The 57,671-nt window shown below is 42.0% G+C and carries 55 protein-coding genes (1 of these 55 running past the window's edge); 42 read left to right on the forward strand and 13 right to left on the reverse strand.

Features of this window, described 5'->3' with window-relative positions; translation table 11 throughout:
- Nucleotides 1–7 precede the first annotated feature (7 nt).
- From O3621_RS10600 to O3621_RS10680, 17 genes are all read left to right on the forward strand, one after another.
- The gene (locus O3621_RS10600) at nucleotides 8–451 is read left to right on the forward strand and encodes a prepilin-type N-terminal cleavage/methylation domain-containing protein (protein WP_125434467.1); all 444 of its coding nucleotides are present in this window, start codon (nucleotides 8–10) and stop codon (nucleotides 449–451) included.
- Nucleotides 452–574: 123 nt separating this feature from the next.
- On the forward strand, nucleotides 575–1,063 hold the full coding sequence (locus O3621_RS10605; protein WP_125434468.1) for a hypothetical protein: 489 nt from the start codon (nucleotides 575–577) through the stop codon (nucleotides 1,061–1,063).
- 28 nt (nucleotides 1,064–1,091) lie between these two features.
- Complete coding sequence (locus tag O3621_RS10610; protein ID WP_314448070.1) at nucleotides 1,092–2,396, forward strand: VWA domain-containing protein; 1,305 nt, start codon at nucleotides 1,092–1,094, stop codon at nucleotides 2,394–2,396.
- 12 nt (nucleotides 2,397–2,408) lie between these two features.
- Nucleotides 2,409–3,902, forward strand: coding sequence for a type II secretion system protein (locus O3621_RS10615; protein WP_314448068.1), 1,494 nt, complete (start codon nucleotides 2,409–2,411; stop codon nucleotides 3,900–3,902).
- A gap of 44 nt (nucleotides 3,903–3,946) precedes the next feature.
- Nucleotides 3,947–5,359, forward strand: coding sequence for a pilus assembly protein PilM (pilM, locus tag O3621_RS10620; RefSeq protein WP_061603054.1), 1,413 nt, complete (start codon nucleotides 3,947–3,949; stop codon nucleotides 5,357–5,359).
- Nucleotides 5,359–5,940, forward strand: a complete 582-nt coding sequence (locus tag O3621_RS10625; RefSeq protein ID WP_002899352.1) for a PilN domain-containing protein — start codon at nucleotides 5,359–5,361, stop codon at nucleotides 5,938–5,940. Before pilM ends, O3621_RS10625 begins: the two co-directional genes overlap by 1 nt.
- Complete coding sequence (locus O3621_RS10630; protein WP_314448065.1) at nucleotides 5,924–7,510, forward strand: hypothetical protein; 1,587 nt, start codon at nucleotides 5,924–5,926, stop codon at nucleotides 7,508–7,510. Before O3621_RS10625 ends, O3621_RS10630 begins: the two co-directional genes overlap by 17 nt.
- Nucleotides 7,511–7,797: 287 nt before the next feature.
- Nucleotides 7,798–9,510, forward strand: a complete 1,713-nt coding sequence (locus tag O3621_RS10635; protein ID WP_371514149.1) for an MFS transporter — start codon at nucleotides 7,798–7,800, stop codon at nucleotides 9,508–9,510.
- A 55-nt stretch (nucleotides 9,511–9,565) separates the two neighbouring features.
- A complete protein-coding gene (locus O3621_RS10640; protein ID WP_314448060.1) occupies nucleotides 9,566–10,654 on the forward strand; it encodes a hypothetical protein in 1,089 nt (362 codons plus the stop codon).
- A gap of 7 nt (nucleotides 10,655–10,661) precedes the next feature.
- Nucleotides 10,662–11,726 carry a VanW family protein gene (locus O3621_RS10645; protein WP_124765700.1) on the forward strand — a complete coding sequence of 355 codons (1,065 nt, stop codon included), beginning with the start codon at nucleotides 10,662–10,664 and terminating at the stop codon, nucleotides 11,724–11,726.
- Nucleotides 11,723–12,535: a prepilin peptidase gene (locus O3621_RS10650; RefSeq protein WP_314448056.1), complete on the forward strand. Its 813-nt coding sequence runs from the start codon at nucleotides 11,723–11,725 to the stop codon at nucleotides 12,533–12,535. Before O3621_RS10645 ends, O3621_RS10650 begins: the two co-directional genes overlap by 4 nt.
- Nucleotides 12,536–12,570: 35 nt before the next feature.
- Nucleotides 12,571–13,170 carry a glucosaminidase domain-containing protein gene (locus O3621_RS10655; protein ID WP_002894168.1) on the forward strand — a complete coding sequence of 200 codons (600 nt, stop codon included), beginning with the start codon at nucleotides 12,571–12,573 and terminating at the stop codon, nucleotides 13,168–13,170.
- A gap of 167 nt (nucleotides 13,171–13,337) precedes the next feature.
- Nucleotides 13,338–14,252 carry a hypothetical protein gene (locus tag O3621_RS10660; protein ID WP_314448055.1) on the forward strand — a complete coding sequence of 305 codons (915 nt, stop codon included), beginning with the start codon at nucleotides 13,338–13,340 and terminating at the stop codon, nucleotides 14,250–14,252.
- A 48-nt stretch (nucleotides 14,253–14,300) separates the two neighbouring features.
- A complete protein-coding gene (locus O3621_RS10665; protein ID WP_002894163.1) occupies nucleotides 14,301–15,191 on the forward strand; it encodes a hypothetical protein in 891 nt (296 codons plus the stop codon).
- 51 nt (nucleotides 15,192–15,242) lie between these two features.
- Entirely contained in the window at nucleotides 15,243–16,277 is a 1,035-nt protein-coding gene (locus O3621_RS10670) for a SepM family pheromone-processing serine protease (RefSeq protein ID WP_002899613.1), read from the forward strand.
- 197 nt (nucleotides 16,278–16,474) lie between these two features.
- Nucleotides 16,475–17,071: a DUF3796 domain-containing protein gene (locus O3621_RS10675; protein WP_268682461.1), complete on the forward strand. Its 597-nt coding sequence runs from the start codon at nucleotides 16,475–16,477 to the stop codon at nucleotides 17,069–17,071.
- 2 nt (nucleotides 17,072–17,073) lie between these two features.
- A complete protein-coding gene (locus tag O3621_RS10680; RefSeq protein ID WP_268682460.1) occupies nucleotides 17,074–17,298 on the forward strand; it encodes a helix-turn-helix transcriptional regulator in 225 nt (74 codons plus the stop codon).
- Between the two features lie 96 nt (nucleotides 17,299–17,394).
- Here O3621_RS10680 and O3621_RS10685 read toward each other — a convergent pair whose 3' ends face one another.
- The 8 genes from O3621_RS10685 to O3621_RS10720 form a co-directional block, all read right to left on the reverse strand.
- Nucleotides 17,395–18,777 carry a hypothetical protein gene (locus tag O3621_RS10685; RefSeq protein WP_314448044.1) on the reverse strand — a complete coding sequence of 461 codons (1,383 nt, stop codon included), beginning with the start codon at nucleotides 18,775–18,777 and terminating at the stop codon, nucleotides 17,395–17,397.
- 251 nt (nucleotides 18,778–19,028) lie between these two features.
- Entirely contained in the window at nucleotides 19,029–20,294 is a 1,266-nt protein-coding gene (locus O3621_RS10690) for a site-specific integrase (protein WP_061603056.1), read from the reverse strand.
- Between the two features lie 87 nt (nucleotides 20,295–20,381).
- The gene (locus O3621_RS10695; protein ID WP_061603057.1) at nucleotides 20,382–20,633 is read right to left on the reverse strand and encodes a MerR family transcriptional regulator; all 252 of its coding nucleotides are present in this window, start codon (nucleotides 20,631–20,633) and stop codon (nucleotides 20,382–20,384) included.
- The gene (locus O3621_RS10700) at nucleotides 20,620–21,234 is read right to left on the reverse strand and encodes a replication protein (RefSeq protein ID WP_061603058.1); all 615 of its coding nucleotides are present in this window, start codon (nucleotides 21,232–21,234) and stop codon (nucleotides 20,620–20,622) included. The genes O3621_RS10695 and O3621_RS10700 overlap by 14 nt, the downstream gene beginning before the upstream one ends.
- A gap of 211 nt (nucleotides 21,235–21,445) precedes the next feature.
- Nucleotides 21,446–22,045, reverse strand: coding sequence for a hypothetical protein (locus O3621_RS10705; protein WP_061603059.1), 600 nt, complete (start codon nucleotides 22,043–22,045; stop codon nucleotides 21,446–21,448).
- A 3-nt stretch (nucleotides 22,046–22,048) separates the two neighbouring features.
- Nucleotides 22,049–23,137 carry a cell division protein FtsK gene (locus O3621_RS10710; RefSeq protein WP_061603066.1) on the reverse strand — a complete coding sequence of 363 codons (1,089 nt, stop codon included), beginning with the start codon at nucleotides 23,135–23,137 and terminating at the stop codon, nucleotides 22,049–22,051.
- On the reverse strand, nucleotides 23,137–23,451 hold the full coding sequence (locus O3621_RS10715; RefSeq protein WP_061603067.1) for a hypothetical protein: 315 nt from the start codon (nucleotides 23,449–23,451) through the stop codon (nucleotides 23,137–23,139). Before O3621_RS10715 ends, O3621_RS10710 begins: the two co-directional genes overlap by 1 nt.
- Before the next feature lie 268 nt (nucleotides 23,452–23,719).
- On the reverse strand, nucleotides 23,720–24,154 hold the full coding sequence (locus tag O3621_RS10720; RefSeq protein ID WP_061603060.1) for a hypothetical protein: 435 nt from the start codon (nucleotides 24,152–24,154) through the stop codon (nucleotides 23,720–23,722).
- Nucleotides 24,155–24,445: 291 nt separating this feature from the next.
- Between O3621_RS10720 and O3621_RS10725 the strand changes: the two genes are divergently transcribed.
- Both O3621_RS10725 and O3621_RS10730 read left to right on the forward strand, forming a co-directional pair.
- The gene (locus O3621_RS10725) at nucleotides 24,446–25,381 is read left to right on the forward strand and encodes a hypothetical protein (protein ID WP_061603061.1); all 936 of its coding nucleotides are present in this window, start codon (nucleotides 24,446–24,448) and stop codon (nucleotides 25,379–25,381) included.
- 138 nt (nucleotides 25,382–25,519) lie between these two features.
- Entirely contained in the window at nucleotides 25,520–25,765 is a 246-nt protein-coding gene (locus tag O3621_RS10730) for a hypothetical protein (protein WP_061603062.1), read from the forward strand.
- A gap of 250 nt (nucleotides 25,766–26,015) precedes the next feature.
- On the opposite strand, the gene rpmG is transcribed toward O3621_RS10730, so the two are convergent.
- Both rpmG and rpmF read right to left on the reverse strand, forming a co-directional pair.
- Nucleotides 26,016–26,165, reverse strand: a complete 150-nt coding sequence (gene rpmG, locus O3621_RS10735) for a 50S ribosomal protein L33 (protein WP_001265622.1) — start codon at nucleotides 26,163–26,165, stop codon at nucleotides 26,016–26,018.
- Nucleotides 26,166–26,180: 15 nt separating this feature from the next.
- On the reverse strand, nucleotides 26,181–26,363 hold the full coding sequence (gene rpmF / locus O3621_RS10740; protein WP_223338093.1) for a 50S ribosomal protein L32: 183 nt from the start codon (nucleotides 26,361–26,363) through the stop codon (nucleotides 26,181–26,183).
- Between the two features lie 185 nt (nucleotides 26,364–26,548).
- On the opposite strand from rpmF, the gene O3621_RS10745 reads away from it, so the two are divergent.
- Together O3621_RS10745 and ilvD are read left to right on the forward strand one after the other, a co-directional pair.
- Nucleotides 26,549–27,424, forward strand: a complete 876-nt coding sequence (locus O3621_RS10745; protein WP_314448043.1) for a hypothetical protein — start codon at nucleotides 26,549–26,551, stop codon at nucleotides 27,422–27,424.
- 185 nt (nucleotides 27,425–27,609) lie between these two features.
- Nucleotides 27,610–29,313 carry a dihydroxy-acid dehydratase gene (gene ilvD, locus O3621_RS10750; protein WP_032909867.1) on the forward strand — a complete coding sequence of 568 codons (1,704 nt, stop codon included), beginning with the start codon at nucleotides 27,610–27,612 and terminating at the stop codon, nucleotides 29,311–29,313.
- 82 nt (nucleotides 29,314–29,395) lie between these two features.
- Here the strand turns inward: ilvD and O3621_RS10755 are convergent, their stop codons facing one another.
- Nucleotides 29,396–29,737 carry a metal-sulfur cluster assembly factor gene (locus tag O3621_RS10755; RefSeq protein WP_002899327.1) on the reverse strand — a complete coding sequence of 114 codons (342 nt, stop codon included), beginning with the start codon at nucleotides 29,735–29,737 and terminating at the stop codon, nucleotides 29,396–29,398.
- 180 nt (nucleotides 29,738–29,917) lie between these two features.
- On the opposite strand from O3621_RS10755, the gene hisS reads away from it, so the two are divergent.
- From hisS to O3621_RS10835, 16 genes are all read left to right on the forward strand, one after another.
- Nucleotides 29,918–31,198, forward strand: a complete 1,281-nt coding sequence (gene hisS / locus O3621_RS10760; protein WP_314448041.1) for a histidine--tRNA ligase — start codon at nucleotides 29,918–29,920, stop codon at nucleotides 31,196–31,198.
- Between the two features lie 167 nt (nucleotides 31,199–31,365).
- The gene (locus O3621_RS10765) at nucleotides 31,366–31,653 is read left to right on the forward strand and encodes a WXG100 family type VII secretion target (protein WP_032909143.1); all 288 of its coding nucleotides are present in this window, start codon (nucleotides 31,366–31,368) and stop codon (nucleotides 31,651–31,653) included.
- Nucleotides 31,654–31,887: 234 nt separating this feature from the next.
- Nucleotides 31,888–34,830 carry a type VII secretion protein EsaA gene (gene esaA, locus O3621_RS10770; protein WP_314448038.1) on the forward strand — a complete coding sequence of 981 codons (2,943 nt, stop codon included), beginning with the start codon at nucleotides 31,888–31,890 and terminating at the stop codon, nucleotides 34,828–34,830.
- Between the two features lie 6 nt (nucleotides 34,831–34,836).
- Nucleotides 34,837–35,295, forward strand: a complete 459-nt coding sequence (gene essA / locus O3621_RS10775; RefSeq protein ID WP_223310485.1) for a type VII secretion protein EssA — start codon at nucleotides 34,837–34,839, stop codon at nucleotides 35,293–35,295.
- Between the two features lies 1 nt (nucleotide 35,296).
- Nucleotides 35,297–35,536 (forward strand): EsaB/YukD family protein, encoded by a 240-nt coding sequence (locus tag O3621_RS10780; RefSeq protein WP_002894139.1) that lies wholly within the window; start codon nucleotides 35,297–35,299, stop codon nucleotides 35,534–35,536.
- 1 nt (nucleotide 35,537) lies between these two features.
- A complete protein-coding gene (gene essB, locus O3621_RS10785; protein WP_314448036.1) occupies nucleotides 35,538–36,797 on the forward strand; it encodes a type VII secretion protein EssB in 1,260 nt (419 codons plus the stop codon).
- A 2-nt stretch (nucleotides 36,798–36,799) separates the two neighbouring features.
- Nucleotides 36,800–41,203: a type VII secretion protein EssC gene (essC, locus tag O3621_RS10790; RefSeq protein WP_314448035.1), complete on the forward strand. Its 4,404-nt coding sequence runs from the start codon at nucleotides 36,800–36,802 to the stop codon at nucleotides 41,201–41,203.
- 43 nt (nucleotides 41,204–41,246) lie between these two features.
- Nucleotides 41,247–41,684 (forward strand): hypothetical protein, encoded by a 438-nt coding sequence (locus tag O3621_RS10795; protein WP_002908246.1) that lies wholly within the window; start codon nucleotides 41,247–41,249, stop codon nucleotides 41,682–41,684.
- Between the two features lie 20 nt (nucleotides 41,685–41,704).
- Complete coding sequence (locus tag O3621_RS10800; protein ID WP_314448033.1) at nucleotides 41,705–43,780, forward strand: hypothetical protein; 2,076 nt, start codon at nucleotides 41,705–41,707, stop codon at nucleotides 43,778–43,780.
- Nucleotides 43,781–43,804: 24 nt separating this feature from the next.
- Nucleotides 43,805–44,851: a hypothetical protein gene (locus tag O3621_RS10805; RefSeq protein ID WP_314448031.1), complete on the forward strand. Its 1,047-nt coding sequence runs from the start codon at nucleotides 43,805–43,807 to the stop codon at nucleotides 44,849–44,851.
- Nucleotides 44,851–45,216, forward strand: coding sequence for a hypothetical protein (locus O3621_RS10810; protein WP_314448030.1), 366 nt, complete (start codon nucleotides 44,851–44,853; stop codon nucleotides 45,214–45,216). The genes O3621_RS10805 and O3621_RS10810 overlap by 1 nt, the downstream gene beginning before the upstream one ends.
- A 106-nt stretch (nucleotides 45,217–45,322) precedes the next feature.
- The gene (locus O3621_RS10815) at nucleotides 45,323–45,535 is read left to right on the forward strand and encodes a hypothetical protein (RefSeq protein ID WP_371514150.1); all 213 of its coding nucleotides are present in this window, start codon (nucleotides 45,323–45,325) and stop codon (nucleotides 45,533–45,535) included.
- 169 nt (nucleotides 45,536–45,704) lie between these two features.
- Entirely contained in the window at nucleotides 45,705–47,459 is a 1,755-nt protein-coding gene (aspS, locus tag O3621_RS10820; protein WP_371514151.1) for an aspartate--tRNA ligase, read from the forward strand.
- Nucleotides 47,446–48,381, forward strand: coding sequence for a YitT family protein (locus O3621_RS10825; RefSeq protein WP_002901837.1), 936 nt, complete (start codon nucleotides 47,446–47,448; stop codon nucleotides 48,379–48,381). The genes aspS and O3621_RS10825 overlap by 14 nt, the downstream gene beginning before the upstream one ends.
- 182 nt (nucleotides 48,382–48,563) lie before the next feature.
- The gene (locus O3621_RS10830) at nucleotides 48,564–49,841 is read left to right on the forward strand and encodes an MATE family efflux transporter (RefSeq protein WP_371514152.1); all 1,278 of its coding nucleotides are present in this window, start codon (nucleotides 48,564–48,566) and stop codon (nucleotides 49,839–49,841) included.
- The gene (locus O3621_RS10835) at nucleotides 49,838–50,452 is read left to right on the forward strand and encodes an HAD-IA family hydrolase (RefSeq protein ID WP_371514153.1); all 615 of its coding nucleotides are present in this window, start codon (nucleotides 49,838–49,840) and stop codon (nucleotides 50,450–50,452) included. The genes O3621_RS10830 and O3621_RS10835 overlap by 4 nt, the downstream gene beginning before the upstream one ends.
- 47 nt (nucleotides 50,453–50,499) lie before the next feature.
- On the opposite strand, the gene O3621_RS10840 is transcribed toward O3621_RS10835, so the two are convergent.
- Nucleotides 50,500–50,985 (reverse strand): YcxB family protein, encoded by a 486-nt coding sequence (locus O3621_RS10840; protein WP_371514154.1) that lies wholly within the window; start codon nucleotides 50,983–50,985, stop codon nucleotides 50,500–50,502.
- A 111-nt stretch (nucleotides 50,986–51,096) separates the two neighbouring features.
- Here O3621_RS10840 and polA point away from each other — a divergent pair, with 111 nt between their 5' ends.
- From polA to O3621_RS10855, 3 genes are all read left to right on the forward strand, one after another.
- Nucleotides 51,097–53,739 (forward strand): DNA polymerase I, encoded by a 2,643-nt coding sequence (gene polA / locus O3621_RS10845; RefSeq protein ID WP_371514155.1) that lies wholly within the window; start codon nucleotides 51,097–51,099, stop codon nucleotides 53,737–53,739.
- Nucleotides 53,740–53,903: 164 nt separating this feature from the next.
- The gene (locus O3621_RS10850; RefSeq protein WP_111676788.1) at nucleotides 53,904–54,341 is read left to right on the forward strand and encodes a CoA-binding protein; all 438 of its coding nucleotides are present in this window, start codon (nucleotides 53,904–53,906) and stop codon (nucleotides 54,339–54,341) included.
- Between the two features lies 1 nt (nucleotide 54,342).
- Nucleotides 54,343–54,855, forward strand: a complete 513-nt coding sequence (locus O3621_RS10855) for a kinase (RefSeq protein WP_111676786.1) — start codon at nucleotides 54,343–54,345, stop codon at nucleotides 54,853–54,855.
- A 17-nt stretch (nucleotides 54,856–54,872) separates the two neighbouring features.
- Here O3621_RS10855 and O3621_RS10860 read toward each other — a convergent pair whose 3' ends face one another.
- A complete protein-coding gene (locus O3621_RS10860) occupies nucleotides 54,873–55,748 on the reverse strand; it encodes a DUF975 family protein (protein WP_111676784.1) in 876 nt (291 codons plus the stop codon).
- A gap of 152 nt (nucleotides 55,749–55,900) precedes the next feature.
- On the opposite strand from O3621_RS10860, the gene tgt reads away from it, so the two are divergent.
- Both tgt and O3621_RS10870 read left to right on the forward strand, forming a co-directional pair.
- A complete protein-coding gene (tgt, locus tag O3621_RS10865; protein WP_314448014.1) occupies nucleotides 55,901–57,043 on the forward strand; it encodes a tRNA guanosine(34) transglycosylase Tgt in 1,143 nt (380 codons plus the stop codon).
- Between the two features lie 25 nt (nucleotides 57,044–57,068).
- Nucleotides 57,069–57,671: the 5' portion of a phosphoribulokinase gene (locus O3621_RS10870; RefSeq protein WP_314448012.1), read on the forward strand. It continues 36 nt past the right edge of the window; the window shows 603 of its 639 coding nt (coding positions 1–603); the start codon lies at nucleotides 57,069–57,071; the stop codon falls past the right edge of the window.

Consider the following 57,671-nt stretch of genomic DNA (forward strand, 5'->3'; position numbering starts at 1 on the left):
TCAACGAATGCTGAATAGGCTGAAAAAGTTGCGTCAGGACTTGAAGAAAAAAGGTAAAGGTTTTACCTTGGTTGAGTTGATTGTGGTAATTATTATTATCGCAGTTCTCGCAGCAGTCGCTATTCCTTCTCTTGTTTCTTTCCAGGACACTGCTCGCAAGGCACGTATTCAGTCGGAACATCGTCAGCTAATCCAGGCTGTGCAGTCCTATATTGGCTCGCAAGTCGAACCAGAAACGGCTGATGTGCCAGACCTTGATGCACTCAAGCCTTATATAGCCAAGGAATCTCAGGGTTCAGGAGAGCTTTCTAAGACTCTCGCAGCGGATAATGGCAAGATTGCTCATGAGGTTAATAAGACGAGTCATAAGCTGATTTCGACTTATACGCCTGCTAGTGGTGGGAAGCCTATTACTTGGGAATTTGACTGGAGATCTAATAGCGCTAGCTAATAATAGAAAATTAGAGAAAATCTCTATTCCGACTGCCAAGGCAGTCGGATATTACCAAAGTAGTTGTCAGGTGATGACAACTATTTTGGCAATATCAAAAGAGAAAATTAGGAGATATTATCCATGAAAGGAAAAAAAAGACAAGGCTCAACCCTGCCTATGGTCATTGTGGCTATTGTGCTGCTGGTGGCCATTCTGGGGATTATGGCGTCTATTGTAGATACGGGGCAGATGCAAACCCAGCGTATGTATAGCTACCTTAAAGCCAAATATATAGCAACATCTGGCTCTCAGCTTGCTTGGGGGGCTTTAGGTGAGGGAGCGTCTTCTCCTCTCTATGCAGAGTTTAGCAGGCGGGCACAAGATAAGGAAGGAAGAATCCCTAAAGATCCTATTATCTCGACCCATACCTTCAAAGATGGAGGTAAAGCTGAGATTGAGATGAATGGATCCTTTGAGGGTGATGATCGTAGCCCTAGAAATTATGTTATAACCATTAAATCAAAGTCAACCTTGGCTAATAGTAAAGATTATTATGAGCATGTTGTAATCTTTAACTGGGAAACGCAAGGTATCCGTTCCGAAGAGGGTCACTTAATCTCGGCTAAATAGATGGATAAAAAAATTTAAATAGGAAAGAATGATGAAAAAAACACAAAAAGGTTTTACGCTGACTGAAATCATTATCGCCATCATCCTTACAAGTATGGTGGGACTTCTGATAGGTCTTGTATTTAACACAATGTTTTCAGGCCGCAATATAATCGAGCGGGAAGCTAGTATCCAATCAGAAATGCGAACTTCTATGCAATATGTGGATCGCACCATTGGTAAGGCGACCTCTGTTTTCGTTCTTGACGAGAGCAAATATGGCAAGGATGTCAGAAAAACAGAGGGCTGGAATTATATCGGATTATCCCCTGATGGGAAGAAAGTTATAAATTATATTTGGAATAAGACAACCAAGCGCTGGGACGAGTCAGTGTTAGGAACTAATTCCCTCTATGATATGCAACTGGACCTAGAATTTAAGGCTGACGAATCTTATCAGGATAATCGCTTGATTAACTACAATCTGACAGGTCAATATAAAAACTCTAAGAATAAACTCTCCATCGATACAGCAATCTCAGCTCTTAATACCAAGCAGGTTATATCTAAAGTAGCCAAAGGTAAGAAAGGGGTTGCCCTTGCTTATCGGAACGATCCTATTGAGGGTCAGGTAAATACAGCTGTTTCTTTCGTTTTTGATACTTCAGGTTCTATGGGTTATGGCCTGTGGAATCAGAAATTGGAACCAACAGATAGTAGAACCCGGATGAATATTTTGAAGACCAAAGCAAATCTTTTGGTTGATGACCTCAAGGAAATAGGGAACGTTAGTGTTAATTTGGTTCGGTTTTCTGGTGATGCAAGTTATATTCAAGAAGATTTTGTAGAGCTAGATAAGGACACAGATACAATTAAAACTAAGATTAAAGCCCTCCCTACAAGTTGGATTACTAACCCTGGAGATGGGCTTCGCTATGGCTTGGTAAGTCTTCAGAGAAATCCAGCCCAGCTAAAATATGTTGTCTTGCTGACTGACGGTATTCCAAATGCCTATACAGCCTCTCCTGACGGGATTGGGAAGTATGATCTGACAGCAAATTTCCCAACAAATGGTAAGCAAATTAAAGCTGATCAACCTGTTTCATTGACTACGGAATATGTGGGACAAGTGGCAAAGACCTTCGGCTCTGGTGTTAAGCGTATTAGTGTCATCGGCTTTTCAGGGAATGTAAAAGAAATAAAAGACGGACAAAAAATAGCTGATCAAATCAAAACAGTCGGAAAGGTAGACTCTACCTTTGTCATTGCGACTAATGAAGCTGCTTTAGAACAGACATTTGCAGACATAAAAAAGCAAATTCAACAAGATCTTTGGTTTGTGTCTGGTCCGTAGAAAGGAAGAGCGATGAAAAAAATGCGAAGAACCAGAGGTTTTACTCTAGTTGAGGTTTTGATAGCCCTCGTTTTGATAGGGGTCATTGCAGCAGGATTATTGACTTTCTTTTCTACTGGTTACCAGAATATTCTGGGCCAGCGGAATCAAAATGCTTTGAACTTTGACATTCAGGAAGATTTTGAAACCCGGTTAGCAAAAATTAAAAAAGATGGTGGAAGTGGCAACGATGTTGAAACTTTCACCTATCGTATAGGTAAAAACGGCCGGAGTAACAGCGTTAGCGTCAAGGGAACGACCCTGTCTTATAAGGATAATAAAGTCAAGAATATCCATCTCTTTGCCGCAAATAAAAAGGAAATACCCTTGGATATTCCTGAGGATTTGGTCGTTTCATTAAAAGACACAAGGCGTTACTATTATTATGCTGGTGAGACTGGTCCGGAAGGTCAAGCAGGATTCAAAGACAATAAACAGTCTACAAAGGCCAAGATTCATACCAGTTCTGCTTGGTTTCTGAGTGAGACCAGTATTAATTATAATAATAGTAAGATTGTTCCAGTAGGAACGTTGGGGCCTAATATAGAAAATACTGCTTTTGGTATAGTATTACCTAAGCTACCAGATGATTTTCAACAAATAAGTAGTAATGAGAAACCGATTGCTATCACAGATGAAATGCGCGGACGTTATCTAACCTTTGCAGCGAGAGGAATTAACTCATTTGGACGTGTAGGAAAATACCAAGAAGGTCCACAGAGAATTTGGGTTATGGGGCTTCCCAATCGAGGAATGAGACCTAATCTAGTACTTCATACAGATGCTGATTTAGCTCTGATGCGGAACTCTGATAACACCATTTCAGCGATACCAGCTGATGGGGTAGCGCACACTAATACTGTTGTGGCAAACTATGCAGAGACTAAAAAGAATGGAGTTTATGGAGCTAAAGTTGTTATTCCTGTCATCAACTATAAAGAACCGGCTATCAATCAGACTAGGCAGCTAATAGCTCTTAACGGTTCCAATATGCAGTTTAGCAATCATGATTTTAATAAAGGTTATACGACCTCAATGTTAATTGGCAATCGTCAGCAGACAGGTCCGCTGTTAACTTATAAGTTAGATAATTCCTTGAACTGGACAGTTAGCTTGGAAGCTAATGGTAAAATTGCTATTGAGACAGTTGATAACACTAATGCTAATAATGGTGGTCGACAATATGCGAATGTCGTACTAGATTATACAAAGGATAATTCCATTCAGGTTCGCGCTTCTGTGACAAATAAGATTTTAACACTTGAAGTCTTCGTCAATGGTGCTTTAGTTCACACACATGAACTCTTCATGGAGCGTAATGGTGTGACTCATGATATTAGGAAAAGTCAGATTATATTTGGCGGAGAAACTTTTATAAATGAGTTTGCTGTCTATAACAAGAAGTTGACAGACAGCGAGATTAATATTCTTGCTGAGTATTTCAGCGACAAATACAGAGCGAAATAATTAGGGAAATAGTTTTTAGGAAAAATAAGGGAGATTAGGAGATTATGGCAAAAAATATGTTTTCGTCCAAGGGGCGCAGAAGAGCTCTGGACGAAGAAGATAATGAGAAAAAAGGCTCATTTTTAGGAAAATTAAATAAACCGCTCTTCTCATCAAAAGGGAAACATAAAGAACACTTATCTATTCAAGGAGTTCAGATCAAGTCAGATCGTCAAGAAGACTTTGACGATGAGGAAAAGTCAACAGCAAAAGGGAGCTTCTTAACCAAGCTCAACAAGCCGCTCTTTTCTAAGAATAGTGGCAGTGATGACATGCCTGCTAAGTCTGGAAATCGTTCACTCTTTGCTAAGAAAGGCAGTGGTGCAGCGAGCCAACCGGTTACTAGAATGCATGCACCTTACACTATGTTTGGCAAGCCAATCAAGGGCAATCTGATGGCCATTGACTTCACTGACGAATCAGTCTATCTGGTTGTTGCTAGACAGAAGCGCAATGAACTGGAGATTATCAAGATGGCATCTGCCAATCTGCCAGAAGGTGTTGTGCTGAACAGTGAGATTATCGACCCGATTACTCTCAAAAATATTATCAGCGACCTGATGGAGCAGCATGCTATCACTGCTAAGTACGCTTTCTTTGCTCTGGGCAATACCAATATTATCGCCCGTTCAGTTGATGTAGCAGCTAGTGTGCAGAATGATGAGGATATTGAGGGCTTGGTATCTTACGAGCTCCAGCAATATCTGGATATCGATCCGACTTCTTATGTTATCCAGTTCCAAGAGCAGGAGTCTAATTCAGCTTTTCCGCTTGATGAGGATACTCGCTCACTCATGGTCTATGCTGTGCCAAAAGGAGTGGTAGAGCAATATCTGGGCTTGGCTGAGAATTTGAAGCTGACACCCTATGTCTTTGACCTTCAGTCTAATACCTTTGAAAAATGGCTGGAACGCGTTCAGGCGGTTAACAATCGCGCCAAGAAGCTGACCAAAGAAAATGTCGGCATGGTACATCTGAGCAAGAGCTTCATTGGTGTTTATCTCTACTCAGAAGGCAAGTTTGTGACCAGCAACTATCTCAACCGTGGCTACAAGGACATTCTGAGCTATGCAGACGATGCTAGTCTGCTGCAGAAGCTTCCAGCAGTGGCTTCAGATGATCTGGATACAGGTCTCTTGAAGAGGGCCTTGGATGAGTGGGTGGCTGATGCTAAGAACCACATTCTCAATACTGAAAACTTCTTCAGCGGATCAACCGGTCTCAACATTGACAGTTTCTACGTCTTTGGTGATCAGGACATTTGCTGGCAGTTGGCAGCTATTTTGAAGCAGAACATGAATCGAGAATTCATCTCAATTGATAATGTAGATTATGAGAATGTACTGTGGGAAGGTTCTGCCGAGTTTAATGCGGAGTTCATTCCAGCTACAGCCATGTTGATTAGGAGAGCAAACTAATGCGGAGAGATTTAAACTACTTTTCAAAATATCATGTGGCACCGGCTAAGACCAGTCCACTAAAACTTGCTGCTATTTCTGCTTTTGCTGGGATTGCAGCGATTATGATTGTGCTGATTGGCTTCTTCCAGTTTAGCGCTATGCACCTCCAAGGTGAGATTGACCGAGCGGAGCAGACACTTAAGAGTCCAGAGATGGCTCAAGAGCTGAAGGCAGTCTCTGAGACTGAAGATAAGATTGTAACGGTCAAGAATGACGAGCTTCTCTTTACCAGCCTGGAAGGCGACTTCCGCCGCCTGCACCGAGTAAACAAAGCCTTTATGGACTTCCTTAATAAAAACGTGACACGGAACCTGGTCTTTGACGATATCAAGATTAATAACGACAATGTAGAAATCAATGGTTCGTCTCAAGAGCATCTTTCTATCGCTAAGTTTGAGGAAGAGCTTCGTAAGTCTGAGAAGTTTAACCATATTTTTGTGGATAACATTACTCGCGAGGAAAAGGATAACAATACAGTGTACAAGTTTAACATTAAAATTTTGACGAAGGATGTAGATTTCAATGAAGAGCAAAAATGAGAAAGAAAAGAAAAAAATCCTGAGTAATTTAAATGAGCGTGACAAGAAATTGTTAGCCTGTGTCGGAGGAGTAGCGGTCCTTGCTGGTGGAGGGTATCTGGTAACAAATTCTTATACACGGATGGCGCAGTTAGCTGAAGAGCATGCGACTATCTCGACAGAGTTGGAAGGCAAGAATGCCAAGATTAGTCAGAGAAAGTCTCTTACCAAACAGCTTCAAACTTTGAATGCTAAGACTCTGGATCAGGCTAAGAAATACTATGGTACGACCAATCAAGGGGAGTTCATCTTCTTGATTGACAAGTTGGTCAACGAAAGCGGTATTAAATTCAAGTCTGTCAACTACACTGAGAGCACAGAGTTGGAACTCCAGCAGGAGGGATTGGCTGCGACTTCGTCCAAGGGGCAAAACTCCAACTCTTCTGGTACGACTAGCAGTTCAAGTTCGAGTGAGACGTCTTCTTCATCCAGTACGACCTCTAGCTCGTCAGGTACATCGTCCTCATCGTCAACAAGCAGCAGCTCTTCATCAGACGCCAATACTGCAACAACAACTGCAGCAAACACAGCGACACCAGGGAACGGAACGACCAATAATACTAACATCACGCAGATGACAGCGGACATTGAGTTCGAAGGAACTTATACACAGGTTCTGAAATTGTTGGAATTGATTGATGGCAATCAACAAAAAATCGTTTCCAGTGAGCTGGAATTGGGCGGAAAGAAAAGCCTGTCTAGCACGGAGGAAAACAAAAACCCTGATCTAACCAGCGGTAAAATCAAGCTGCGTTTCTATCAGGTTAAAGACGTTGAGCGCTATGTGACTCTGGAGAGCAATGTCGATAAGACACCGATTCAGTTTGCAAACTGGCAGTCTCCATTTGCGATTCCGACTTGGCAGGCAGGCTCTATATCTGTAACGACAGCTGGTGGCGGCACAGATGCAACTGGCAATAAGGGCAGTTTGGGGGCCGCAACAACCAATACAACTAGCAGCGCGAATGCTAACAGCAGTACCAATCTAGCTCCGTCTTATCTGGAGCAGCTTAGCACTCAGTCTAGTCGGAATGATGGTCTGTCAGCTTATTACAATTCATCAACTATCTACCGCTTCGAATCACCACTGAAGCTGACTCAGTCAGGCGGAAGCAATCAGTACGATGTGACAGTTGACAATACGGACTTCTTAGAGGGTTCAGGTTCCAATGTGGTTAAGATTCCAGCAACCAAGTCTTCTACCATGTATGAAATGGAATTTGCAGCACCGTATGTATCCTTGAACAATAAGCCGGATGCTATCAGCTTCTCTCTATCTCTGTCTAATCAATGGCAGGGTAAGATTGGCTTGATTGTTAAGAATGCCAGCGGTCAGAAGATTTATCTTCACGTCATTCGTCCTAACAGCTGGACTGGCTGGCGCGAGGTTAGCTTCGATCCTGAAAACATTCCAGGATTCAGCTATCCAATGACTATTGTGGGTTACTACTTCGAAACTCCAAGCGGAGAAAGCCCTGAAACGACTATGAAACTGGATAACCTATCTGTGAACAACTTGGTAGTTAGCTAAAATACTTTGAAAAATACCAAATAAGTCTATGGTTTAAAATTTCAAGAGCATGAGTAAATTTTTCTTAAAAAAATGCTAAAAACCAAGTTATTAGACTAGTATTCACAGTGCATTTATAGTAAACTAAAACATAGAGATATTTGAAGTTATAATACAAGCAAACTCAAAATAGACGCCCGAGTCTATTTTGGGTTTTAATGGAGTTTATGGAAAAACAAAATCAAGACTGGTTTTGCATTGAAAAAGTTTAATATCATTTAGAAAGTGGGGGTGTCGAAAATATTCAAATGGCATATTTTTTACCTTTTGGAGCAGGGCTTATAGCGCTGCATACGATTAGCATTTTATTTGTTTCTAGGATTTCATTAATAAAGCGCCTTTTTCTCGTAGTATGGGTCATGCTATTTGCGATTGGTGCTCCATTCCTCTTTCAACAAGTTCCCGGCATAGCCTTTGTTGGACTCTGTGCTTTGGCCTTGGCAGTCTATATGGTGCTGCTCTTTTCACAGGAGCTAGCTCCAGTCAAGAAGAGAGCAACTGCTTCAGCGCGAAGCAGAAGCCAGAAGCATACCAAGAGCACACGCAAGAAAGCGGAAGTGACGAGCGCAGGCTTGTCATCTGTTAGGGATTTGAACTTATCCAATGCTTCAACCGGTAGGATGAGAAAGGAAAGTAAAGAAAGGGTTCAGGCTGAGGAAAGTCCGGCAAGGCAGAGGGTATCTGCTTCTGGTCGCACCCTAGCAGACCGTTCTATCAAAAAGGATATGACAAGATTTGAGAAAGTAAAACCTCTCTACCCTGTTGATAACTTGGCTACAGCTCCTGCCTTTGGAGAATATGAGCCAAACAGTCAGCTAGCGGCAGCTGAGGTCGGCATGGTGGGTATGGACCACAGCTCACAAAAGGCCAATGATGAATTTTTGCAGTCTCTGCTTCATCACCGCAAGGGTTCTACTAAGATTAAGGTGGCAAACTCTCTGATTCAGCCTACGGAAGCAAATGCAGCCGGCAATCAAGGCTATACAGATATAGATGATCCAGCCTTTGAGACAGCTGTTCTGTCTAAGATTAGACCGATGTCCTATACGGAGTCTAGCTATGGCAACTTCAGACCGCAAGCAGTTGAGGTGACAGGTGTTGTTTCTCAAGATGAGGAAGACTTCTTCACTGAGCAAGAACAAGCTCAGCAGCCAGTGGCAGAAGAAGTAGGCAACAGCCTAGAAGATGTTTTTGCTGCTACGGGAGATATCAAGCCAGTTAGAGCGAAAGAGTCAAGAGCAGCAAACAGCTTAGAATCTCTCTTCTTTGCTGACTCAGACACTGAGCCACAAGCTAAAATGGATTCCGCCTTCAGTCAAGCAGCTGCAGAGCCAGAATTTTCTGCTACTGAAGAGTCTATGGTTAGTCGCGATCGCGCTGATATTCAGGGCTATCAAGATATTCTCAGCCAGATTCAGCATGATTTGCTTGGGGCTGAAGAGGAAGATTTGACTGCTGAAGTGGCAGAGACTTGGAAGGAAGAAAGCAACTTCGAACCTGCAGCTGAAACGTTTGAGCTTGAAGAAGCTGCTGAACCAGCAGTTGTTCAATCAGTTTCTGAAGACACTCTTTGGACACAGGCTGGGCCTGTTCAAGGAGCAGTTGCAGATGAGACAGAAGAAGACCTGCTCAAGGGAATTACAGACATCCTCAAAGCTGAGGAAGCACAAGTCAAAGCAGCTCCGGTCGTTCAGGCTGCAGATGAAACAGAAGAAGATTTACTTCAGAAAATCACTGACATCCTCAAGGCTGAGGAAGCAGCAGAAGCAAGACCAGCTGCAGCAACTGCGGGAGATAAAGAAGTCTATTTCCAATTCCTTCTACTGGAAAGTCAGGAATTATTGGCTTCTAATGCAGTTCAAGAAGCTGAGAGCTACCTGAAAGAGATTGTCCAAGGCAGCTCAGATCAGAATCTTCGTCAAGAAGCGTTCAACATGCTGGACAAAATCGGGAAAAATTAATACTATATAAACATACAATTGATAGTAATCAATTAGAAGGGTTTTAGGGGAAATTATGAAAAGTTGTAAAACAATCACAGGGACCGTTGTCATTGAGATTGAAAAAGGGATGGGACTGGGTGAAGTCCATGAAGTCTTTGTTGACGAGGGGGTCAATCTGACTTTTGTCATTAAGTCAAAGCAGTCTGAACAGCCTTTTGCCTTGCTGTCTAGCAAGAACATCCAAGGCATCGGTGACTTTGCGGTCATGGTAGAAAATAGCTCAGTTTTTCAAGAGTTGGAAGAGGCTGATCTGAAGGTCTTGAACGACAAGCAGGGCAGTATCTTTGATGAAATCGTCATTACAATTGATGGAAACAAGGTGGGAACCGTTGTTGACTATCATATTGACGAAAAGAATGAAATTGGCTACTTGGTGGTTAATTCTGAAGATGCCAGCGAGGAAATTCAGATTCCTAAGTCACGCATCTTGATGATTGGTAAAGAGTATATCATCCTCAATGATGAAAAAAAGACAGCTCCTCATCTTGAAGCAGATGTAGAGATGGGCCGTCTGGCTGCAGCAGATTTGCTCCATGAGACTGAAGCTGCAAAACCTGCCGAAAAAATTGAGGAAGTAGTTGCTGAAGCACCTGTATTCGAGCCAGTTGTAGATGAAAAAGTAGATGTAAAAGAAGAAGCTGCGACAGATTTGACAGAGGCCTTGGCTGCTGTAGGTCTGGGAGCTGCTGCTTCTGAGTTGGAGTTTTCTGAAGCTGTCGTGGAGACAGCAGAAGAGCCAGAAGTTCAAGACTTGGTACAAGAAACAACAGCTCCAACTGAAGAAGAAGTTGAAGAAACAGATGCAGCGCTGAGCTTAGATGCTGCTTTGGAAGAAGTATTGGCAGCTCCTGTTGAGGAAGTAGAATCAACAGTCAGCACAGCGCCAGTTGCTGAGGAAGACTCTGCAGCAAAGAAAGCTGTTAACGACTTTATCGATCAGCAAAAACGTCTTCTGGTAGGCAAAACACTGCAAAAAGATCTTGTTAATGCAGATGGAGGAGTTATCCTGAATGCCGGAGATACTGTTTCAGATGACATCATTGATTTTCTTCGCCGTATCGACCGTAAATTCCTTATCCGCTTAGCTGAATGCGTAGTATAAGGTTGGGATGAGATTCATGTCAAGAAGAAAAAGAAAGGTTTCATCAAAATATCAAAAACTACTTCCAGCAGCGACACTTGCTGCCTTTCTGCTGGGTAGTTTATTTTATGTCATTTTTGTCTTTAATCCAACGATTGACCTGAGTATCAATGGCCGCCCCTCTATGAAGGTTCGCTCTCGGAGCGAAGCTGAGATTGAAGTTTACAGAGAACTGCCCTATAAGGCTACATTTCAGCTGTCTACGGGGCAACACTTCTCTGTAGATATGCGCTTTTTAGGACTGAGCTATTTCACAGAAGAAGAGCTTAAGCGGCTGGATAATATCTCGGCCAAGACAGTTTGGGATAAGTTTACACCGTTTTTCGATACCAAGGAAAATCTACAGATTTCCATCTATCCTAACCGTCTTTTTTGGCTTAGACCTTTAAACGATGTCTTAGCTGCCCATCCTGATGTTCTCAGTCAGCTTCCAACGACCAATCATCTGGTCATGGATGGTGAGTCTAACGTAAAGGTAGGAGACAAGTCTAATGGCTATAAGATTGACCCTGCTGCTTTTATCCAAGCATCTGAGGAGATTGCCAAGACTGGTAAATTTGATGATGTCAAGGTTGAGAGCACGCCTGTCGAAGCAGAAGATCAGAGTGAGCTTCTGAGTCAATATACGCACTTTATAGAGCGTAAGGAAGTACCACTACCGACTAACGCTGCCCAAGCTCAAAACATGAAGACAGCCTTTTACAAGCTGCAGAATGTTTACTTGGCTCCTGGTGAGACCAAGTCTATCTCAGAGTTGCTGGGAGCTTTGAATGCGGAGTCTGGCTATCTGCCAGTCAAGGGTAAGGATAATAAAGAAGTTTACGGTCAGGGTGCTGAGCAGATTATAGATGCCATTCAGCAGCTCGCCTTTTCACGGACCAATGTTATTTCCTATCGAGGACAGTATTTCAACGTCGGAACGCCTGCTGAAGGTTTGACCGAATTGACCATTCAAAACAATACAGAAACAGATATGGTATTTTCATTAAGTTTGGAGGAGGGGCAAGTATCCATCATTCTGGCATCTAAGTGATACTCAAGGCAAGTCTGAGTTTGACACCGTCATCTGAGACTTTCAAAGAGTATAAAAAGGGAAAAATTATGATTGCAAGTTTAGTATTTATATTAGGTGTCGTATTTGGGAGCTTTTTCAATGTCGTCATCTACCGTGTTCCACTTGAAAAAAGCATTGCCAAAGGTCGGTCTATGTGTCCGTCCTGCGGCCATGTCTTGACTTCGGTGGAGCTGATTCCGGTTGTGTCGATTATCATGCAGGGCTTTAAATGCAAGCACTGTAAGGAGCCGATTTCACCGCGCTATCTCATTGTGGAGCTCCTGACGGGTCTGCTCTGGTTGGCCTCTTATCTGATCTTTCAAGATCAGGGGCCATGGATGGTTGTTTCAGCCTGTCTTTTGGTGTCGCTTTGTCTCATTATCGGTTATATCGATTTTGATACTCAGTACATCTCGGACTCGGTTCTGCTGGTTTTCTGGCTGGGCCGCATGGCTGTTACGTTTTTTATCAATGAGTTTAATTGGGAACTGCTCCTTTCACTGCTAGTCGGCGCTGGTCTCTACTCTCTCATTTATTTTGGGGCAAAGGCTTATTATAAGAAAGAGGCTTTCGGGATGGGAGATATCCTTTACTTAGCTGCCCTGAGCAGTTGGTTTAGCCCCTTGAATACGCTGATTTTGGGATATGGTTCTTTCTTTGTGGCTGGAGCTATTCTCTTAATCGCAACCATCTTTAAGAAATTCAAATTTAAGTTGAAAGAAGAAGTCCCTTTTGGTCCTGCTATGAGTATCATGGCGGTCATCCTATATTTCTGGGGAGGAATCTAGGAAACCAAAAGCGACAATAGAAATGGATAGAAAAAATGTTTAGGAAGAAAAAAGTTATCATAGCATTAGCGACAGCTACTGTCCTTTCAGGCAGTGTACTGCCTGTCAGCCGCCTAGCGGCAAATGAAAAGGCCAGTCTGGATCCGTCTTTAGTTCAGGTGTCAGATCAGTTTCAGGCCAAGAAAACAGGAGCAGTCGTCTTTTCAGAAGATGTAACAGTGCCAAGCACAGTGTCAGCCGATTTCATCGATAGTCGTCTGGCTGGCACGCCGATGGCTGGATTGGGAAAAGCTTTCAAAAAAGCAGAGAAAGATCATGGAGTTAATGCAATTTTTCTCGTAGGGCTGGCTATTCACGAATCGGATTACGGCCGCAGTCAAATTGCTCAGGCCAAGCACAACTTGTTTGGTTTCATGGCTTATGACTCCAGCCCTTTTTCCAGTGCAGGAAATTTCGCAACATTTGATGATGGTATAGATACCGTTGCCCGCTATCTCAGCGAGCACTATCTCAAGCCTGGCGGTCAGTTCTACAATGGTAAGAGCATGGCTGCTATCAATGTAAGATACGCATCTGACAAAACTTGGTCAAGCAAGATTATGATTCGTATTCGAAATTTTTTGAAAAAAGGTTAAGGAGGCTGGGACAATCATGTCTCAGCTTGCTTTATTATAGAAAGAATTTCTTTTGGTGAGGTGATTGACGGAGTTTTTGCTGCTCTCTGGGGCTCTAAAAATTCTTAATCATCTTCACGGGACTAAAAAATAAAAAAATTGCTTCTGCTACATCTACATCGTCTTTTATGGCGAAAAATGACTTAATTAGGGGATTTATGAAAAGAAAGTTTGACGTAAGCGATGTGTTAAAGGAAGCCTGGGGACTGACTGTTGATTACTTTTTTGTATGGACAGCAGGGCTTGCTATCATTCAACTGCCATTTTTTATTCTAGGGCTGTTAATTCTATTTTTTTCTCCATTGACTTCTACATTTCTTCCAAGTATAATTCTGCTGGGATTTCTATGTTCTTTTGTGATTACTTATATCCATAAGTTTTCCTTGACCATGGTTCGTAATCCGCAGATGGTGCGGCGAAACTTCTGGAGGGCTGTTGGCTACAGTATTTCTGATGGCTTTTTTGGGCGTTTGCTTTCTATGTCTATTTATGTCTTCATCTTTTTCTTGGCTATGTTACTTCTTTTAGTATACTCCTATAATGTCTTGATGCCAGATGCAAATTTTCAAGAGATTATGGGAACTTGGCTTATTTGGGTTGCAAAAAATCAAGAGAAGATAGCTAGCATGCTCTTCCTGCTTTTTTTAATAGCACCAATGTTTAACTTGGTATTCCATTTGTTTTACAGTTATTTTATCGTCTCTCACTTCTTCTTGTTGCCTTATATTATTCAAGATACCAACTCCTCTGATAACCTTTTGCGTCCTCTGTCTGCCTTTGGTAGCTTGGGCAAGTCTTTTTCTCGTATGAATGGTCAGAGGGGGCGTTACTTACTGGTAGAGCTTGTCTTAAAGCTTATTCCTGTAGTATTGGGTCTAATAGAAGTTTTGAGTTTACTTTTTGGCGATGGCATATCTAATGTTGTGGGAATGATTGTTAGTATGATAAATGGCTTTTTGCTGATTTATGCCTTGGCGGCCCGTTCGGTTATGGCCGATATCCTGATGTCTTATGATCGGGAAATAGTTAATTTTGGAGATTAATATTTATGAAAAAATTAGAAAGGGTTTTAGGATTTAGGATAATGAGCGATGAATGATGTAAAAGTAACAAGGGTTTTCAGAGAAGCTTGGATTTTTGTTACAGAATATTATTTTGTCTGGCTGAAAGGCCTTTTGCTGGTCGGAATCCCGCTTGCAGTGCTGGGCTGGTTTCTTTTTCCGCTGGTTTCGAGTTGGTCTTACCGGTCCATTTTAGTCTTGACCTGTTTGGCATTTATAATTGCCTTCGGTTTTGCTTACGTCAATAAATTTGCCTTGACAGTGATACGAAATCCGCAGATGGTTAAGCTCTATTTTGGCTATGCAGTTTGGTACAGTATCTCAGATGGCTTGCTTACCCGCCTCTTTTATTCCTTCATTGTCAGTGCAGTTCAGGTTCTGATTCTGTACATGGGTTGGTCGGCAATTGGCATCAATCTTGGGGTGGCTAGTCTCTTTGCCTTTTATCGGAGAGCAGTAAGTCCAGAGGCCATTGTGATTTTCCAGTTTCTCTTTCCTTTCTTGTTCATGGTCTTTTACCTGCTCTTCACTTATCTGGTTGATTCGCACTTCTTTTTGCTGTCTTATATCATTCAGGACACTAGCTCCAGGGACAATCTAGCCAAGCCGCTTTCTTTTTATGGCTGTTTGAGAAAGTCAGTCCTGCTGATGAAGGAGCGCAGGGGTCGTTATGTTCTGCTCAGCTTTTTTCTAGCTTCTTTTGGTGGGTTGATTGGCTTGGGTACTCATCTCCTGATGGATCTGATAAGGCAGTATATTGGTCCCTTGCTGGGGGAACTGGATGATTTACTTGGCCTGATTCAGATGATTCCTGTCCTAGTTTTCAGTAGCTTTTACTGTGTATTTGTTCTGGTTGTTCGGACAGTTTTTGCTGATACTCTGATGGAAAATGATGCAGAAGTGGTAGATTTTGGTGATTAATTTAGGAAGTAGCAAGACCAGACAATACTTGATAGAAACAAGAGGAAGGATATGAAATCAGTAACAAGAATCTTAATAACAGCTTTGGTGCTAACTGGGATTGGCTTTATTCCTCTCCCTTATGAATTAGAGACCGTGAGGCCGGCTTTGAATGCCAAAGACTTTGTCCAAGTTCAAGGAGGAACTGATAAAGGAAAAGGTAAAATCTATGTCATGGCTGTTGGTGTTTCCAAGGCCCGAGTGTTCAGTCTCTTTTTGACTCTGCTGCCTAATTACAGGCTGGAAACAGAGTATGTCTCTGTTCCTGAAAACTATTTCGATAAGGAAAAGGGACGGGAAGAGCGAGAGAACAGCACTATGGGATCTTCCCATCTCAATGCCTTGCAGGTGGCTTATCAGGCTGCTGGTCGTACAGTTGAGATTAGACATAAAGAGATTTACGTAGGTGGTATCAGCAGTGAGACGCCTCTGTCAAAGGAGCTGCAGAAAGGCGATGTGATTTTAAAGATTGACAATCAGACTTACACTAGCCCATACGACATCGTTGATCAGATGGAACAGCGGACAGTCGGCGATGTGGTATCAATTGAGTACAGCCGTAATGGTGTAATCGGTTTGGCTAGCGGTCCTGTGATTGTGGATGAGACAACTGGTAAGCCTGGTTTGGGAATTGAATTGGGTTCTAAAGCCAGTGTTGCCATGAATCCTCTGACGGAGTTTAAGAGCAACGGTGTAGCAGGTCCTTCTGGTGGACTCATGTTCAGTCTGGAGCTTTACAACCAGCTCGTGTCTGAAGACATTACCAAAGGAAAAACTATTGCTGGTACTGGAACGATTGACCACAAGGGAAATGTTGGCCGGATTGGCGGGATAGAGATGAAAGTCATGGCTGCAGATAAGGCAGGCGCTGAGATTTTCTTTGTTCCTGATGATACCATTGACGCTGATATTGCCCAGTACAATCCCAAGCTGCGCTCTAACTACCATGAGGCGCTTCGTGCCTCTATCAAAATCAAGAGTAAAATGAAAATCGTCCCTGTCAAAACCTTCAACGAAGCTTTGAACTATCTCAGAGAGATGGAATAAGGGACTTTGCTACTCTATGAATAGTCAATAGAAACACAAGCTCTTGCTAGTTATTTATCTGGCAAGGGCTTTTATTATAGATTTTAAAAAAAAAATTGACACCTTAACACATAAACTCTTGATTTCTAAATCTCTGTGTGATATATTTATAACATAAGGAGTGTTAAATATTTCTAACAAAACGAAAGAAGTCTATCATGAAAAAAAGTCAAAAAACGGGTGGCCTCATTGCGATGATTGCCGCAGCTCTCTTTATTGATTTTACTGTTTTATTTGGTTCTAATCTTAGTTGGGGGCCCAAGTTGATTATTGTTGGTATTTCAGTGTTAGGTCAGATTGTAGCTATTTGGGGCTGGCTACACATGAAACCATGGCCTCATAAGAGTCAGAAAGGTAAGGGAAAGACTATTTTTGACTTGTCTGCTAAGCTGTACACGATGCTTTTGTTTGCAGCAACTATTTTTTATACAGTAGGGATTTGGGTTGCGACCCCAAGCGAAGGATCCAGCATTAAGGAATGGATTTTGGGAGTTGGCCTCGTTATTGAAGTGATTGTATTTGGTTTTTTCTCTTTGAAAAATGTCAAGGAAACTCCAGACGAACGCTTCTATGCGAATCTAGCTAAAGCAGCTAGCTTGATGTTTGTCTTTATACTAGGCGCACTGATGATCCTAGCAGTTATCATCGGATACATGGGTTCTTTCACTCTTTACATGGGCCAGATCTTTATTAGCATAGCTGCCTTGATTTGCATCTTTGCAGTTGTCTACCTTGTCTTAGAACGGAGAGGATAACCATGGCCAAAGAAAGCAAGATTATCACTAATCTCAAATCTGTTCGTGAGTCTATGGGTATGACCCAGCAGGAGCTAGCTGACCACATCGGCATGCGGCGCGAGACAATTCTGCACTTGGAAAATAACCGCTACAATCCTTCGCTGGAAATGGCTCTCAAAATTGCTCAAGTCTTCAATCTAAAAGTAGAAGACCTCTTTGAACTCAGACAGAAAGAGGAGACATAGTTCTTTTCGAGACTTGCTATTAAGTTTGTTGTTCAGCTAGGGCTTGAAGCCAAAAGAAAAAAGCCTTTGAAATCAATATTTCAAAGGCTTTAAACTTCATTTGTGATTTCTATAAATTAGTATTCCAGTAGACAAAAGGATAGTAATCATAGCACTAATTGATAAAATTTTAATATCATCAGTAAAAATATCTACAACTTCAAGAACAGAGACAGAACCGACAAGGAACAATATGATTTCCATCATTTTATTTTTTTGTAAATCATTAAACTGGTTTCGATCTTTTAATAAGGCAAATTCTTCTTGTTTAATTTTCTCTATATATTCATCGTGCTTAAAATAAGAATTTTGTTGCAAATGAGTGAATAAATCAAAAACTGTTCGATGATTGACTCGATAGATAAACAGAGAAGATCTTTTATAGTTGTGAATCCACTCATTAAATTTAATCAGTTGTTTATCATTTGAAAGTTTAAATTTTTCGAGTCCATCCATAATAGTCTCATCTAAACACACTAATTGAAAGAACGGAGTAGCAGAAGCTAAAAAGAGACCGGCTTGTTGTAAAAAATTAGATTCAAAATCATTAGAATTGTCATCATTCCAAATGATATAATTTGCTCCTTTGTTTATGTAGTTGATAGAATCTAAATCAAAATAGTTTGTTAAATAGTATTTTGATTTCTCTTTAGAAGATAGAGATTGTATGCTATATGGGGCATTAATCATCCAAGTATATAATTTGTCTTTTTTAAAAAACCCCATTTTATTCATCACACTCATATTGGTAATAAAATGTAAAAAAAAGAAACGTTCACTTAACTGTATTCCCCCATTTATTGAAGACAATTCTTTTTTTATATAATTCAAAATATCATCTAACTGTTGTGAAGAGTTTAGAGAGTAAGATTTATTTTTCTTTTTAAAATCAGGAAACATTTTGGCTTTCATTGTTGTATAGGAACTGAAAAAGTTTACAGCATAGAATGAAGACCTTAAGTCCTCAAATAATTCTATTATTATTGATCCGTTTTGAAAAATAGTGAGCGTAACAAAGAAAAAATGTAATTCATCTTCTAAACTTAATTCTATCAGAGGTGCAAAAACAAATTTAACAAATGGATTAGATTTAGAACTATATAGACAATTTTGTTTTGCGTTTTCTAGTTTTGTAAAATATAAATCTAAATAGTAATTTGTTTTCTCGTCTACCTTGCTTTTTAAATGTTGTAACTCTTTGGGGATTTTCCATGGTTCGTGTTTTTTTGAAAAAAGTTGGTTATCTTCCGTACCTATTAATTCCATAATTGTAGCAGGATGATTTTTAAATTTCTTAGTTATTATTTCCGTTAATTTATTGTTTTCTATTTTGTATAAGTCAGTGCTCAGCATATAAAAACAAGTGATTTTAATTTCTTCAATTTGTTTAGAAATTTCAGGAATTTTTTCAGAGAAATTAATGCTATTTGTCTTCTTCATATTATCTACCTTCAAAAATTTTCTTACGATTATTATATCAAATTCTAGTGTGAATAAATCTTCATCAGTTAAAATTCAGTTATTTTCCTAAAACAAAAAGAAAAAATCCTTTGAAACTTTGATTTCAAAGGATTTTTGTTATATAAATTACTTAACTTCTGTAAGGGTTAAATAATTACGCTATAAACCTTGTAATATCAAGGGTTATAGGCTTTTGAAGTAAAAAGGTAGTGATAAAGGTAGTGATGAAATCAATCTGCTAGTTCTTCCATTTTATTTAGGAAAATATCCACTGCCTCAAGTTTCTTTTTAGGTGCTAATTCAGCGTAAGTATCCATAGTTGTTGTGATAGATTTGTGCCCCATTCTATGTTGCAGTTCTTTCCAGTTCATCCCTGCATTTAACATTAAAGACGCGTGAGTGTGGCGGAAGAGGTGGAAACCATAGTCAGGTAATTCTAGAGCAGACAGACGCTTTTTAAGAGTTGCACGTTCGTTTCTATCGCACATATAGTTACCGTAGATAGTTGGAAAAATGAGTGTAGGTTTTGGTAAAACATGTTTTTCAAAATAGGCAGTCATTTCTTCATGAAATTCTTTGAGATTTTCCATGATTGAAAGTGGAACGGCAACCCTACGATTTCCTGAATCCGTCTTAGGGGCTTTTTTACAGACCATTTCACCTTTGAGACCTAATTTTTTATTAGCTCTTTTCCACATCAGAGTTTTATTAACAATGATTTCATTGGTATCAAAGTCAAGGTCAGATATCTCTAAAGCTAATAGTTCATTGATACGCAATGCGGAAGCTAACAGCGTGTTACAAATCACTTTAAAGCGTCTATTTGCCCTGGTATTTTGTAAGGTTTCAAGATAGGACAGCCAGAGTTTGAGATCCTCATCATGAAGTACCATGATACGTTCTTTGTTCGCTTTGGGCTTGGGTGGGATTTTGATTGTTTTGGCTGGATTGGTAGTCAAACCGCAATTTGTAATTCCAAAATCAAAAATATCACTGACTTTGTGAGCCATAGCCCCAAAATCTTTTGCACTTCCTTTTGGAGCACGTTTCACCCCAGAATCAACAGATTTCTTGGCTCTTCTCGCTAACTTGTTTACCCAAAGTTGAACATCAGAAGGCTCAATCTGGTCAGGTTTGTAGTCCCCAAAGTGAGGAATGATATAGGTATCAAGGTAACCTCTGACTCGATTGATAGTATTGTGAGATGATACCCACGTCTTGAAATTGCTAAACCATACCTCAGCTAAACTTTCAAAGTTATCAATTTGGATAGTTTCTTTTATAGTCGAGCCTGCTTTTTCAAATTGAATCTTAGCCTCAACAATTTTTCTATCTAAACTTTTTAATGTTTTAGCAGTAATTGTTTTGGTGATTCGTTTCCCTGTTTTTACATCAGTTCCAATATAGACACCTTTGATTGAATAACTAGTGTCACCGCTTTTTTTGCTAATTTTGGTTATCTTCTTATTGTTGTGTTGAATGATTTCTTTACTCATATAGCCTCTTAAATTTGGACAATCAAAAGGCTAAAATAGAACCCTCACATTCTTTACTTGATAATTCTATTCTAGCATATTTTGAAGTTAAATAGTTAAAAATTCAATGACATCGTCCATCTTGTAGTAGACAGTTCGTGTTCCTTCGATTGGTGGTTCAAGCCGTTTCAAACCTTTGTTTTCCCAAGACCTCAGCGTGTTTGGAGAAATTTGTAAAGTTTTTAGAAGTTCTTTTTGCGTGACAATTCCATAAGAATTATTGTTTTGTAATTCTTGCTGAATGACAGCAAGAAGTGTATTCAACAATTCTTCAATGTGGTTTAGTTTAATTGTGTCCATCAATTCCCTCGTCAAGTCTTTCTGTTATTTTTTCTAATCGTTTCGGATTGTGTCTGCGTGAATCCAGATAACGAGCGAAAAAGTAAGTACGTTCAATGATTAACCCTAACAAAGCCGTGTTATTATCTCGTGCATACCATACAAGTTCTTCAAATTCAGTAAAATCATTTTCTTCAATGGTATCAATGACTTCAGTTGTAAAATCATCTGAATTTTGTTGAACTAAAAATTTATCAAGCTCAAATCCACAGCCGCTTTCAATATCTTCAACTTTGTATAAAGTTTTTTCTGGATTTTCTGCATGAGTGAAATAATCATACATGCCTTTGGGGGACATAACGGGTTCCACATGTGCAGGGCCGTTTAACCTATCTTTAATAAGTTCTGAAACTTGATAATAACTTTTAAGTGAATCAAAGTACAATGCCCCGTGCTTATGTGCCTTTTTAAATTCGCCGGTTTTTTTATTAACATCTTTATCGTGCCACGGAGACAAGATAAAAGGGACATGAATGTCTTCAAGGACTTCAAAATAATTATCTGGTGCGCTCTCCTTGTAAAAAAGGAAAGCCCATTTGTTTGAACGTTGTTCTTTTGCCAAAGGCGCTTACCTCGCTAAAAATTTTTATATTTCTATCTTTAAGGTGATTGAGAAGGCTTAAATCGGATATTTATGAAAATTTTTTAATATTTGTGATTATTGATTATTGGATTAAGTGGGGGTCGTAGTAACCCCACTTAATCCTAAAGTTGTCAGGGATAAAAAACGGCGCTGTCTGGCTTTCACTTCGTGAGCCACAGCGCCGTTTCATTTATTTTCTTGTAGCACCTCTAAAGTAAAGCCATTTTTCTTTACGCTCAGGATGAGAAAAATAATAGTCAGGATTGCGGTTTGAAATTTCTTCGCTAATCAGTGTTTCCATATCTTTCAAAATTTTGGTTGCTTGTTGAGTGCTAGGAATCCGAATCATCAGAATGATTTTATCTGTTCTAATATCTACAATTGCTTGTCTTGCTGATTTGTTGAATTGCCTATTGATGGGATTATAACGTCTTACTTTAGCTTCTTCTAATGTTCTCACGGTTTCAGAGTGTTCACTTTGTTTTAAGAACATACGAATGATAAGGGTTTGCTTGATAGATTTCCACAAATTTTTAAGGTTATCTTGTTTTATTCTCATGTGAATTTCATGACCGACCAGTACCAGAAAAACAATGATAGTTATAATAGAAATAACCACGCTAGTGATATAAACCGTGTTTACAAAACGATAAAAGAAAGTTAAATAGGGGGTGCTTTGTAAATTAACTAGACTGATACCTAATAAAATTGAACAAATACCGCAAAGAAAGCCTATAATAAACAAAGAGATACAGAGATTAAATGTTTTTTGATAGAATGTTTTTTCCATGAGTTATAAGATACCTTTATTTGTGTAGTAAGTAGGGGATAGTAACGGTAATACTTGATAAGGATGTTCATTGTCTATAATTTGAATTAGTCCTGTCCCTTTTCCGACAGGAATGACAATGCCCTCAGGGTCAAGGTCAGGGAAGAGAAATTGTGTTGTCTTCTTATTGATATTACCAATCTGAATTAAGACATTTAGCTGCTCTCGTACGGAAATCGGAATGGTTTGATAATCGAAACGTTGACTGACAAGGAGCAAATGAACCTTTGTTGCTCGTCCTAATAAAGCAATTTGTGATAACAGAGAAAAGAAAGAATCCTTGATATTTTTATTGACTCCTTCGGATAAGGCAAGCACCTCATCAATAACAATAGTCAGATGTTTAAATTCATGACGTGGATTTTCAAATAGAAGAACTTGACGTTTATGTATAATTGTAAGGCATTGGCTCAAACTTTCGTTAATTTCTGATACAAAATCAGATTTAGAACGGTTTTTTTGAGGGTGGATGATAGCGATTTGATGTTGTTTTGCCCAACGTGATGGAGTGTCAAATTTAGGGTCAATGATAATTAAGTCAGAGATGTTTTTTAGTACACTTAATAGATAAGTAAGAGTATAGCTTTTACCACTTCCTGAGTTTCCAGCAATAGCAATTGAAGTGACTTTATCATAGTTAATCATTAGATTTTTCATAACAGGAATATCATTGTCTTTTAGTGATGCTGTAAACTGTCCAAGGTCTGAAATAATGAGCCGTTCGGAAATTCCTTTTTTCCATGGGAAAAATAAACCGCGCTGAACATGAATATCATCTGTTTTCAATGCAACAAAATAAGCAGAATTTTGCTTCAATAAAGTGTACTGCGGATAGAGAGAAGCATTCGCAATTAAGAAAATCTTTTGATAAAGGTTATCATCAATAATAAAGCCAGCAGGAAGGCGAGGAATAAAGATAAATCCATCCTCACGAACCACAATGTCAAAAGAATTTGTATAAGAGGTCTCACCCTGCAACACAGAGCCTAAACCCATGTTTAGACTCTGTAGCAGATATTGCTCCAACTCTCTTTTGGTGAGAGATTGAGTCATCATCTCACCTCTTTCAGTCCGTCAGCTTTGAAATAAACATTATAATTCACTTCGCAAGCCATCAAATTTTCAAAAGAGACAAGTGATAGATATTCAGGGAGGTCAGGTTTTTCAGTAAATTTTACTTGGAATGGCGAGAGACCTTTTTGCCCGAACCAAGTTTTATAAGCGATAATTTCATCTGTTGGTTTACCGTCTTCAAATTTTTGTTGTGATTCAAGTTCATCACTCAGCAAGTACACAGGTGATTGAAGATCAATGTAATGTTGAGCTGTTTGGTTTGAATATCCGCTCTTGCGGTATTGTGGTTTAATTTTCATGGTTTTTAGATACCTCATGTATTCTATTTTATTTTATAATATAGACGACACGCTCGGTTTAGAGTCGCGAGCTGGACTTGATAAATATTTTCTTTCTTATCTTAAAGGAGATTAGAAGATGTAAATTCGGAGACTGTTTTAGAAAAATTTAAAATTTTAATAATTCCATTTCCCTAACCTATCTTTTAGGAGAGTGAGAGAGCTGGATTCGAAATAATTTTCATAAAAAACTGATAATCTGTCGAATTATCAGTTTTAAGGATTAAGCGTAGTCTTTTAAAAGTTCTTGCAACGTTTTTTGATGCTTTTTGAAATGAGCTGTTACTGTCTTATCGCTAAAACCTGTAATCTTGGCTAATTCAGTTGATGACATTGGTGGATAAGTAAGTTTACAAATCATAATAATTTTGTCTTCTTCTGATTCTAGTTCTTCAATAAAATTGATGGTAATATCCATTAATTCATTTATCAGATAGACTTCTTCGCCGTTAAGCGAGTCTGCTTTAGTTATTTCGTATTTATCTGTTATCCGTCCATCAATGGACAAATTTTCATCTAAACTTTGCAGATTATGATATCTATCTCTTCGATTAGCATTAGCAAATGCTTTGTTTTCGTTGCGTAGAAATTTATCCCAGTTTTTAATTTCTTTTTCATCTTCTGGAGTGAGGCGATCATAAAAATTTATTTTTGGCATAGAGTCACTTTCTAAGTCCGATTTTTAGACGGAAAGAAACAGCTATGAGCCGTACTGAATACCAAAAGGGTACACAAAATAAACGGATAGACAGATATATGCTAATCCTTACACATTGTCTGAGTTTTCATAATTGTTTCAATCCATCCAATTAGTGCGCACTATGCTGGACTTTATAAAATTTATTTACGAGTATTCTCGCATGATTAGAGTATATCCCATTATGTTATGCAAAAATAGCGTAATATGATATAATATAATTACGTAAATACCCAAATGAGGTGATAGAGAATGAATGAAAATTTACAAAACTTTTTTTGTGAAAAGGCTTCAAAAAGAATTGGCGGTCTTATTAAAGATGCACAGCTAAGTTTTTTTGAGATTTATCCTGAACATTCAAGTATTATATCATGGATTGTAAAAGGTAAAAGGACAAATAAGAATCCGTATTTACTCACGGATACCGCTACTCAAAGAATTTCTGAAACGTTAAATGGCTATGATTTATCAGATGAAGATAGCAAAAAAAATAAAAGAATTCTTTATTGGGGAGATGATAATGAGATTAAAGGATATATTCCTGAACTAATGGAATTACTTGCTAAGAATTTAACTGAAGAGCAGCAATTAATTTTTGATGAGACATTAATGGATGATATTGATTTTGCTGAAACAACAGCTTATACTGAAATCTTGAATGAGTATCCTGCTTCTCATATAGATATTGATAAAGAGGAATTATACAGAGAAGCTGTCCCAATTTCTCGGTTTGTGTCTGAGCAAGAGCTGCTAAAAGAAATTGAACAGAATTTTAGAGAGAAATTTATAGATTTTCTTGATTCTAGTAAAGGCATCAGAACAAAAGTTCAAGGCAAAGATAGAATTATAAACAAAAGCATTACATTTAAAAATCAATTCGGGAGTGATGATATTGTCAATCTTTTCTTGGAAGTTGTGAAAGAGCATAAATTACCAGTTGAAGAATCTATTGGTCAGAGGGTTTACTCTATTTTAAAAAAAGATGTATCAAAATTAGACTTTTTAATTGACAATGGATTAGTTCATGACGCGGTTTACTCTTCTTATAGTAATGATTATATCGGAGACGAAATTTTTAGAGTAGAGCAACAATTTCAGCATGAAATTATTCAAGCTGGTCAGGACTATATAAAGTCTTTGTCTAATGCTTATAAAAACAAAAATAAAATATGGAATAAAATCAGATAGTAAGCCGGAATATAATCTAATTTTTGATTATAGTTACAAATATATTACTATATATTGCCTGTACACAATGACTTATGTTATAATTTAATTGGTTACAGGTTTCACCCTAGTAAAGAAATATAGAAAGACTACTTAAATATGACATTATATGAAATAACTCTAAAAGCTCTCAGGGCTAGAGAAGATTCTTTGAACAAAGATGCTTTTGCAGCAGACTCTTTAATAATTAAATTAAATAATATTGCTGAATTCAAAGCTAAAAACAATGGAGAATTATACGAAATTACCTTTAAAGATAATCATCAGTTTTTAACTAGCGCAATGGAAGCCAGTGAAATTTTAAGAGCAATTGTTGACCATGCTAAAGAGAATACATCAAAATAAAAAAAACGCAGGATCCCAAGGTCCTGCGTTTTGGATTCCAAAAATTTTTAGGAATGGAAGTATAAAAAAGAGGAGCCACATGACGAAGCTCCGCTTACTTTTGATTGTCCGAATCAATATTCTTATTTCAAATAAAGGTAGTGAAAAAGGTAGTGACTCGGTTGATTTTTATTGCAATGTAGTGAAATTTAGAATTTCAAGAATCGCTTTAAATCAAGGTTTCTAACGTCTAGTGACGTGTAGTGAATCTCTATTTCACCTCTGTAAACACAACGTGCTTGCGAAGTTTTGGTGAGTATTTCTTCAATTGAAGACGGTCTGGTGTGTTGCGTTTGTTTTTAGAAGTAAGGTACAAGCGTTCACCAGATTCTTTGTGTTCAAGTGTAATATTTACGCGCATGGTAGCTCCCTTCTATTATTCTGCAGTTGCAGCTTTGGCAATCTTACGGCCCTTGTAGTATCCTTTAAGAGATACACGGTGAGAGCGTGAGTAATCACCAGTAGTTTCGTCAAAAGTTACAGTTGGAGCTGTCACTTTGTAGTGAGTGCGGCGTTTGTTTTTCTTCGCTTTGGAAGTGCGACGTGCAGGTACTGCCATTGTTTGTTTCTCCTTTTAGATTGTGAATTCGATTCAATTTGATGATTTTCATCAACTTTAACAGTATAACAAAACTTTTTTGTAAAGTAAAGTTACTTGACAGTTTTTTTAAAATCTTTTCTGCTTAGGTTTTTAAAAGAAACCGGTTTTTCCGTATGCTATAATAAGAACAAAGGAGGCAGACTATGAAAGCAGCATTAAAATTACTTAGTCTATTCTGGCTGGGAATCATGTGTATTGTTTTAATCTTTTGGGGAGTGAAAAGTTTTCGTGATTATCAAATTATGAAAGATGTAGAAAATCATTTGACTGCGGATTTCAAAAGCATGGGATACAAGGGGAAAGTGACGGTAAAAAACTACGATAGGCCTGCCGGCTATGGGGAGACCATGGACTTTAGCTATGAAGAAAAGATTGATGGGAGACTTTTGACCTTCTCAGATAGCGTGGATTATGATTCGACAACCAAGCAATACGAAGCTTCAAGATTAAGTCCCGTACCTGAGGAAACTGAGACAGGCTTAGATGATAGCATTCAGTTGGAAGCCATGTGGCAGCAGCCTTATGTTCAGAAGCAGTTTAAGAAAATGAAGTCGGTCTTCAAAAAGCTAGAAGATGAGGATCTTACTTTAAAAGAAGTTTCAGGTGAAACAATGGAAGTGCTTCGTCAGGATGACAATCAAATAACCTCAGAAATGCTGGATGCTGGGCAAGCAGAGCTAGTTCAAGATTTCCAAAAGAACAGGCAGAAAGGCCTGCCTCTCAATGGTTATTATAATGTTGATGTCGAGTCTTATCTGCAAAAACATACTCTGCAGCTTCGAGTGAACTATGAGCTATTAGTTGATGATTTGTATGATGATGAGAAAGCTAGAGACAAGTACCCCGGAGTTTTTTTCCAGAAGCTTAAAAAGTTAGACTATAGTCATTTTTGGGATGGTTATTACCTAGTAGGCTATGATTTGAGAGAGCGTTCTGGTAGTGGTATAGGCGGGAATTCTGAGGTGATTGTGTTGGATATTCGCGGAGGTAAATTAGTTCGTACTTTTAGTGCTTTTTAGAGCTTGACTATTTTTGAGAAGAATTGGTTTATTTCAGTAATTAAGCTGATATGTTTTAATTGCTTAGGATTTTTAAGGAAAATTCATTTTTGAATCTTCTGAAAATTTAAAAATTTTCCTCTGTAAAATACAGCCTAAGTGTGGTATAATAAAGCACAAAGATTACAGCAATGAAAGGGAAAGATATGACAGATAAGGATATTCGTCACAGAAGTAAGATTTATGACAGTATGGTTAAATCTCCTAACCGTGCCATGCTTCGCGCGACGGGGATGACTGATAAAGATTTTGAGACGCCTATTGTTGGGGTGATTTCCACTTGGGCGGAAAATACACCCTGTAACATCCATTTGCATGACTTGGGAAAGCTAGCCAAGGAAGGTATCAAAGCAGAGGGCGCTTGGCCTGTTCAGTACGGGACTATTACGGTTGCGGACGGAATTGCCATGGGAACGCCGGGTATGCGCTTCTCTCTGACCTCACGCGATATCATCGCAGACTCCATCGAGGCTGCCATGGGCGGGCATAATGTGGATGCTTTCGTAGCTATCGGGGGCTGTGATAAAAATATGCCAGGCTCCATGATTGCCATTGCCAATATGGATATTCCTGCTGTCTTTGCCTACGGCGGAACGATTGCGCCAGGGAAGCTGGACGGTAAGGACATTGACTTGGTTTCTGTCTTTGAAGGAATCGGGAAATGGAACCATGGTGACTTGACGGCTGAGGAAGTACGACGCATTGAGTGTAATGCCTGCCCTGGCCCTGGTGGCTGTGGCGGTATGTATACAGCCAATACTATGGCGACAGCTATTGAAGTTCTGGGCATGAGTCTGCCAGGATCTTCTTCTCACCCTGCTGAGTCTAAGGACAAGCAAGAGGATATCGAAGCAGCTGGTCGTGCTGTTGTGAAAATGCTGAAAATGGGGCTGAAGCCGTCTGACATCTTGACACGTGAAGCCTTTGAAGATGCAATCACGGTGACCATGGCTCTGGGTGGTTCTACTAATGCTACCCTGCACTTGCTGGCCATGGCGCACGCGGCCAATGTTGAGCTGACGCTTGATGACTTTAATGTCATTCAAGAGAAGGTACCGCATTTGGCTGACTTGAAACCGTCAGGTCAGTATGTCTTCCAAGACCTTTATGAGGTTGGTGGAGTGCCAGCTGTGATGAAATATCTCTTGGCGAACGGCTTCCTGCATGGTGATCGCATCACTTGTACAGGTAAGACGGTAGCGGAAAATCTGGCAGAATTTGCTGATCTGACACCAGGTCAAAAGGTCATTATGCCGCTTGAAAATCCAAAACGTGCGGACGGACCGCTCATTATCTTGCATGGTAATCTGGCTCCAGATGGTGCTGTTGCCAAGGTTTCTGGTGTTAAAGTGCGCCGTCACGTTGGACCGGCTAAGGTCTTTGACTCAGAAGAAGCAGCTATTGATGCGGTACTGGCCGATGAAGTGGTCGATGGCGATGTGGTTGTAGTTCGCTACGTTGGACCAAAGGGTGGCCCTGGTATGCCAGAAATGCTGTCACTTTCGTCTATCATCGTAGGGAAAGGCCAAGGAGATAAGGTAGCCCTTCTGACCGATGGTCGCTTCTCAGGCGGTACTTACGGCTTGGTTGTCGGACACATTGCTCCAGAAGCCCAGGATGGTGGCCCGATTGCCTATCTTCGTACAGGCGATATGGTCACGGTTGACCAAGACACCAAGGAAATTTCCATGGCGGTCTCTGATGAAGAGCTGGCGAAACGTAAGGCAGAAACGACTATTCCACCGCTTTATAGTCGCGGGGTACTTGGTAAATATGCTCACATGGTATCCTCTGCCGCTAAAGGTGCTGTTACTGACTTCTGGAAACCAGAAGAAACAGGTAAGAAATAGCCTATATATGACAAAAGAACCCGCTAGTTTTTCTAGCGGGTTTGATATTTTTATTTTAAATACTGATAAGTTAATTATCTTCTTATCTAGGACTGATTCCCAAAGCAATGCGGCCGAAGCGACTGATACGAGTGATTTTCCAAGCAGGAGACCAAGTAACCTCGACAGAGGCACTTTCAATCTCATCGATTTTCTTAAGAGAGTCCATAATGGCGATGGGCAGGCTCTCAGCACAGTCACAGGCTGTATCGGTAAAGGTCATAACAACCTTGCAGTGGCCATTTTCGTCTAAGTTAATTTCATAAATCAACCCTAAGTTATAGACATCCAGCTCTACATCCGGATCGTAAATACGCTCGAGCTTTTCCACCAATTTATCCTGAATTGCAGCTGCTCGGTCATTGATTTTGATATCGTCTCTCATGGCTATCCCCTTCTATCTGAGTTGAATTGTTTTTATTTTCTCACAATTCAGACTTTTTTTCAAGCTATTTTGGAACATGAAAACGGATTTAGTTCTTCCAAACGAAAAATCCCTTTCGGGCTCCTCAAAATGGCGGACTTATGATAGAATATAAGTACTAAAGAAGGCGGAGGTCAGAAGATGAAATTACAAAAACCTAAAGGAACTCAGGACATTCTTCCTCAGGAATCAGCCAAGTGGCAGTATTTAGAAGACTTTGCCCGCAAGACATTTAAAAAATACAATTACGGCGAAATCCGCACGCCGATTTTTGAGCACTATGAGGTCATCAGCCGCTCGGTCGGGGATACGACAGACATCGTGACTAAGGAAATGTATGACTTCTATGACAAGGGCGACCGTCATATCACGCTGCGTCCAGAGGGGACAGCGCCAGTGGTGCGTTCTTATGTGGAGAATAAGCTTTTTGCTCCGGAAGTTCAAAAGCCTGTTAAAGTCTATTATATGGGATCTATGTTCCGCTATGAGCGGCCTCAGGCTGGCCGTCTGCGGGAGTTTCACCAGATTGGTGCAGAGTGTTTTGGCTCTAGTAATCCTGCTACAGATGTAGAAATGATTGCCATGGCGGCTCAATTTTTCAAGGATATTGGTATTACTAATGTCAGCTTGGAGCTTAACTCGCTGGGGAATCCTGAGAGCAGAGCTGCTTACCGTCAGGCCTTGATTGATTATCTTACCCCACTGAAGCCTAGCCTTTCAGCAGATAGCCAACGTCGCTTGGAGGAGAATCCGCTGCGCGTGCTGGATTCTAAGGAGTCAGAGGATAAGGCGGCAGTAGAAGGTGCACCGTCCATTCTGGATTATCTCGATGAGGAGAGCAGTACCTACTTTGCGGCTGTTCGCTCCATGCTGGAGACCTTGCAGATTCCTTATGTCATCAATACCAACATGGTCCGTGGTTTGGACTACTATAATCACACAATTTTCGAGTTTACGACAGAGGTGGCTGGCAGTCAACTGACCATTTGTGCTGGCGGCCGTTATGATGGGCTGGTTGCTTACTTTGGTGGTCCAGAGACGCCAGGTGTTGGCTTTGGTATGGGCTTAGAACGCCTACTTCTCGTGCTTGACAAGCAAGGAGTAGAGCTGCCGATTGAAACCGCTCTAGATGTTTATGTAGCTGTTTTAGGAGCAGGTGCCAATGGCAGAGCTTTGGAGTTAGTGCAGGCTCTCCGCGCACAAGGGTTTGCGGCAGAGAGGGATTATCTCGACCGCAAGCTCAAGGCTCAGTTCAAATCAGCGGATATCTTTAGAGCCAAAACTCTTATCACCTTGGGTGAAAGCGAATTGGAGAGCGGTCAGGTGACTGTTAAGAACAATCATAATCGTGAGGAGATTATTGTTAGCCTAGACCAAATCCAAGAAAACTATCAGCTTATTTTTGAGAAATTAGGGTTTTAAAGATTTGAACCTAACAGTCAGAAACGCTATAGTATCAGACGTTTGGATGAATTTTGTTGACAATGTGTCAATATATTTTCTAAAAAAATATCTTTAAAAGCTTGAAACATAAAGTGATTATTGATATAATGTACCCGTTATATAAATTTGCTAAAGGAGAAACAACTATGGCACAAATTAAATTAACTCCAGAAGATCTACGCACATCTGCGCAAAGATACACTCAAGGTTCTGAAAATGTAACTCAAGTTCTTAATGAATTGACTCGTGAACAAGGTATTATCTCAGATAACTGGGATGGTTCTGCATTTGATAGCTTTGAAGCACAATTCAATGAATTGACTCCAAAAATCAGAGAATTTGCAACCTTGCTTCAAGATATTAATGCTCAATTGGTTAAAGTTGCTGACATCGTTGAGCAAACTGACCAAGATATCGCTGCACAAATTCACTAATTTTGTTATAACGGCTTTAGGAAGGCAAGAGCCTTCCTATTTTTGTAAAGATTAAAAATGAAAAAAAGGCAGTTTCTTTCATATTTGATAAGAAAATCACTGCAATGTAAAGGCAAGCTCTGACAATCTGAATCAACATCTGAATTAGACTGTTAGAGCTGTTTGTGTCTTTCTGTGTGCTTTTTTATGTAACAGTAAACTAAAAAATTTAAAAAGAAAAAGAAATTTACATCCATGGGAAATAAAAAAATACTTAAGTATATAGGAAACGTTGCTTTAGTCATCGCCTTGTTGGCTGCAGTAGTGACGCTGAATGTCGCAGTGCAGAAGAATACAAGCAGCGCTAGAGATAGCAAAATCAAAACAGATCAAAAGACTAAACTGAATGTCGCGGTCGTCAATGAGGATCGGGCTGTCAAGGTTGACAAGAAAGAGTACAATCTTGGTGCTAGCTATGTCAAGAATCTGGAACGAGATGACTCTCAAAACTGGTATATTGTGACGCGTGGAGCTGCGGATACTGGTCTCGAAAATGGCAAATATCAACTGGTCGTAACGATTCCAAGTGACTTTTCAGAGAAGGTGCTAGATGTTAATGCTATCAGTGCAGATCGGACAATCGTCACTTATAAGGTCAATGCTGCTGGAAATCAGCAGATTGAAAATGAAGCTAATAATCTAGCTAAGGATATTATCGCGGATTTGAATAGCCAGTTGGTTGATATGTATATGGCTAGCATCCTGAGCAATCTTTATACAGCCCAGCAAAATGTGCAGGCTAGTTCAGAGGTGCAAATTACCAATATTGGCAATTATCGAACCAACTTGTTGGAGTCTGCTATTGGGTCTAAGAATATCTTCCCAACGTTGGTTAGTATGTCTGCCTCATCTGTCGAAGCCAATAATTCTCTGAAGACGACTCTGGAAACTTATGCTAAGGCTTTTGATGACTTGGATAACTCTCAAGCCACTTATGGCAAGAATTTTGATAGTCTTCTCAAACAGCGTATTAGCGATCAAACAAGTTATGAAGAATTCATGACCCAGCTAATTGAGATGGATCGCCAACTTTTAGAAGAAGAAACAGGAAAGCTTTATGAAAGTTTGAATTTATCACAACAAAATTTGACTGCGCATCTTGGAGAAGCAAAAAAACAATCAGATGATGGTTCAGACGATGACAGTAATCAGCCAAATCAAAATCAGTCGGATAATGTTAGCAAGCAATTAGAGCAGTTGGAAGCCGCCTTGAAGGCAGAGCGTGGGCAATTAGATGTTCATAAACAGCAGATTCAGGGCTTTGTTGATAGTAAATTAAGAGCCTACTATGGTGTTGAAGAAGGTAAGCCTATTACTCTTAGCGCAGTTTTTGGAGATTCTTTAACAAGCTATGAAGCATCCTTAAAAACCCAAATAGCTGAAACAGTAAAAACTTTGCCAGCTTCTCCAATAACAGAGGTCAAATACGGATTGTCAGTCCCTTCAATTGACTATTCAACTATTTCGCAATTTGGAACGCCGCAAGGAAATGGAGCTGCTGATTTAGCAAATCTTGCAGCGATTGCAGATCAAGCGGCTAGTTCTGCTAGCGGTCAGGTCAATGCTCAGACTGGTAGCAAGGCTACAGTATCAGTTCAACCGCCAGCAGGTGTAACGGTTCAAACTATTACTTACAATAGTGAACCTGTAACAAATGGTCAGGAAATTACTTTAGCTGAAAATGCTAAGTTTACTGTTCAATTCAGTGTGGATAATGCTGCGGCAGCTAGCTCAGTTGATAGTTCCATTGACATTTCTCTGAATGGCATTACAGCTACGAGCGTGCCCGTGAATGTACAGGCTGCGCAGAAAGCAGCTGCAGACTATGGAGCAAAGGTTCAAGAGATTGCGTCTAATTACCAACGAGCTGAGTCTTTAATTCAGGCTTATAATTCTTTTGTTGAGTTAAAAAATAAAGATATGTCTGAATCTTTATCGAAGCTTTTAGTACAGGCGGTTGAATCTAATCTGGGTGCTTATGAAAATAGTTTGTCTGATAGTAAAGATGGTAAGCCAGAGAATAGTGTCAAAGGGAAGTTGAATAATACGATTACCAGTCTGAAAAGTAAGATTGAAGATATCAAAGGAACTAATTCTGAACTTGCAACAGAGATTGATAAACAACTCAAACTTTATGACGATGTGCAAAAGAAATTGAAAGGTATCTCGACTTCTCGAGAAACCTCATCAAAAGCATTTCAAAAGACAGACGCTGATCTGTCATCTCTGAATTCAGAATTCTCATCCTTGCTGTCTTCGACTTCTGGCGTTAAGTCTTCTTCACAGACCAATGTGCAAGCAGCTGATAGTGTCAACCAGATCTTCAGCAGTTTCAATCGTGAGCTGGAAAATGCACAAGGAACGACAGAGAAACTGTCTGCGAATGCAGAAAGCTTGATGGGACAATTCAATAAGGAATTGGAAGATAATGGCAACTTTGTGGAGTCCTTTGTCAAGGTTCTTAACAATGCCTATGAGAACGGTGTTCCTAATGAAGTATTGTTGGACTTCCTATCTAATCCAGTTGCTCAGTCTTCTTCATCTGTCAAAGCGACTGTCAATGTTTACCGCCCGTTTACTTGGATTCTCTTGTTGGAGATTGTCAGTCTCTTTACGGCTTATCTCTTTGTAACGCAAAATATTGTGCGCAAGGTTAAAGACCGCTTTAAGCTTAATAAGCTACAAGATACAGATATTACGACTGTGGGCATTCTAGGCTTCCTGTCTCTGACGATTGGTCTGGTTATTGGGATTGTCTCCAGCATGCAGCTTCACATCGGCAAGGAATATGTTCCATCTTGGGTCTTGTTGATTGTGGTTGCTAGCTTTGTCTTGATTCAGGGGCAGTATTTGTTCCTTAAGCATCTGCGCGTGATGGGTATGGGCTTAGCATTCTTCATGATTATTAGCTTTGTCTACCTGTCTAATGCTATTGGTACGACAGCTAGTTTGACTGGCTTCCCAGCCTTTATCAAGAGCTTGAATGCCTTGTCAGTGCTAGAAGGCATGCTGTCAGGTTACTTTGACGGCAAGACCGCTGGTTTCTTTGCCATCTTTGGTCTGATTGTCCTACTGGCTCTGCTGGTTGCAGCTAATATCTTTATCAAGACTAGAACATTAAAAACTGAGGAAGTTTAAAAGAGTATGAAAAGAATTCTGTTTTTATTCCTACTCCTAAGTTCGTTTGCGGTGACGGCTGTCGTCGCAGATGAACTTAAGGATAATCGTCTGCAGATAGATAATTCGCGGATTGAAAAAGAGCAAGAACTGAACTTTGGTGCACAATCGGAAGGCACCAAGTCTCTTTTCGTTGCTGAGAATCAGGAAAAAATTCAGGAAATGAAGCAGTATCAAAATAAACAGTTGGCCACAGAAGCGGGACAACTGTTTTCTGCTATACAGGGGCCAACGGATATTTACCATTCCAAGGAGCTTTTTCAGCCGGGAACGGAAAAATTGTCCAAGTTGCAGACGAGTTTGAAAAGTGATGATGAAAGCAGCTGGGATGATTTTCTGCCAGGAGTAGTCTACTTTGTAGCAGCCGTACTCTTGGTCAGTATGACTGTCTTTGTCAGCTATCGTATCAGTAAGGGAGAAGTATAACATGGAAGGACATATCAATATCACCCTCCGTTTGCGGGATAAGGACGTGGATATTCGTATTCCTAAGCGGATTGAGGTCCGTCGTTTCATTCGGGAGATTGATCAAATTTTCAATATCGAAGGAAAGCGTCATAAGTATCAGCTGCGGATTATTAACAAGGGGCTGATACTGGATGAGGGCAAGGTTTTGGCTGATTATCCAGTCACAACAGGAGATTTAGTAGAGATTGAGGAGATTTAAGGTGACTGAGGAAAAATTTGTATTTGCTGAACAAGAGTTTATCTATGAAAAAAATGATAAGAATTGGAGCCTAACACTGAAGCGTTCGGATGTGGCAACGCAGGATTTGCGGGAGCTCTTGCTTTTGGACCTGCATCATCCACTTTTCTTGGAGCAGGAGACTAAGGCTGACCATGATAGTGTCTATTTCACCTATCAGATTGAGCCTTTGGGGCTGTCCAAGGAAGAGATTGAAAAGCGCACGATTTCTGAGCGGATTCGTCTGGCTCTCAATGTGTTTGCCCTAGAAGCGGCACTGGAATTGCCGGTTACTTTTTTGCTGCATCCTAGCAATCTCTTTATTACCAAAGATGCACAGGCTAAGATTGCCTACCGCGGAGTTCCGGGTATTATGACACCTCAGGCTATTTCTCGGGAGGACTTTTTGCGTCAGGCCAAGTGCTTTGCGGTGACGCTCTTTGCAGATCTGGACTTTATGGAGCTTTACAAGGGCTCGTTAGAGCTAGAAACTCTGCCAGATTTCCTAGTGGAGCTGCGTGAGGCTGACAGCCTAGAAGATGCGGTTGCAGTTTTGGAGAAATCCTATCAGGAAAAGGCTGTAGAAGAAGCGGAGAAGCAGACATTGGTCTCTAAGCGTCAGCATAAGATTTTCAAACTGGCAACCATCTGGTTGACAGCAGCTGTTGTGATTTTGACCATTCCTTTGATTTATTTAATTTTCATACAAAATCCTTTCAAGGAAAAGCTGTTACAGGCGGATACTGCCTTCATCAAAGTGGACTACAGTAAAGTCATCGATGAGCTGGAAGGAATCTCTCCTAAGAATCTGCCGAATACACAGAAATATGAACTGGCCTACTCTTATATCCAGGGCTTGGAATTTTCTGATGATCAACGTAAGGTCATCCTGAACAATGTCACACTAAAATCAGATGATTTGTATCTCAATTACTGGATTCAAGTTGGACGTAATGATTTTGAAGATGCTTTGGACACAGCCAAACGAATTAATGACTCAGATCTGATCATCTATGCCTTGACGCAGGAGATGAAAAAGGTACGTGAGGACGATAGTTTGTCTGGTAAGGATCGGGAGACTAAGCTTGAGTCCTTGGAAGGCGAGTATAAGAAGTACTGGGATAGCCGTAAGGAGCTTTTGACTGGTGATTCTAGCTCAAGTGCTTCTGGCGAGGAAGGTTCTTCAGGAGCAAGATCTTCCTCCAGCAGTGAAGCGTCGTCTAGCAGTAGCGCGAAGGAGTAAGTATGAGCAAGACAATCATCATCTATACAGACCATCTGCGCTATGAGCTGCAGCTGACAGAGGACAAGAAAGTTCTCCTAGCAGCGAGTGAGAAGGCTCAGCTTTACCTGCCTCATCAGGAGACTCCTATCCAGCTTCAGTTAGCTGAAGGGCAAGTCTTTTATCAAATGGGGGAAGAAACGGGAGTCGTAACTGACGGTCTGACCTTGGGCAATCTGACCTTGTATCAATCTGATTCAGAACCGGCTGTTTATGACCTATTGGACAGAAAAGAGTTACTCATCAGCGACCAGAAGGGAGCAGCTATCAGTCTGGAAGCGCCTTTGGAGTTGCTCTTGAAGCGAACGAATGATTCTTGGATTTTGACCAAGATGCGAGGTCAAGTCTACCTCAATCACGTTGAGTGGACGGGAGACCAAATCCAGCTGGAAGCCGGCGACGAGCTGAGCTTGGAAGGCATCTGCCTCAAGGTCTATCCAGAAGAAATCTGGGTGACAGGTCCGGCTACGGTCAGCTCTAGTCTGACCTTGCGGGGGGCTTCTCGCCATGGTTTTTATCCAGACTATCCAGACTATCACCGCTCACCGCGGATTATCTATCGGAGTTCAGAGGACAAGATTCAGATTGCTCCGCCAAGCAAGGAGCCTCAAAAGCCTAATGATGAGCTCTTGAGACTGATTGTGCCGCCACTTCTCATGGTTGGGGTGACGGTGTTGATTACACTAGTTCAGCCGCGGGGCATTTATATCCTCGTTACAGTTACTATGTCAATCGCCAGTGCTATCTTTTCGGTTCGAGGTTTCTTCAAAAACCGCAAGAAGTTCAAGGAAGACAAGAAGGAGCGCATAGATCTTTATCACCTCTATCTGAAAGACAAGGCTATTGAGCTGAACAAGCTAGAACGTGAGCAGCGTGATGGCATGCTCTATCATTTCCCAAACATTAACGAATTAACGGGTCTGGTGACAGACTACAGTCACCGCATCTACGAGAAGACACCGCTCCACTTTGACTTTCTCTACTACCGCTTGGGGCTTGGCCAAGTGCCGACCTCCTATAAGCTGACCTACGGTCAAGAGGAGCGGAGCGGAAAGAAAGATGCGCTGGAAGAGGAGGGCTATGCTCTCTACACTCGGCATAAGAAAATTCCCGATCTTCCTATCGTGGCTAATCTCAGCCATGGGCCGGTCGGCTATATCGGTCCGCGCAATCTAGTCCTGGAACAGCTCCAGCTCTTGGTTATGCAGTTAGCGGTCTTTCACTCCTACCACGACGTGCAGGTGATTACCATCATGCCAGAGGAGGAGCGCGACCAATGGGATTGGCTGCGCTGGCTACCGCATGCGACTCTACAAGAGCTGAATGTCCGTGGCTTTGTCTATAATCAACGGACGCACGATCAGGTCCTAAACAGCCTGAACCAAATCCTGAAACTGCGCAAGACTCAGAAGGAAGAAGCGACTAGGCAGGAAACAACCCTCTACAGCCCTCACTATGTGGTCTTGGTTACAGATGAAAAGCTGATTCTCGACCATATCATCATGGAATTCTTCACAGAGGATCCGACTGACCTGGGCTGCTCACTCATCTTCGTACAGGATGTCATGAGCTCCCTGTCTGAGAACATCAAGACGGTTGTCAATATCAAGGACCGCAACACTGGCCAGCTGGTCATGGAAGAGGGAATCCTCAGAGAGATTGACTTCCGACTGGATCATTTCCCAGAAGGCTATGACAAGGAGCGAATCGCTCGGACCTTGGCGCCGCTGAATCACTTGCAGAATCTCAAGAGCTCAATCCCTGATACGGTCACCTTTATGGAGATGTATGGGGCTGAGACCTTCTCAGACCTGCAAGTCTTGCAAAAGTGGCAACAGAATGCACCGTATAAGAGCTTGGCAGTGCCTATCGGCCTGCGGGGCAAGGAAGACCTGGTCTACCTCAACCTGCATGAAAAGGCTCACGGACCGCACGGGCTGATTGCTGGGACAACCGGATCTGGGAAGTCGGAGACCATCCAGTCCTATATCCTGAGTCTGGCTGTCAACTTCCACCCGCACGATGTGGCTTTTCTCCTCATCGACTACAAGGGTGGGGGAATGGCCAATCTCTTCAAGAACCTGCCCCATCTCTTGGGAACCATTACCAACTTGGACGGGGCCCAATCCATGCGGGCGTTGGCTTCCATCAATGCGGAGATTCACCGTCGGGAGCGGCTCTTCAGAGAGTTTGAAGTCAATCATATCAACCAATATCAAAAGAAATTTAAAAACGGGGAAGCAACTGAACCCCTGCCCCATCTCTTCCTCATCTCGGATGAGTTCGCAGAGCTCAAGGTCAACCAGCCTGACTTTATCAAGGAGCTGGTATCCATCGCTCGGGTCGGGCGTTCCCTCGGGGTCCACTTGATCCTGGCTACTCAGAAGCCATCTGGGGTGGTGGATGACCAGATCTGGTCCAACTCCCGCTTTAAGCTGGCGCTCAAGGTGGCAGACCGGACGGACTCGATGGAAATGCTTAAGACGCCAGATGCGGCGGAGATCACCCAGACTGGCCGGGCCTACCTGCAGGTCGGTAATAATGAAGTCTATGAACTCTTCCAGTCAGCCTGGTCAGGAGCAGACTACCAGCCGGATAAGGACGAGATGGGCATTGAAGACCATACCATCTATCTGATTAACGACCTAGGTCAATACGAAGTGCTCAATCAAGACCTATCGGGTCTTGACCTAGCCGAGGATATCAAGGAAGTACCGACAGAGCTGGAGGCCATTGTCAGCCAGATCCAACTATTGACAGAGAGCCAGCAGATCCCACCGGTACCACAGCCTTGGCTGCCGCCGCTCAAAGAGCGGATGACTCTGCAGGAGCTGGAACCGATCCAGCCGCAGGAAGCTTGGGAGCAAAAGAAGCCGGTCTCCGTCCTTCTGGGGATGGCGGATATTCCGCAGGCGCAGAAGCAAGAGCCGGTCTCTGTTAACCTGTCTAAGGATGGGCATATCCTGCTCTACGGAAGTCCTGGTACAGGGAAGACAACCTTCCTGCAGAGTGCTGCCATGGACTTGGCTCGCAAGTTCAGTCCCAAAGATGTCATCCTCTACCTGATGGACTTCGGGACCAATGGTCTGGCACCACTGGGGCAATTGCCGCAGGTGGCCGATACCCTGCTTTTAGATCAGACGGAGAAAATTGCCAAGTTTGTCCGCATCATGGAGCGAGAACTCAACCGGCGTAAGAAGCTCTTGTCGGACTACGGTGTTGGGACATTGGAGCTCTACCGTCAGGCAAGCGGTCAGGAAGAGCCGGCTATCGTTATCCTGCTGGATAGCTATGAGTCCATGAAGGAAGAAGTCTATGAAGCAGAGCTCTTCAAACTTTTAGTGCGGATCTCCCGTGAAGGTCTCAGCATCGGTGTTCACCTCTTGGTGACAGCGGGCCGTCAGTCCAACCTTCGGGCCCAGTTCTACGCCAACTTCAAGCATCAGCTGAGTCTGCCGCAGAATGATGTGGGAGAAGTTCGCTCTATCGTGGGCTCTACTCCACTTGCGGCAACCATGGAAGACATCAAGGGCCGAGCGCTTATGAAGCGTGACGAGGTTGATGTTATCCAACTGGCTCTGCCAGTAGCGGGTGCTAATGATGCACAAGTCCTCAACAACCTGCGTCAAGAAGTCGCTTCTCTCCAAGAAGCTTGGACCGGACAGCGACCAAGTGCTATTCCGATGGTGCCAGAGGAGCTGACGGAAGAAGACTTCTATAGCCGAGCTAGTGTCCAAGCAGCTTATAAGCAGGGCTTGGTACCATTAGGACTGGATATGGAGACAGTGGAATCTGTCAATTGGCAGCTAAATAAAGGAAATCTTCTTTATTTAACAGAACAAGAAAGTCAAATGATTGCTTTTGTAAATCAAATTCGAAGGGGGATGCAGCGTGTAATTATACTCGCTCCTACTTATCATAATTTGAATGAGCAAAAGAACGTAATCCTAGCGAATGGGGGCCAAAATGTTTCAGAGCTCCTTGAAGATATAGAAAAACGTATTAAAATACGAACCAAGGAACGTAAGAATCAGCATGAAGCGACAGTGATAATCTATCAAATGACAGAATTGATGACAGAACTTGATAGTGTGGCTCAAGAACGATTGGCCTTTGTCTTAGAGAAAGGATTAAGAGCTGGCTACGCTTCTATCGCAATGACTTCTCCAAATATTATTCGCAGTATAGATGTTGCATCTAAGATTGCAAGAGGCTTTAAACAATCTTTGGTGGCTATGCGTATAAGTGAGCAAACTGTCTTTAGTTCTCTTAACAACCGTCCGATTCGTGAAGGTATCTTAGATTTACAGACTCATTATTATATTCTTGATAATACAGTACACAAGATTAAAGTTTTGATGAAATAACAACATTTATTTAAACTAAATTATAAAATAGAGAGGAAACAAAATGAACGGTTTTAATTATTTATATACCCCTATGACTTTTCCTGGTAATCCTTTTGGAGCATCAGCAGGTTTGAAAGCCAAAAAAGCACGGTTAGAGGCCATCAAGAGTAGGTTAGAAGGATATTCCTGCAATATTGATGATAAGCAAGTAACCAATGCATTGAATGGTTCAATAGGCGCGATTGGAAGTATGACCTTTAGTATTAATGGTGCTCTAGGTAGCGTTGCTGGAGATAAGTACGATGAAGAGCGTAGGCAAGAACAAACGGATATCAAAACTTTATCCACTTTATTGGATACAAAACGTGATACGATGGTTGAATTATTGAAGCTTGAAATCGCCTCTTTAGAAACTCAGATTTCGGCAGCTGTAGCTAGTGAATGGGAAGAATATCGAAATAATAGCTTACTTAAAACGCCAACGTTTAAGACGAAATAGAATAGAGAAGGAGTAGACAGATGAGTTATAGTGTTAAAGCGCATAATTTGGGTGGTATTCAAAGCTATGGAGAATCCATTACGAGTTTTTCAGTTGCACTAACAGCGGCAGCTGCCCAAACACAGCGATCCTTTACAGATCGTGTAGGAGGTCAAAGAGGAGAGGTGATTAATGCCTTTTTTGGTAAATTAAACATTCTGCAGGACCAAGTCTTTCAACAAGCTCCTGAAGTTTTAAAAACTTACGGAGAAGGGGTCTCAGACTTTGGGCATACCGTCCAAGGCCTAGGATTTGGTAATTTTGCCTATACTGATAAAGGAGCTATTGACGGTATTGTTAATACACTAAAAGGCCCTCAGTATGAAGAGATGATTGCCAAGAAAAATGGGCTTAAACCCTTAATGGAAGAAGCGCAAGAGGCCCTAGGTTTTGGGACCGTTGATTTCACAGGATATGATGAGAGAGCCCAAGCTTTCATTAATGATGAAGTTAATGCTCGAAACACCACTCATCAAGGCATTTCAGATGCGGATGATGCTTTAAAGAAAGTAGCTGAGACAGGTAAGGCAACCTTTGAAGATCTAGCTGATACTATTCAAAATGCTCAAGCTATTATAGGAGTCGGCCCAGAAGTAATTTATGATGCCATTATAAAAAATAATAATATGACGATTGAGAGATTAAATTATCTTGATAGAATTATGTCTAAAGAAGATGTCCAAATGGTTAAGGCAATATTTACAGATGATATTGAAGCAATAATGAATATTGATTCAAGCAAAATTTCCAAATCAGGTTATCAAAATATGGCTAGAGAAGTATTAGCTTGGTTTACATCAGATCCGAAAGGTGAGGAAAAGATGAATCGCTTACTTGGATCTATGGAAAATAAGACAAAAGGCAAAGTGAAAGAATTCAGCACGAATACTAATATAGCTATGAAAGTTTTACAAAAACTGCAGGGCGGAAAAATGAGGGAGTATGAGAAACAAAATCCCAACGATAAAACTAGTGAAACATGGCTGGCGTATGAAAATGAGTTAAATCATATGAATGAAGCTTCAGGAGTTCTAGCTGCAATACGTATCTTAAAAATTGGCTCTAGTCATGATGTTAGACCACGTGGAAACAATCACTATAAACCTGACGGTTATGATTTTTCATATGATAAAAGAGGCCTACAAATTAGGCGTGGGAAAAATGGAGAGTGGGATTTAGTTGTCACTGAAAAAAAAGCTACAGAATTCAAATCCGAAAACACGCCAGTAGATTACTCCCAAATTGCAGTTGGAGATAAGGGAAAGGAGAAAATTTATAACTCTCACTTAGAGAGTGGTTATATTGGACAATTGGAAGGCGAATTCGTTGCAGAAGCTAAGAAGCTAGATGAAGAACTTCAAGAAGCTGATAAGGAATTTGCTGAAACGCTTTCTAAAAATGGTTTTAAAGGAATATTGATGTACGTAGGTGGTCCAGCGGCAGTAGCTGCCTTTGATACACTTGATGCCCTTGGCAAAGCGAATTTATCAGATTCAACTGAGGGGGGACTTGGATTTCTAGAAGAAGTAACCTCTGGTAAAATTAATAGACAAATTAGTGGGGGTTCTCCTTACGCTCAAAATGTGATTGATTCTATTGGAGGATTTCTTGAACTACAAGAAAAGAAGAAAGAAATTGCTGGTAAGTTAGATGAAAATACTAGAAAGTTTTATGGAGCTCTTACTGGACAGGGAGTATGGCAATTAAAAGATGGGAAGGATATAGTCATCCAAGATCCAAATGTTTATATGGACTATGGTAGTACGCAAAGAACAGAAGAACTGAACAATCAAGGTATTCTTGGGTATATCGAATACCAAATGAGTATAAATGGAATTGAGGGTGTCGCCCCTGGTGATACTGCTCAGCAAATCATTTCTCAGAGATTTGAGGGAGATGAAACCATGAAAAATTATCTACTCGGAAATAGTGATTTAGATATTTCGAAAATGACTCCAGACCAGCTTCAGGCCCTTGTTAGTGGCATTGAGGAAGTAGTAGGCGAAAATGCGCTAACAGAATTTGAAACGTATATGAGCACAAAATATGGTGCCTAATAATAGATAGAGGAGAAGTGAGTAATGAGAAGAAAATTATTGTTAAGTCTTCTTGCTGTAGCAGTCTTGGGACTTGCTATATTTGCTTGGCAGTGTCATTTAAAACAAGAACAGGTTCGAAAAGCTGAGGAAGAAAAAGAAACTTATGAATCCTTAAATTATTATACAGGAACTTTTACAATTGATGACTATTCTTTTCTTGAAAATGGTACAGGAGTAGCTGTTCATTGGAAATCAGAAAATCCAGAGGAAGATGCTTTAGTTCGGAAGTATATTACTTCACTGAAAGCCTTAGAAGGTCCAGTGAAAGTGACACGTGGTGCGCGTAATGCCAACTATATTGTTCGAGAGAACATAAAACTTCCATCAAGACCGAATTATCTTGATAAAAAAAATGAAGATAACTATTATACCTTATCCATTTACCACATTAAGAATCAACAGCTAGAGGGCTATAAAGAAGATTTGTATAAATTAGTTTCAGACTATAATTCTAAATATTTACCTAGAGGAATACTGGAAACATTAACTGTCATTGATGGGAATAATTATTTGTCTATTCTTGCCTCTGAGTCTGGGGAACATGAGAAGTTTCAAACTCTTTGGTACAATCTTGATACTCGAAAAATTGAATGGGAAGATAACAAGAAAGCACAATACCAAAGTCCCACCTTTAATTTTAAACTAAATAGGCAACAATTTGATGAAAAGTTGGGGAATTTCAGATTTCCTATTTTATATCCTTTAGGCGAAGCTGTGGATACAAGTTGGATTCAAAATAGCTTGATGGCGCAAACAGACCCGAAGGCAGCGGCATTATTGGAAAAAACGAACTCTCAACTTTATATACTTGATAAGAGCGTTAAAGACTATCTAGAGTTTTATAGTCTATTGGTTCCTTCGGATACAGACTTATATGAAGGTGTAATTCCAGCAAGTATCAGTAAAGATGGATTGGAACATCCTTTTAACTCTAAAGAGGAATTCAACCAGTTTTATGATGAGAGTAAGGATAAGGAATTAATGAAACAAAAACAGAATAAATCGATTTTACAAGAAAGGGTATACTGATGAGTCGTAAAGAGATAGATGCTGAAAAGCTAACAGCCTGCAAAACTAGTATGCAGGAAATGAATAAAAAATTTGAAGGAGAAATTACAGGGTTAATCCAATCCTCTGCAACAGAATCGATGCAGGGAGCAGAGGATGCCCTTAACAAAATGAGTGCTAATTTAGTAAACACAGTAGATTCTCTGGATGTATATTTAAATCAGGTGGCTTATTATTTTTTGCAAATGGATAACGATTTAGCTACAGGAATTGCTACTGAGACTTCGATGTTTACTTATTCTAATCCACAAGCTAGGCTGACTCCTACACAGAAAAAGCAGTATAATGTATCAAAACAAATGAAAGAAGACTATAAACTTCCGTAATTTCATTGACCACCTCATTCCTCTACCTAGCTATTTTTCAAAAGGTTACAGTTTCTGTCCTAACCTTCCTTTCTTATGCTATAATAGTCTTTAGAAAGTCGAGGGAATGATGAAGAAAATATTATTGGTGGCTCTGGTGCAGGGGTTTGCTATCTTTGTGATTACTGGTCTGCTTTGTTATTTTATGCGGGGTGATTTTTTCTTCCGTGCTTTGGCGCCGATTTTTGGTCTGGCAGCGGGATGTTTTCGCTTCTTGACGGCCATGGTGACAAAAGCGTTTGCGCCCAGTCTCTATGAGGATAGCAAGAAAAAGGAATAATCTATAGAGTAGACAGTAGGTCTGGGGTCTTCGCCTCAGGCCTTTTGTCATAAATGTCAGCATAAGTCATGCGGAGCTTTAATATTTTTCAGAAAAAGAACGGACAGAAGGGCTTTCTTAGGCTCTTTGTGGTAAAATAGTAACAGAATTAAAAATTTGGAGAGTAAAGATGAAACGTTCTATGTATGCTGGGCGTGTTCGCAAGGAGCATGTTGGTCAGGAAGTCACTTTGAAGGGCTGGGTAGCCCGCCGTCGGGATTTGGGCGGTTTGATTTTCATTGATTTGCGTGACCGCGAAGGCATTATGCAGCTGGTCATCAATCCTGAGACAGTGGCTGCAGAGGTCATGGCGACAGCAGAAAGTCTGCGCAGTGAGTTTGTGCTGGAGGTGACCGGTAAGGTGGCTGCGCGTGAGCAGGCCAATGACAAGCTAGCGACAGGAAGTGTGGAGTTGCATGTGGAGAGTCTGACGGTTTTAAATACAGCCAAGACGACTCCTTTTGAAATCAAAGATGGCATCGAGGTGAATGACGATACGCGTTTGCGCTACCGTTATCTGGACTTGCGTCGGCCAGAGATGCTGGAGAACTTCAAGCTCCGTGCCAAGGTGACTCACTCTATCCGCAACTATCTAGATGAGCTAGAGTTCCTTGATGTGGAAACGCCTTTCTTATCTAAGTCAACACCAGAAGGAGCGCGTGATTACTTAGTGCCTAGTCGGGTCCATCAGGGGCATTTTTACGCTCTGCCACAGAGTCCGCAGATTACCAAACAGCTCTTGATGAATGCTGGTTTCGACCGTTATTACCAGATTGTTAAATGCTTCCGTGACGAGGACTTGCGAGGTGATCGCCAGCCAGAGTTTACTCAGGTGGACTTGGAGACTTCTTTCTTGTCTGATCAGGAGATTCAGGACATTACAGAAGGCTTGATTGCTCGTGTGATGAAAGAGACCAAAGGTATTGATGTTTCTCTGCCTTTCCCTCGTATGAAGTATGATGATGCTATGGCTCTTTATGGTGTTGATAAGCCTGATACTCGTTTTGAGATGTTGTTGCAGGACTTGACAGAGCTTGTCAAGGGAGTTGACTTCAAGGTCTTTTCAGAAGCTCCAGCTGTCAAGGCAATCGTGGTGAAAAATGCTGCAGATAAATACTCTCGCAAGGATATTGATAAGCTGACAGAGCAAGCGAAACAGTATGGTGCCAAGGGTCTTGCTTGGGTGAAAGTGGCTGATGGTGAGTTGGCTGGGCCAGTTGCTAAGTTCTTGACAGACTTGACAAGTCAGTTGACAGAAGCTTTACAGCTTGAAAATAATGACCTAGTACTCTTTGTGGCTGATACTTTGGAAGTGGCAAATGCTGCTTTGGGAGCTCTTCGTGTACGCTTGGCCAAAGAGTTGGACTTGATTGACCCAGATACCTTTAACTACCTTTGGGTGGTGGACTGGCCCATGTTTGAATGGTCAGAAGAAGAAGGCCGCTACATGAGTGCCCACCATCCTTTCACCCTGCCTCAGAAAGATTCTGAGCAAGAGCTGGAAGGTGACCTGAGCAAGGTAAGGGCTGTGGCTTATGATATCGTCCTCAATGGTTATGAGTTAGGTGGCGGCAGTCTTCGGATCAACCAGAAAGACTTTCAGGAGCGGATGTTCAAGGCGCTTGGCTTCTCAGCTCAAGAAGCTGCCGAGCAATTTGGCTTCCTTTTGGAGGCAATGGACTATGGCTTTCCACCACATGGTGGCCTAGCTCTGGGCTTGGACCGCTTTGTGATGCTCTTGGCTGGTGAAGAAAATATCCGCGAAGTCATCGCCTTTCCGAAAAATAACAAGGCTTCTGATCCAATGACACAGGCGCCTAGTCCAGTGTCGGTCGCTCAACTAGAGGAATTAAGTTTACAAGTGGAAGCACATGAAGAAGACTAATTTTTACAAACTCTTTCGCTATTATGTCCGCAGGTTTGCTTATAATTTTAAGATATTGCGGTCTTTAAAGAGTATCTCGCGTGAGAAGTACGATGAGAAGATTTCTGCCTCTCTTGTCTATGGCTTTTTGTCGGCTGTCGCAGTCAATTTCTTCTTTCAGCCGGGGCATGTTTATTCCAGCGGGGCGACTGGTCTGGCTCAGGTCATTACTGCTCTCAGTACTCGTTTCTTTGGTTTTACCATTCCGGTTTCTGTGACCTTTTACGCCATTAATATTCCGCTGATGATCCTGGCCTGGTACCAGATTGGGCATAAGTTTACCATTTTTACCTTTATCACAGTTACCATGAGCTCGCTCTTTATCCAGTTTGTGCCGGAAGTAACCTTGACTGATAATCCTATTATCAACGCCCTTTTCGGCGGTGTGGTCATGGGCACGGGGATTGGCTTTGCCCTTAAGTCCAGCATTTCCAGCGGTGGGACTGATATTGTCAGTCTGACTGTTCGGAAAAAAACAGGCCGGAATGTCGGGAATATTTCCTTGATTGTCAATGGGATTATTATGCTGATTGCGGGTCTAACCTTTGGCTGGGAATATGCGCTGTACTCTATGATTACTATTTTTGTATCAAGCCGGGTGACGGATGCTGTTTTTACCAAGCAGAAGCGCATGCAGGCTATGATTATCACCAGCCATCCGGACAGGGTGATTGATAAGATTCACAACAAGCTGCATCGCGGGGCGACAGTGATCCATGGCGCCGAGGGAACTTACAATCATGAGAAAAAAGCTGTTCTGGTAACAGTTATTACCCGAGCTGAGTTTAATGAATTCAAACAAATCATGAAGCATACAGATCCAGCTGCCTTCGTCTCCGTTGCAGACAATGTCCATATCTTGGGACTTTTTGTTGAGGAATGAAGATACCCATTAAGTTTGGGAATGCGAAGCGGTATAGTGTGGGAGTTTGCGCTTAAAACGAGATTTTGTGATAGGAGATTCATATGCGGTAGGACAATAGTCCCACCGCTTTCTATTCTCTAAGGTGGAGAGTGGAAATTTCAAGTAAGAAAGGATATACAAATGCAGGAGATTTTCAGACAATGACGACTTATAAAAAAATCATGAATATCGCCTTGCCGGCTATGGCGGAGAATTTTTTGCAGATGCTCATGGGAATGGTCGACAGCTATCTGGTGGCCAGTCTTGGGCTGATTGCGATTTCCGGTGTCTCGGTGGCCGGCAACATCATTACGATTTATCAGGCAATCTTTATCGCTCTGGGGGCTGCTATTTCCAGTCTCATCTCCAAGACTCTGGCTCAGGGGGACAAGGAGCGTCTGGCCTATCATACAGCTGAGGCTATTAAGCTGACGTTGCTTCTGAGCCTTCTGTTGGGGCTGATTTCCCTGCTCTTTGGCAGGCAGATGCTGGATCTTCTGGGGACAGAAAAGGCGGTGGCTGAAGCAGGCGGTCTTTATCTGGCTCTGGTTGGTGGGACAATTGTTCTGCTAGGCTTGATGACTTCTTTTGGAGCTTTAGTGCGGGTCACGCGCAATCCTAGATTTCCCTTGTATGTCAGTCTTCTGACCAATGTCCTCAATGCCCTCTTTTCCGGTTTGGGGATTTATGTCTTTCGGCTTGGTATTATCGGTGTAGCGTTGGGAACGGTGCTGGCTCGTTTGGTCGGTGTGCTGATTCTCTGGCGGGAGCTGGATTTGTCCATAATCCGCTGGCGCTGGGGGTTAGATGGAGAGCTCTTGCGCCTGTCTCTGCCGGCTGCTGGAGAGCGGCTCATGATGCGGGCCGGTGATGTAGTTATTATCGCCGTTGTGGTCGTCTTTGGGACAGACGCAGTAGCGGGGAATGCCATCGGTGAAGTCCTGACTCAGTTTAATTATATGCCAATCTTTGGGGTCGCGACAGCAACAGTCATGCTGGTAGGCCATGCGGTAGGTAAGGGAGATATGAAAGAAGTCGGTCTGATTCGTCAGCGAACCTTCTGGCTGTCTTTTGCTTGCATGCTGCCCGTGGCTCTAGGAATTTTTGCTTTTGGTCGGCCGCTGACCTTGCTCTATACGGACAATAGCGGAGCGATCACAGCCAGTCTTTCGGTCATGCTTTTCTCCTTGCTGGGAACTCCCATGGCGGTGGGTACCGTGATTTACACAGCGATTTGGCAGGGGCTGGGTAATGCCAGACTGCCTTTTTATGCCACGACTGTTGGCATGTGGCTGATTCGCATCATTGTCGGTTACTTGCTGGGTGTGACCTTTGGCTTTGGTCTGCCGGGGGTCTGGACTGGGATGCTCTTGGACAATGGCTTCCGCTGGCTGTTTTTAAAGGTTTTATTTGACAGAAAAATGAGGGAAATCACATGACAAAAGCGTTTATTTGGGATTTGGACGGCACCTTGCTGGACTCCTACGATGCTATTTTGGCAGGGATTGAGGAAACCTATGCTCACTATGGTCTGGACTTTGACAGAGAAGGCATCCACAGCTATATCCTAAAGCACTCTGTCCAGAAGCTCTTGGAAAAAGTAGCGTCTGAGAAAGGTCTAGATGCTGCCGAGATGAATGCCTTTCGTGGAGCAAGCCTAAAGGAAAAGAATGCTCAGATCCATCTGATGGAAGGAGCTGCGGAGATACTGGCCTGGGCTGAAGAGCAGGGCATTGCCCAGTTCGTCTATACCCACAAGGGACTCAATGCTCATCAAATCTTAAAAGACTTGGGAATTCATGACTATTTTACAGAAATCATCACAACAGCCAACGGCTTTGAGCGTAAGCCCCACCCAGAGGGTGTCGACTATCTGCTCGCGAAATATGGCCTGGATAAGCAGAAAACCTACTATATCGGCGATCGGACACTGGATGTGGATGTCGCAGTCAACAGTGGCATCCAGAGCATTAACTTCTGTGACTACCGACCAGAAATCAATCAGAAGATAGAGAAGTTGGTGGACATCAAGCAATTATTTACAAGATAAAAAGCAGGCCAGAACTGATCTACTATCAGTCTAGACTGCTTTTTCTTTTACATATGCTCAATGTGAAGTTCTAGCAAGAATTCAAGAGCCTCGGGAGTGCAGTTTTCTTTTTCGATAGGGAAGCCGATATTTGGTCCCAACATAATATAAAAATCTTCCTTAGTATGAAAAACTTTGACGATGTCATTATAGCTATAAAGCAACTCTCCTCGTTTGCTTTTCACAGAAAATTTATCTTTCTCAAATATAAGAGTTTGCTCCATATCCTTCCAGAAAGGAGTTTTTTGATAGGCTTTCTTTATCTGAAAGTCCATGCCAAAATACATTGCTGAGAATGTCACCAAAGATATAAATAGCACGGTAAAGAAAGAAAAACGCTTCAGGTTGTCAGGTAGGAAGATTAGATAGAGAGACAGGATTCCTATCAAAATGAACATATTCAGCAAGAATCTTTTCCCGCGTAAGAAAACAGACCATGCAAATCGTTGATACACTTCCTCAGTCACAAGAGTTGTAATACGGATTGGAAACATCTTTTACCTCCAGTTTTTATTATTATAACATACAGGAATTATTAAAATCACTTTTAAATTTTCCACGCCACCTTTTCTGTCTTTGTTCGCCTTTCGTGTTATAATAAACCTATGGAAAAAAAGAATAAGTTATTATTAATCGACGGTTCGTCCGTTGCTTTTCGCGCTTTTTTTGCGCTTTATAATCAAATCGACCGTTTCAAGAGTCCATCAGGCCTGCATACCAATGCTATTTATGGCTTTCACCTCATGCTCAATCATCTTTTGGAGCGCGTGCAGCCGACCCATGTCCTGGTAGCTTTTGATGCTGGTAAGACCACCTTCCGGACTGAGATGTACGCCGACTATAAGGCTGGTCGGGCCAAGACACCGGATGAATTTCGTGAGCAGCTGCCCTTTATCCGAGAAATGCTGCAGCACTTAGGCATTCACTTCTACGATTTAGCCCAGTATGAGGCAGATGACATCATCGGGACCTTGGACAAGATGGCTGAAAAGACAGCTGTTCCTTACGATGTGACCATTGTCAGCGGCGATAAAGACTTGATTCAGCTGACGGATGACAATACCGTGGTGGAAATTTCCAAGAAAGGCGTGGCCGAGTTTGAGGAATTTACCCCTGCCTACCTCATGGAAAAGATGGGCATCACGCCAGAGCAGTTCATTGACCTTAAGGCGCTGATGGGCGATCAGTCGGATAATATCCCTGGCGTGACCAAGATTGGTGAGAAGACTGGCCTCAAGCTCCTCTTGGAGTATGGCTCTTTGGAAAATCTCTATGAAAACATTGACCAGCTCAAGGCTTCCAAGATGAAGGAAAATCTCATCAATGACAAGGACAAGGCTTTCTTATCTAAAACTCTAGCTACTATCAATACTCAGGCTCCGGTTGAAATCGGGCTGGATGATTTGGTTTATAAGGGTCCTCAGGTAGAGGCTCTGAGCAAGTTCTACGACGAGATGGGCTTCAAGCAGCTCAAGGCTCAGCTAGGAACTGGTCAAGAGCCGGTAGAAGTCAAACCAATTGAATTTACCAAAGTGACTGAGGTCACAGAGGATATGCTTGCACCAGAGCAGTTCTTCTATTTTGAAATCTTGGATGACAACTACCATAAGGAAGAGGTTGTCGGTCTTGCCTGGGGCGATAGCCGTCAGATTTATGTCGGCACTAGCGATTTACTGCAGCAACCTCTCTTTCAGGAGTTTTTGACAAAAACAGCTCTGAAAACCTACGACCTCAAGCGGGCCAAGGTACTGCTCAGTCATTATGGTATCGAACTGCCAGCAGCATCCTTTGATGCACGCCTGGCCAAGTATCTGCTTTCGACGGTCGAGGACAATGAGCTGGCGACTATTGCTCGCCTCTACGGTCAAACGATTCTGCCGACTGATGACGAAGTTTATGGCAAGGGAGCCAAGCGTGCTTTACCGGAGCAAGCGCAGCTCTTTGAGCATCTGGCTCGTAAGGTTCAGGTACTGCTGGAAACAGAAGAGCCAATGCAAGAACAGCTCCGTTCCCACGATCAGCTGGATTTGTTGCTTGAGATGGAGCAGCCGCTGGCCTTTGTCCTAGCTAAGATGGAGATTGCGGGGATCAAGGTTGAGCGGGAAACCCTGCAGGGCATGCAGGCAGAAAATGAAAAGACGCTGGAAAGCCTGACTCAGGAGATTTATAATCTGGCTGGTCAGGAGTTCAATATCAACTCACCGAAACAGCTGGGAACCATTCTCTTTGAGGATATGGGGTTGCCACTGGAGTACACCAAAAAGACCAAGACAGGTTACTCGACAGCGGTTGATGTGCTGGAGCGCCTAGCTCCCATTGCACCGATTGTGTCTAAGATTCTGGAATACCGTCAAATCAGCAAGCTTCAGTCGACTTACATTATCGGATTGCAAGAGGCGATAGCGGCTGACGGCAAGATTCACACTCGCTATGTTCAGGATTTGACTCAGACTGGCCGCCTGTCCTCGGTTGACCCGAACTTGCAGAATATCCCCGTTCGTTTGGAGCAAGGGCGCCTCATTCGCAAGGCTTTTGTACCAGAGTGGGGAGATAGCGCACTACTCAGCTCGGATTATTCCCAGATTGAGCTGCGGGTGCTGGCTCATATTTCGCAGGACGAACATCTGATTGCTGCCTTCCAACATGGAGAAGACATTCATACGGCTACAGCCATGCGGGTCTTTGGTATTGAAAAGGCAGAGGATGTGACACCTAATGATCGCCGCAATGCTAAGGCTGTCAACTTTGGAGTGGTCTATGGAATTTCCGACTTCGGACTGGCCAATAATTTGGGAATTTCCCGCAAGGCTGCTAAGGACTATATCCAGACCTATTTTGAGCGTTTCCCTGGTATCAAGAATTATATGGAAACCATCGTTCGTGAAGCACGTGATAAGGGTTATGTAGAGACTATTTACCATCGCCGTCGCTCCTTGCCGGACATCAATTCCCGCAACTTTAACATCCGAAATTTTGCGGAGCGCACAGCCATTAACAGCCCGATCCAAGGCTCCGCTGCAGACATTCTCAAAGTCGCTATGATTAATCTGGACCGAGCTCTGACAGAGAAGAATTTCAAGTCTCGCATGCTCTTGCAGGTGCACGATGAAATCGTGCTGGAAGTGCTAAATGACGAGCTAACAGCCGTCCGCCAGCTAGTCAAAGAAACCATGGAAGCTGCGATTGAGCTAGCCGTTCCGCTAGTAGCTGATGAAAATGCCGGCCAAACATGGTACGAGGCGAAATAAAACAAGATACAAAGAGCGTCAAAACCGACTGAAAATTAGCAATTCGGACGGAGGAGCGATGCTCCTAGAACGGATTATCTATTTTCCGAGGTTTTAGCTCAGACTCAGTTAAGACGCAAACACTGCAAAATTATCCAGCTTTATTATGAATGAGGAGGAAATCTATGACTTATCATTTTCAAAATCCCAGTGATGCAATCGTCAAGCATTATTTGAAAAACAGCAAAGTGATTGCTGTTGTCGGACTGTCTGACCGCGAAGAAACGACCAGTAACCGTGTGTCCAAAGAGATGCAAGATCGGGGCTATCGTATTATTCCAGTCAATCCGCGGGCAGCGGGCAGTCAGATTTTTGGTGAGACTGTTTATGCCAGTCTCAAAGACATTCCTTTTCCGGTGGATATTGTCGATATATACCGCCGCAGTGAGTTTTTGCCGGATGTGGCACTGGATTTTTTGCAGTCGGATGCCAAGATTTTCTGGGCTCAGTTGGGCTTGGAGAGTGAGGAGGCTGAGCAGATTTTGCGGGCAGCTGGTCGGGACGACATTGTCATGGACCGCTGCATTAAACGCGAGCATACACGCTTGATTCTAGGCGAATAAGATGGCCGAGTTAGTTATCATTCGTGGAAATTCCGGCTCTGGCAAGTCTAGTCTCGCTGGGAAACTGCAGACTCACTACGGCCGAGGGACTCTCCTGATATCGCAAGATACGGTTAGACGGGACATGCTCAAGGAAAAAGTCGAGCCTGGAAATTTGTCTATTGACCTGACGGAAACACTAGCTCGCTTCGGCTACGAGCATGATTTGCTGGTTCTGGTAGAAGGATTTTATGAGACAGACATTTATGGACAGATGCTAGAACGGTTGAAAAAAATCTTCGTTCCGCAGGTCTTTGCTTACTACTATGACCTATCCTTTGAAGAAACAGTCCGTCGCCATCAGACTAGAGCGAAGCAAGAAGAATTTACCCCAGCCGACATGAAGCGCTGGTGGAAAGACAGAGACTTCTTGGGCTGGGAAGAGGAAGCCTTTTTCACAGATGATGATTCACTAGAGGCAGCTTTTGACAAAATCTGCTCTGCCCTTGACAAGATAGACTCTGATAGTAAATAAAAAAACAACTCACAAGCTTAGGACAAGGAGTTCCCTGCTTGCGGGTTGTTTTCGTTTAGAATAGCTTTTTCTTTTTTCAACTCTTCGTAGAAGAGAATGTAAGCAGTCGCTGTATAAGGGAGAACCATAATATTCAGTACACCGTAAGTCATTCTGGCCAGTAAATTCCAGCCGATGAAGCTCAGATCTAGCATAAATAGCTTTCCCTTGTAGCCCTTCATGAGCTTCCGACTTTGACGGATAGCAGAGAAAGCCCCCAAGTAGGTGTCAGTCTCAAGCTGGTCATATAGGATCAGCTCTGCTTGAGAATATGCGTAGTACTGAGGAATGGTGATGCCTAGACCAACCAATATCAAGAGGCTTCCCAGTAACATACTAGGGGTGTATTGAAGAATCTGCTGTCCTACAGCACTTTGAGCCGTCACTACTGTATGGGCTGGGATTTTTTCCGAAATAGAGATGATTTTATAAGCATTAAAGATTGCTAGAAGACTCCCGCAGAACATAGGAATATTCCAAAGAAAAATCAGCAGCTGCTTGAGTAAAACCGTCTTGAAGACAGGTGTGAAAGTCTTGCTGGTAAAAAGCTGGCCAATATCTGAAAAGCCAACGTCATCCTTTGTCTTACGAAGAACCTTCATCATGGTATAGCTGGCAGAAAGCAGTAGCAAGGTCAAGATAAACTGAATTGTTGTCGGGAAAAGATTTTTGCTAATGAGAAGATAGATGGACTGGCTAAAAGTTAGGTTGGGAATGGAATCTCTTAGATTGTCATTGAGGGAAAGTAAGATGCTGAGGATGCTGACAAGGGTTGGGGCCGCAAACAAAAGAAAAATCCCCCTCGTTTGACTGCGGACGGTACGAGCCTGAGCTCTGATGTTACTTAGATTCATAATTCCTCCATTTGGATTTGTCTGTTACATTATATCATACCCCGTGACAGATAGAAGTTTTTTTGGTAAAATCATACGGTATCTTGTGAGCCCTTGCTGCTCATTATATAGAAGAAAAATCGCTGGGACTGTTTTTCCCAGCAGGAGGAAACATGTCAACATCACCGATTCAGTATCGTTTGATTAAAAAAGAAAAGCATACAGGTGCTCGTTTGGGGGAAATTATCACGCCTCACGGGACTTTTCCGACGCCTATGTTTATGCCGGTTGGTACCCAGGCGACGGTCAAGACCCAGTCACCAGAAGAGCTCAAGCAAATGGGTTCTGGTATCATCTTGTCCAATACTTACCACCTTTGGCTGCGGCCGGGCGATGAGCTGATTGCTCGTGCAGGTGGCTTGCACAAGTTCATGAACTGGGATCAGCCAATTCTGACGGATAGCGGTGGTTTTCAGGTCTATTCTCTAGCTGACAGCCGCAATATCACAGAAGAAGGAGTAACCTTTAAGAACCACCTTAATGGTTCCAAAATGTTCCTGTCGCCAGAAAAGGCCATCTCCATCCAGAACAATCTGGGCAGTGACATTATGATGTCCTTTGATGAGTGTCCGCAGTTCTACCAACCTTATGACTATGTCAAGAAGTCTATTGAGCGGACCAGCCGTTGGGCAGAGCGTGGCCTCAAGGCGCATCGCCGTCCACACGACCAAGGTCTCTTTGGGATTGTTCAGGGTGCTGGCTTTGAAGATTTGCGCCGCCAGTCTGCTCAAGACTTGGTCAGCATGGATTTCCCAGGCTACTCTATCGGAGGATTGGCTGTCGGAGAGTCTCACGAAGAGATGAATGCAGTGCTAGACTTCACAACGCCTATGCTGCCTGAAAATAAGCCCCGCTATCTCATGGGAGTTGGAGCGCCAGATAGCTTGATTGATGGGGTTATACGTGGCGTTGATATGTTTGACTGCGTCCTGCCGACTCGGATTGCCCGAAATGGTACCTGTATGACTAGCGAAGGACGTCTGGTTGTTAAAAACGCTCAGTTTGAGGAAGATTTCACGCCGCTTGACCATGATTGCGATTGCTACACATGTACCAACTACACGCGGGCCTATATCCGCCACTTGCTCAAAGCGGACGAGACCTTCGGCATCCGCCTGACCAGCTATCACAATCTCTACTTCTTGGTAAACCTTATGAAGAAGGTGCGCCAAGCCATCATGGATGACAATCTGCTGGAATTCCGTGAAGACTTTATTGAGCGCTACGGCTACAATAAATCCAGCCGAAATTTCTAAGAAACTCCATTTGAAAGGGGAAGCTATGTCTGATGAAGAGAAATTGCTGAAAAGATTGACAGCTTATCTGTCAGACGACCAACACCACACCCTGCGTATTTATGGTCATGGTGCTTCGGGCAAGTCAACTTTTGCTCGAAAACTCCAGCTAGTTTTGGGTGAGGAGCGAGCCAATCTGCTAGAAACAGATCCTTATGTAATTACTGGGGAGTATCGAGATTTGCTCAGTTCCAAAGATTTTCCTCATCAAAAAGTAACAGCCTGTATCCCAGCCGTTCATGAACTAAGCAGTCTGGAGCGAGATATTTGCGCCTTGCAGTCTGGTCTGGATATTCTGACTATTGGCACAGTTTGGTCGCCTAGGTTGCGTTTATCAGCCGGAAAGCCGATTTTAATAGTAGAAGGTATGTCGGCTGCCTTTTTGCCTGAAAGTTTGTTTGATTTGTCAATTTGCTTTTACACGGACGATCAGACCGAGTTAGAGCGCCGCTTGGCTCGGGATGTGGCTGTGCGAGAGCGCAGGCCAGAGTGGATAGAGCAGACGCATCTGGCTCGACGAGAGCAATATAGGCACTTTTATCAACCCTATCTAGCATCTGCAGACCTTGTCATCTGCCAGTCGGGCAAC

Origin of the sequence: Streptococcus sp. 20925_1_22 (assembly GCF_041431685.1) — a bacterium.
Taxonomy (GTDB): Bacteria; Bacillota; Bacilli; order Lactobacillales; family Streptococcaceae; genus Streptococcus.

Coding starts and splice junctions, on each gene's coding strand:
- essA (WP_223310485.1), top strand. CDS start 34,837: ATGAAAAGAATTCTGTTTTTATTCCTACTCCTAAGTTCGTTTGCGGTG.
- O3621_RS10685 (WP_314448044.1), bottom strand. CDS start 18,777: ATGAAGAAGACAAATAGCATTAATTTCTCTGAAAAAATTCCTGAAATT.
- O3621_RS10830 (WP_371514152.1), top strand. CDS start 48,564: ATGACGACTTATAAAAAAATCATGAATATCGCCTTGCCGGCTATGGCG.
- O3621_RS10850 (WP_111676788.1), top strand. CDS start 53,904: ATGACTTATCATTTTCAAAATCCCAGTGATGCAATCGTCAAGCATTAT.
- O3621_RS10810 (WP_314448030.1), top strand. CDS start 44,851: ATGAGTCGTAAAGAGATAGATGCTGAAAAGCTAACAGCCTGCAAAACT.
- O3621_RS10675 (WP_268682461.1), top strand. CDS start 16,475: ATGAAAAAAAGTCAAAAAACGGGTGGCCTCATTGCGATGATTGCCGCA.
- O3621_RS10695 (WP_061603057.1), bottom strand. CDS start 20,633: ATGGACACAATTAAACTAAACCACATTGAAGAATTGTTGAATACACTT.
- O3621_RS10635 (WP_371514149.1), top strand. CDS start 7,798: ATGGCATATTTTTTACCTTTTGGAGCAGGGCTTATAGCGCTGCATACG.
- O3621_RS10860 (WP_111676784.1), bottom strand. CDS start 55,748: ATGAATCTAAGTAACATCAGAGCTCAGGCTCGTACCGTCCGCAGTCAA.
- O3621_RS10600 (WP_125434467.1), top strand. CDS start 8: ATGCTGAATAGGCTGAAAAAGTTGCGTCAGGACTTGAAGAAAAAAGGT.
- hisS (WP_314448041.1), top strand. CDS start 29,918: ATGAAATTACAAAAACCTAAAGGAACTCAGGACATTCTTCCTCAGGAA.
- O3621_RS10840 (WP_371514154.1), bottom strand. CDS start 50,985: ATGTTTCCAATCCGTATTACAACTCTTGTGACTGAGGAAGTGTATCAA.
- O3621_RS10665 (WP_002894163.1), top strand. CDS start 14,301: ATGAATGATGTAAAAGTAACAAGGGTTTTCAGAGAAGCTTGGATTTTT.
- O3621_RS10705 (WP_061603059.1), bottom strand. CDS start 22,045: ATGGAAAAAACATTCTATCAAAAAACATTTAATCTCTGTATCTCTTTG.
- O3621_RS10655 (WP_002894168.1), top strand. CDS start 12,571: ATGTTTAGGAAGAAAAAAGTTATCATAGCATTAGCGACAGCTACTGTC.
- O3621_RS10640 (WP_314448060.1), top strand. CDS start 9,566: ATGAAAAGTTGTAAAACAATCACAGGGACCGTTGTCATTGAGATTGAA.
- O3621_RS10680 (WP_268682460.1), top strand. CDS start 17,074: ATGGCCAAAGAAAGCAAGATTATCACTAATCTCAAATCTGTTCGTGAG.
- O3621_RS10805 (WP_314448031.1), top strand. CDS start 43,805: ATGAGAAGAAAATTATTGTTAAGTCTTCTTGCTGTAGCAGTCTTGGGA.
- O3621_RS10795 (WP_002908246.1), top strand. CDS start 41,247: ATGAACGGTTTTAATTATTTATATACCCCTATGACTTTTCCTGGTAAT.
- O3621_RS10670 (WP_002899613.1), top strand. CDS start 15,243: ATGAAATCAGTAACAAGAATCTTAATAACAGCTTTGGTGCTAACTGGG.
- O3621_RS10720 (WP_061603060.1), bottom strand. CDS start 24,154: ATGCCAAAAATAAATTTTTATGATCGCCTCACTCCAGAAGATGAAAAA.
- O3621_RS10800 (WP_314448033.1), top strand. CDS start 41,705: ATGAGTTATAGTGTTAAAGCGCATAATTTGGGTGGTATTCAAAGCTAT.
- aspS (WP_371514151.1), top strand. CDS start 45,705: ATGAAACGTTCTATGTATGCTGGGCGTGTTCGCAAGGAGCATGTTGGT.
- O3621_RS10745 (WP_314448043.1), top strand. CDS start 26,549: ATGAAAGCAGCATTAAAATTACTTAGTCTATTCTGGCTGGGAATCATG.
- O3621_RS10855 (WP_111676786.1), top strand. CDS start 54,343: ATGGCCGAGTTAGTTATCATTCGTGGAAATTCCGGCTCTGGCAAGTCT.
- ilvD (WP_032909867.1), top strand. CDS start 27,610: ATGACAGATAAGGATATTCGTCACAGAAGTAAGATTTATGACAGTATG.
- O3621_RS10835 (WP_371514153.1), top strand. CDS start 49,838: ATGACAAAAGCGTTTATTTGGGATTTGGACGGCACCTTGCTGGACTCC.
- O3621_RS10610 (WP_314448070.1), top strand. CDS start 1,092: ATGATGAAAAAAACACAAAAAGGTTTTACGCTGACTGAAATCATTATC.
- esaA (WP_314448038.1), top strand. CDS start 31,888: ATGGGAAATAAAAAAATACTTAAGTATATAGGAAACGTTGCTTTAGTC.
- O3621_RS10605 (WP_125434468.1), top strand. CDS start 575: ATGAAAGGAAAAAAAAGACAAGGCTCAACCCTGCCTATGGTCATTGTG.
- rpmF (WP_223338093.1), bottom strand. CDS start 26,363: ATGGCAGTACCTGCACGTCGCACTTCCAAAGCGAAGAAAAACAAACGC.
- O3621_RS10765 (WP_032909143.1), top strand. CDS start 31,366: ATGGCACAAATTAAATTAACTCCAGAAGATCTACGCACATCTGCGCAA.
- O3621_RS10625 (WP_002899352.1), top strand. CDS start 5,359: ATGCGGAGAGATTTAAACTACTTTTCAAAATATCATGTGGCACCGGCT.
- O3621_RS10645 (WP_124765700.1), top strand. CDS start 10,662: ATGAGATTCATGTCAAGAAGAAAAAGAAAGGTTTCATCAAAATATCAA.
- tgt (WP_314448014.1), top strand. CDS start 55,901: ATGTCAACATCACCGATTCAGTATCGTTTGATTAAAAAAGAAAAGCAT.
- O3621_RS10690 (WP_061603056.1), bottom strand. CDS start 20,294: ATGAGTAAAGAAATCATTCAACACAACAATAAGAAGATAACCAAAATT.
- O3621_RS10825 (WP_002901837.1), top strand. CDS start 47,446: ATGAAGAAGACTAATTTTTACAAACTCTTTCGCTATTATGTCCGCAGG.
- O3621_RS10730 (WP_061603062.1), top strand. CDS start 25,520: ATGACATTATATGAAATAACTCTAAAAGCTCTCAGGGCTAGAGAAGAT.
- essC (WP_314448035.1), top strand. CDS start 36,800: ATGAGCAAGACAATCATCATCTATACAGACCATCTGCGCTATGAGCTG.
- O3621_RS10710 (WP_061603066.1), bottom strand. CDS start 23,137: ATGACTCAATCTCTCACCAAAAGAGAGTTGGAGCAATATCTGCTACAG.
- rpmG (WP_001265622.1), bottom strand. CDS start 26,165: ATGCGCGTAAATATTACACTTGAACACAAAGAATCTGGTGAACGCTTG.
- O3621_RS10780 (WP_002894139.1), top strand. CDS start 35,297: ATGGAAGGACATATCAATATCACCCTCCGTTTGCGGGATAAGGACGTG.
- O3621_RS10630 (WP_314448065.1), top strand. CDS start 5,924: ATGAAGAGCAAAAATGAGAAAGAAAAGAAAAAAATCCTGAGTAATTTA.
- O3621_RS10615 (WP_314448068.1), top strand. CDS start 2,409: ATGAAAAAAATGCGAAGAACCAGAGGTTTTACTCTAGTTGAGGTTTTG.
- O3621_RS10815 (WP_371514150.1), top strand. CDS start 45,323: ATGATGAAGAAAATATTATTGGTGGCTCTGGTGCAGGGGTTTGCTATC.
- pilM (WP_061603054.1), top strand. CDS start 3,947: ATGGCAAAAAATATGTTTTCGTCCAAGGGGCGCAGAAGAGCTCTGGAC.
- O3621_RS10725 (WP_061603061.1), top strand. CDS start 24,446: ATGAATGAAAATTTACAAAACTTTTTTTGTGAAAAGGCTTCAAAAAGA.
- O3621_RS10755 (WP_002899327.1), bottom strand. CDS start 29,737: ATGAGAGACGATATCAAAATCAATGACCGAGCAGCTGCAATTCAGGAT.
- polA (WP_371514155.1), top strand. CDS start 51,097: ATGGAAAAAAAGAATAAGTTATTATTAATCGACGGTTCGTCCGTTGCT.
- O3621_RS10660 (WP_314448055.1), top strand. CDS start 13,338: ATGGCGAAAAATGACTTAATTAGGGGATTTATGAAAAGAAAGTTTGAC.